The 57,671-nt window shown below is 68.8% G+C and carries 53 protein-coding genes (2 of these 53 cut by a window edge); 28 read left to right on the forward strand and 25 right to left on the reverse strand.

The features are described 5' to 3' along the window. On the forward strand, positions 1–1,239 hold the end of the coding sequence (locus AC5WS7_RS02965) for a Pls/PosA family non-ribosomal peptide synthetase (RefSeq protein ID WP_495953724.1). 2,619 nt of this gene lie to the left of the window's left edge; 1,239 of the gene's 3,858 nt are visible here — the last part of the coding sequence; its start codon lies beyond the left edge, outside the window; its stop codon occupies positions 1,237–1,239. Then, a complete protein-coding gene (locus AC5WS7_RS02970; protein WP_495953725.1) occupies positions 1,239–2,579 on the forward strand; it encodes a M1 family metallopeptidase in 1,341 nt (446 codons plus the stop codon). The genes AC5WS7_RS02965 and AC5WS7_RS02970 overlap by 1 nt, the downstream gene beginning before the upstream one ends. Before the next feature lie 35 nt (positions 2,580–2,614). Here AC5WS7_RS02970 and AC5WS7_RS02975 read toward each other — a convergent pair whose 3' ends face one another. From AC5WS7_RS02975 to AC5WS7_RS02985, 3 genes are all read right to left on the reverse strand, one after another. Continuing rightward, positions 2,615–4,687 carry an NAD(+) synthase gene (locus tag AC5WS7_RS02975; RefSeq protein ID WP_495952764.1) on the reverse strand — a complete coding sequence of 691 codons (2,073 nt, stop codon included), beginning with the start codon at positions 4,685–4,687 and terminating at the stop codon, positions 2,615–2,617. Positions 4,688–5,244: 557 nt separating this feature from the next. Next, positions 5,245–6,168, reverse strand: a complete 924-nt coding sequence (locus AC5WS7_RS02980; protein WP_495952765.1) for a SigB/SigF/SigG family RNA polymerase sigma factor — start codon at positions 6,166–6,168, stop codon at positions 5,245–5,247. Beyond that, the gene (locus AC5WS7_RS02985) at positions 6,168–6,590 is read right to left on the reverse strand and encodes an ATP-binding protein (RefSeq protein WP_495952766.1); all 423 of its coding nucleotides are present in this window, start codon (positions 6,588–6,590) and stop codon (positions 6,168–6,170) included. Before AC5WS7_RS02985 ends, AC5WS7_RS02980 begins: the two co-directional genes overlap by 1 nt. Before the next feature lie 234 nt (positions 6,591–6,824). On the opposite strand from AC5WS7_RS02985, the gene rpe reads away from it, so the two are divergent. Continuing rightward, positions 6,825–7,478: a ribulose-phosphate 3-epimerase gene (gene rpe / locus AC5WS7_RS02990; protein WP_495953726.1), complete on the forward strand. Its 654-nt coding sequence runs from the start codon at positions 6,825–6,827 to the stop codon at positions 7,476–7,478. Between the two features lie 13 nt (positions 7,479–7,491). Here rpe and AC5WS7_RS02995 read toward each other — a convergent pair whose 3' ends face one another. Further along, positions 7,492–7,926 carry a hypothetical protein gene (locus AC5WS7_RS02995; protein WP_495952767.1) on the reverse strand — a complete coding sequence of 145 codons (435 nt, stop codon included), beginning with the start codon at positions 7,924–7,926 and terminating at the stop codon, positions 7,492–7,494. Between the two features lie 551 nt (positions 7,927–8,477). Here AC5WS7_RS02995 and AC5WS7_RS03000 point away from each other — a divergent pair. From AC5WS7_RS03000 to AC5WS7_RS03015, 4 genes are all read left to right on the forward strand, one after another. Continuing rightward, positions 8,478–9,098, forward strand: coding sequence for a riboflavin synthase (locus AC5WS7_RS03000; RefSeq protein ID WP_495952768.1), 621 nt, complete (start codon positions 8,478–8,480; stop codon positions 9,096–9,098). Positions 9,099–9,173: 75 nt separating this feature from the next. Continuing rightward, positions 9,174–10,424 (forward strand): bifunctional 3,4-dihydroxy-2-butanone-4-phosphate synthase/GTP cyclohydrolase II, encoded by a 1,251-nt coding sequence (locus AC5WS7_RS03005; protein ID WP_495952769.1) that lies wholly within the window; start codon positions 9,174–9,176, stop codon positions 10,422–10,424. 45 nt (positions 10,425–10,469) lie between these two features. Continuing rightward, complete coding sequence (gene ribH, locus AC5WS7_RS03010) at positions 10,470–11,024, forward strand: 6,7-dimethyl-8-ribityllumazine synthase (protein ID WP_495952770.1); 555 nt, start codon at positions 10,470–10,472, stop codon at positions 11,022–11,024. A 4-nt stretch (positions 11,025–11,028) separates the two neighbouring features. Beyond that, positions 11,029–11,535, forward strand: coding sequence for a PH domain-containing protein (locus AC5WS7_RS03015; RefSeq protein ID WP_495952771.1), 507 nt, complete (start codon positions 11,029–11,031; stop codon positions 11,533–11,535). Positions 11,536–11,905: 370 nt separating this feature from the next. Here the strand turns inward: AC5WS7_RS03015 and ggt are convergent, their stop codons facing one another. Beyond that, positions 11,906–13,843 carry a gamma-glutamyltransferase gene (gene ggt / locus AC5WS7_RS03020; RefSeq protein ID WP_495952772.1) on the reverse strand — a complete coding sequence of 646 codons (1,938 nt, stop codon included), beginning with the start codon at positions 13,841–13,843 and terminating at the stop codon, positions 11,906–11,908. Between the two features lie 214 nt (positions 13,844–14,057). Between ggt and AC5WS7_RS03025 the strand changes: the two genes are divergently transcribed. Then, positions 14,058–15,533: an amino acid permease gene (locus AC5WS7_RS03025; protein WP_495952773.1), complete on the forward strand. Its 1,476-nt coding sequence runs from the start codon at positions 14,058–14,060 to the stop codon at positions 15,531–15,533. Here AC5WS7_RS03025 and AC5WS7_RS03030 read toward each other — a convergent pair. Then, positions 15,530–16,330 carry an ABC transporter ATP-binding protein gene (locus tag AC5WS7_RS03030; RefSeq protein WP_495952774.1) on the reverse strand — a complete coding sequence of 267 codons (801 nt, stop codon included), beginning with the start codon at positions 16,328–16,330 and terminating at the stop codon, positions 15,530–15,532. The genes AC5WS7_RS03025 and AC5WS7_RS03030 overlap by 4 nt on opposite strands. Before the next feature lie 76 nt (positions 16,331–16,406). Here AC5WS7_RS03030 and AC5WS7_RS03035 point away from each other — a divergent pair, with 76 nt between their 5' ends. After that, positions 16,407–17,090: an HAD family hydrolase gene (locus AC5WS7_RS03035; RefSeq protein WP_495952775.1), complete on the forward strand. Its 684-nt coding sequence runs from the start codon at positions 16,407–16,409 to the stop codon at positions 17,088–17,090. A 26-nt stretch (positions 17,091–17,116) separates the two neighbouring features. Here AC5WS7_RS03035 and AC5WS7_RS03040 read toward each other — a convergent pair whose 3' ends face one another. Next, positions 17,117–18,787, reverse strand: a complete 1,671-nt coding sequence (locus tag AC5WS7_RS03040) for an FAD-binding dehydrogenase (RefSeq protein WP_495952776.1) — start codon at positions 18,785–18,787, stop codon at positions 17,117–17,119. A 179-nt stretch (positions 18,788–18,966) separates the two neighbouring features. On the opposite strand from AC5WS7_RS03040, the gene AC5WS7_RS03045 reads away from it, so the two are divergent. After that, positions 18,967–20,205, forward strand: a complete 1,239-nt coding sequence (locus AC5WS7_RS03045) for a winged helix-turn-helix domain-containing protein (RefSeq protein ID WP_495952777.1) — start codon at positions 18,967–18,969, stop codon at positions 20,203–20,205. 76 nt (positions 20,206–20,281) lie between these two features. Next, positions 20,282–22,177: a CocE/NonD family hydrolase gene (locus tag AC5WS7_RS03050; protein WP_495953727.1), complete on the forward strand. Its 1,896-nt coding sequence runs from the start codon at positions 20,282–20,284 to the stop codon at positions 22,175–22,177. Positions 22,178–22,183: 6 nt separating this feature from the next. On the opposite strand, the gene AC5WS7_RS03055 is transcribed toward AC5WS7_RS03050, so the two are convergent. Continuing rightward, positions 22,184–23,191, reverse strand: a complete 1,008-nt coding sequence (locus tag AC5WS7_RS03055) for a bile acid:sodium symporter family protein (RefSeq protein WP_495952778.1) — start codon at positions 23,189–23,191, stop codon at positions 22,184–22,186. A 71-nt stretch (positions 23,192–23,262) separates the two neighbouring features. Here AC5WS7_RS03055 and AC5WS7_RS03060 point away from each other — a divergent pair, with 71 nt between their 5' ends. The 8 genes from AC5WS7_RS03060 (at position 23,263) to tpiA (ending at position 32,765) form a co-directional block, all read left to right on the forward strand. After that, on the forward strand, positions 23,263–24,138 hold the full coding sequence (locus AC5WS7_RS03060; protein WP_495953728.1) for a LysR family transcriptional regulator: 876 nt from the start codon (positions 23,263–23,265) through the stop codon (positions 24,136–24,138). Between the two features lie 53 nt (positions 24,139–24,191). Then, entirely contained in the window at positions 24,192–26,396 is a 2,205-nt protein-coding gene (gene uvrC, locus AC5WS7_RS03065) for an excinuclease ABC subunit UvrC (RefSeq protein ID WP_495952779.1), read from the forward strand. Positions 26,397–26,518: 122 nt separating this feature from the next. After that, entirely contained in the window at positions 26,519–27,466 is a 948-nt protein-coding gene (gene rapZ, locus AC5WS7_RS03070; RefSeq protein WP_495952780.1) for an RNase adapter RapZ, read from the forward strand. Then, the gene (locus tag AC5WS7_RS03075) at positions 27,463–28,509 is read left to right on the forward strand and encodes a gluconeogenesis factor YvcK family protein (protein ID WP_495952781.1); all 1,047 of its coding nucleotides are present in this window, start codon (positions 27,463–27,465) and stop codon (positions 28,507–28,509) included. The genes rapZ and AC5WS7_RS03075 overlap by 4 nt, the downstream gene beginning before the upstream one ends. Continuing rightward, the gene (whiA, locus tag AC5WS7_RS03080) at positions 28,500–29,483 is read left to right on the forward strand and encodes a DNA-binding protein WhiA (RefSeq protein WP_067889870.1); all 984 of its coding nucleotides are present in this window, start codon (positions 28,500–28,502) and stop codon (positions 29,481–29,483) included. Before AC5WS7_RS03075 ends, whiA begins: the two co-directional genes overlap by 10 nt. A 254-nt stretch (positions 29,484–29,737) precedes the next feature. Next, positions 29,738–30,757 (forward strand): type I glyceraldehyde-3-phosphate dehydrogenase, encoded by a 1,020-nt coding sequence (gene gap, locus AC5WS7_RS03085; protein WP_495952782.1) that lies wholly within the window; start codon positions 29,738–29,740, stop codon positions 30,755–30,757. A gap of 5 nt (positions 30,758–30,762) precedes the next feature. Next, entirely contained in the window at positions 30,763–31,974 is a 1,212-nt protein-coding gene (locus tag AC5WS7_RS03090; protein WP_495952783.1) for a phosphoglycerate kinase, read from the forward strand. Between the two features lie 5 nt (positions 31,975–31,979). After that, positions 31,980–32,765 (forward strand): triose-phosphate isomerase, encoded by a 786-nt coding sequence (gene tpiA / locus AC5WS7_RS03095; RefSeq protein ID WP_495952784.1) that lies wholly within the window; start codon positions 31,980–31,982, stop codon positions 32,763–32,765. 73 nt (positions 32,766–32,838) lie between these two features. On the opposite strand, the gene AC5WS7_RS03100 is transcribed toward tpiA, so the two are convergent. Beyond that, the gene (locus AC5WS7_RS03100; RefSeq protein ID WP_495952785.1) at positions 32,839–33,651 is read right to left on the reverse strand and encodes an SAM-dependent methyltransferase; all 813 of its coding nucleotides are present in this window, start codon (positions 33,649–33,651) and stop codon (positions 32,839–32,841) included. A gap of 39 nt (positions 33,652–33,690) precedes the next feature. Between AC5WS7_RS03100 and AC5WS7_RS03105 the strand changes: the two genes are divergently transcribed. Then, positions 33,691–34,941 carry a cytochrome P450 gene (locus AC5WS7_RS03105; RefSeq protein WP_495952786.1) on the forward strand — a complete coding sequence of 417 codons (1,251 nt, stop codon included), beginning with the start codon at positions 33,691–33,693 and terminating at the stop codon, positions 34,939–34,941. A gap of 186 nt (positions 34,942–35,127) precedes the next feature. Here the strand turns inward: AC5WS7_RS03105 and AC5WS7_RS03110 are convergent, their stop codons facing one another. Further along, positions 35,128–37,437: a transketolase C-terminal domain-containing protein gene (locus AC5WS7_RS03110; protein WP_495952787.1), complete on the reverse strand. Its 2,310-nt coding sequence runs from the start codon at positions 37,435–37,437 to the stop codon at positions 35,128–35,130. A 41-nt stretch (positions 37,438–37,478) separates the two neighbouring features. Next, on the reverse strand, positions 37,479–38,291 hold the full coding sequence (locus AC5WS7_RS03115) for an META domain-containing protein (RefSeq protein WP_495952788.1): 813 nt from the start codon (positions 38,289–38,291) through the stop codon (positions 37,479–37,481). A 458-nt stretch (positions 38,292–38,749) separates the two neighbouring features. On the opposite strand from AC5WS7_RS03115, the gene secG reads away from it, so the two are divergent. Beyond that, positions 38,750–38,983, forward strand: coding sequence for a preprotein translocase subunit SecG (secG, locus tag AC5WS7_RS03120; protein ID WP_040824989.1), 234 nt, complete (start codon positions 38,750–38,752; stop codon positions 38,981–38,983). Here secG and AC5WS7_RS03125 read toward each other — a convergent pair. Continuing rightward, positions 38,970–39,161 carry a hypothetical protein gene (locus tag AC5WS7_RS03125; RefSeq protein ID WP_495952789.1) on the reverse strand — a complete coding sequence of 64 codons (192 nt, stop codon included), beginning with the start codon at positions 39,159–39,161 and terminating at the stop codon, positions 38,970–38,972. The genes secG and AC5WS7_RS03125 overlap by 14 nt on opposite strands. Between AC5WS7_RS03125 and AC5WS7_RS03130 the strand changes: the two genes are divergently transcribed. Further along, entirely contained in the window at positions 39,154–39,330 is a 177-nt protein-coding gene (locus tag AC5WS7_RS03130) for a LysR substrate-binding domain-containing protein (RefSeq protein WP_495952790.1), read from the forward strand. The genes AC5WS7_RS03125 and AC5WS7_RS03130 overlap by 8 nt on opposite strands. 21 nt (positions 39,331–39,351) lie before the next feature. On the opposite strand, the gene pnuC is transcribed toward AC5WS7_RS03130, so the two are convergent. From pnuC to AC5WS7_RS03145, 3 genes are all read right to left on the reverse strand, one after another. Further along, positions 39,352–40,053, reverse strand: coding sequence for a nicotinamide riboside transporter PnuC (gene pnuC / locus AC5WS7_RS03135; RefSeq protein ID WP_495952791.1), 702 nt, complete (start codon positions 40,051–40,053; stop codon positions 39,352–39,354). A gap of 155 nt (positions 40,054–40,208) precedes the next feature. Further along, the gene (locus AC5WS7_RS03140) at positions 40,209–40,457 is read right to left on the reverse strand and encodes a S1 RNA-binding domain-containing protein (protein WP_495952792.1); all 249 of its coding nucleotides are present in this window, start codon (positions 40,455–40,457) and stop codon (positions 40,209–40,211) included. A 186-nt stretch (positions 40,458–40,643) separates the two neighbouring features. Then, positions 40,644–41,483, reverse strand: a complete 840-nt coding sequence (locus AC5WS7_RS03145; RefSeq protein WP_495952793.1) for an SDR family NAD(P)-dependent oxidoreductase — start codon at positions 41,481–41,483, stop codon at positions 40,644–40,646. 22 nt (positions 41,484–41,505) lie between these two features. On the opposite strand from AC5WS7_RS03145, the gene AC5WS7_RS03150 reads away from it, so the two are divergent. Next, the gene (locus AC5WS7_RS03150; protein ID WP_495952794.1) at positions 41,506–42,507 is read left to right on the forward strand and encodes an alpha/beta fold hydrolase; all 1,002 of its coding nucleotides are present in this window, start codon (positions 41,506–41,508) and stop codon (positions 42,505–42,507) included. A 237-nt stretch (positions 42,508–42,744) separates the two neighbouring features. Here AC5WS7_RS03150 and pgl read toward each other — a convergent pair whose 3' ends face one another. The 5 genes from pgl to tkt are packed head-to-tail and all read right to left on the reverse strand — an operon-like array spanning position 42,745 to position 49,254. Next, a complete protein-coding gene (gene pgl / locus AC5WS7_RS03155; protein WP_495952795.1) occupies positions 42,745–43,479 on the reverse strand; it encodes a 6-phosphogluconolactonase in 735 nt (244 codons plus the stop codon). A 24-nt stretch (positions 43,480–43,503) separates the two neighbouring features. Next, a complete protein-coding gene (gene opcA / locus AC5WS7_RS03160) occupies positions 43,504–44,412 on the reverse strand; it encodes a glucose-6-phosphate dehydrogenase assembly protein OpcA (RefSeq protein ID WP_495952796.1) in 909 nt (302 codons plus the stop codon). After that, positions 44,409–45,971 (reverse strand): glucose-6-phosphate dehydrogenase, encoded by a 1,563-nt coding sequence (gene zwf / locus AC5WS7_RS03165; protein WP_495952797.1) that lies wholly within the window; start codon positions 45,969–45,971, stop codon positions 44,409–44,411. Before zwf ends, opcA begins: the two co-directional genes overlap by 4 nt. Positions 45,972–45,976: 5 nt before the next feature. Next, positions 45,977–47,104: a transaldolase gene (gene tal, locus AC5WS7_RS03170; RefSeq protein ID WP_495952798.1), complete on the reverse strand. Its 1,128-nt coding sequence runs from the start codon at positions 47,102–47,104 to the stop codon at positions 45,977–45,979. 5 nt (positions 47,105–47,109) lie between these two features. Then, positions 47,110–49,254 (reverse strand): transketolase, encoded by a 2,145-nt coding sequence (gene tkt / locus AC5WS7_RS03175; RefSeq protein ID WP_495952799.1) that lies wholly within the window; start codon positions 49,252–49,254, stop codon positions 47,110–47,112. 358 nt (positions 49,255–49,612) lie between these two features. Here tkt and AC5WS7_RS03180 point away from each other — a divergent pair, with 358 nt between their 5' ends. Further along, positions 49,613–50,650, forward strand: a complete 1,038-nt coding sequence (locus AC5WS7_RS03180) for a heme o synthase (protein WP_495952800.1) — start codon at positions 49,613–49,615, stop codon at positions 50,648–50,650. Between the two features lie 699 nt (positions 50,651–51,349). On the opposite strand, the gene AC5WS7_RS03185 is transcribed toward AC5WS7_RS03180, so the two are convergent. Then, the gene (locus tag AC5WS7_RS03185) at positions 51,350–52,582 is read right to left on the reverse strand and encodes a hypothetical protein (protein ID WP_495952801.1); all 1,233 of its coding nucleotides are present in this window, start codon (positions 52,580–52,582) and stop codon (positions 51,350–51,352) included. A 141-nt stretch (positions 52,583–52,723) separates the two neighbouring features. Then, the gene (locus AC5WS7_RS03190; protein ID WP_495952802.1) at positions 52,724–53,095 is read right to left on the reverse strand and encodes an aromatic-ring hydroxylase C-terminal domain-containing protein; all 372 of its coding nucleotides are present in this window, start codon (positions 53,093–53,095) and stop codon (positions 52,724–52,726) included. Between the two features lie 266 nt (positions 53,096–53,361). Between AC5WS7_RS03190 and AC5WS7_RS03195 the strand changes: the two genes are divergently transcribed. Then, complete coding sequence (locus AC5WS7_RS03195) at positions 53,362–53,667, forward strand: hypothetical protein (protein ID WP_495952803.1); 306 nt, start codon at positions 53,362–53,364, stop codon at positions 53,665–53,667. A gap of 173 nt (positions 53,668–53,840) precedes the next feature. Here the strand turns inward: AC5WS7_RS03195 and AC5WS7_RS03200 are convergent, their stop codons facing one another. Then, positions 53,841–54,806 carry a quinone oxidoreductase family protein gene (locus AC5WS7_RS03200; RefSeq protein ID WP_495952804.1) on the reverse strand — a complete coding sequence of 322 codons (966 nt, stop codon included), beginning with the start codon at positions 54,804–54,806 and terminating at the stop codon, positions 53,841–53,843. Positions 54,807–54,887: 81 nt separating this feature from the next. Here AC5WS7_RS03200 and AC5WS7_RS03205 point away from each other — a divergent pair, with 81 nt between their 5' ends. The 3 genes from AC5WS7_RS03205 (at position 54,888) to AC5WS7_RS03215 (ending at position 57,036) form a co-directional block, all read left to right on the forward strand. Next, positions 54,888–55,232: a hypothetical protein gene (locus AC5WS7_RS03205; RefSeq protein WP_495952805.1), complete on the forward strand. Its 345-nt coding sequence runs from the start codon at positions 54,888–54,890 to the stop codon at positions 55,230–55,232. 90 nt (positions 55,233–55,322) lie between these two features. Continuing rightward, positions 55,323–56,096, forward strand: a complete 774-nt coding sequence (locus tag AC5WS7_RS03210; protein WP_495952806.1) for a transporter substrate-binding domain-containing protein — start codon at positions 55,323–55,325, stop codon at positions 56,094–56,096. A 61-nt stretch (positions 56,097–56,157) separates the two neighbouring features. Next, entirely contained in the window at positions 56,158–57,036 is an 879-nt protein-coding gene (locus AC5WS7_RS03215) for a class I SAM-dependent methyltransferase (RefSeq protein ID WP_495952807.1), read from the forward strand. Between the two features lie 20 nt (positions 57,037–57,056). Here AC5WS7_RS03215 and AC5WS7_RS03220 read toward each other — a convergent pair whose 3' ends face one another. Beyond that, the gene (locus AC5WS7_RS03220) at positions 57,057–57,281 is read right to left on the reverse strand and encodes an FmdB family zinc ribbon protein (protein WP_495952808.1); all 225 of its coding nucleotides are present in this window, start codon (positions 57,279–57,281) and stop codon (positions 57,057–57,059) included. 81 nt (positions 57,282–57,362) lie between these two features. Then, positions 57,363–57,671 carry the 3' portion of a COX15/CtaA family protein gene (locus AC5WS7_RS03225; RefSeq protein ID WP_495952809.1) on the reverse strand. Its footprint extends 666 nt past the window's final position, so 309 of the gene's 975 nt are visible here — the last part of the coding sequence; its start codon lies off the right edge, out of view; it ends in the stop codon at positions 57,363–57,365.

Raw genomic sequence — 57,671 nt, forward strand, 5'->3', positions numbered from 1 at the left:
GTGCTGAGTCTGGCGGTCTTCGCCGCGGCGACCGTGGTCGCGGTGCGGCTGCTGAGCATCGGCCTGCACGAGGGCTACTACCCGGTCCGCAGCCGGGTCGGCTGGCAGGTGTGGACCACCGAACGCCTGATGGACTCCGCGCGCACGTTCCTGTTCCCGCTGTACGCGAGCCTGCTGACGCCGGTGTGGCTGCGCCTGCTGGGCGCGGATATCGGCAAGGGCGTGGAGGCCTCGACGGTGCTGTTGCTGCCCAAGTTCACCACCGTGGCGGACGGCGCGTTCCTGGCGGACGACACCATGATCGCCAGTTACGAGCTGGGCGGCGGCTGGATGCGCATCGGCGAGGCGAAGGTGGGCAAGCGAGCCTTCCTGGGCAACTCCGGTATGACCGCACCAGGACGGCGGGTGCCGAAGAACGGTCTGGTCGCGGTCCTGTCGGCCGCGCCGGAGAAGGCCAAGGCGGGCTCGTCGTGGCTGGGCAGCCCGCCGGTTCGGTTGCGGCGCACCGCCGGTGACTCCGATACCGCGCGTACCTTCGATCCGCCCGCGCGGCTGCGAGTGGCGCGCGGCATCGTCGAGACCTGCCGGTTGCTCCCGGTGATGGTGACCTTCGGCATCGGCCTGGGTGTGCTGTTCACTCTGGCCTGGGCCGCCGCGACCGTCGGATACTGGTTCGCCGCACTGGTTTCCGGTGTCGTCCTGCTGCTTGCCGGGGTATTCGCCGGCGCCTGCGCGGTCACGGCGAAATGGCTGCTGGTCGGCCGGATCGAGCAGGTGGAGCATCCGCTGTGGAGTTCGTTCGTCTGGCGCAACGAGGTGTCGGACGCCTTCGTGGAAACCGTTGCCGCGCCGTGGTTCGCCCGCGCGGCCACCGGCACCGCGGTGATGAACATCTGGCTGCGCGGTCTGGGCGCGAAGATCGGGCGCGGTGTGTGGTGCGAATCCTATTGGCTCCCCGAGGCGGATCTGGTGACGCTCGGCGACGGCGCGACCGTGGAACGCGGATGTGTGGTGCAGACACACCTGTTTCATGATCGGATCATGGCCATGGATTCGGTGACACTCGAGGCGGGGGCGACGCTGGGCCCGCACTGCGTGGCGCTGCCCGCGGCGCGGATCGGCGCCGGTGCGACGGTCGGCCCGGCGTCGTTGGTGATGCGCGGTGATACGGTCCCCGATTCGACTCGGTGGCAGGGCAATCCGATCGCGCCGTGGCCGGATCGGCAGGTGCGCCGTTGATGGTGGACAAGTTCTACGCACCGCCCATCGACGAATATCTCCCGCAGAACGGTAATCGCGGTTACCGGGTCTCCCGGTACGAACTGGATCTGGTCTACAAGGTGGCCGGCAACCGGCTCTCGGGCCGTGCGACGATCACCGCCGTGACGACCGCGGTACAGCCGCGATTCGCGCTGGACCTGTCGCAATCCCTCGGCGTGACAAAGGTTTTCGTGAACGGAGCCAAGGCCGCCAAGTACACCCACCAGCGCGGCAAACTCACCGTCACCCCCGCGCACAAGGTGCCCTCCGGCGGCGCCCTGGTCATCACGGTCCAATACGGCGGCACGCCCGCGCCGGTGCGCGGACCGTGGGGTGAGGTCGGCTGGGAGGAGCTGACCGAAGGGGCGCTGGTTGCCAGTCAGCCCAACGGGGCCGCCTCCTGGTTCCCGTGCGATGACCACCCCAGTTCCAAAGCCAGCTACCGGATTTCGATCACCACCGACTCGCCCTACTACGCGGTCGCCAACGGCGCGCTGGTGCGCAAGCAGACCAAGGCCAGCCGGACCACCTGGGTGTACGACCAGCCCGAGCCGATGGCGAGTTATCTGGCGACGATCCAGATCGGGCCGTATCGCAGGTACCGGGTCGGTTCGACGCACGACGACGTGCCGATGCAGGCCCTGCTGCCCGCGCGCCTGCGGGCGAACTTCGATCACGACTTCGCCCGGCAGCCGCGGATGATGGCCGAGTTCACCGAGCGTTTCGGACCGTATCCGTTCGGGTCGTACACGGTCGTGGTCACCGACGACGACCTCGAGATCCCGATCGAGGCGCAGGGGATGTCGATCTTCGGCGCGAACCACTGCGACGGGCGGCGCGGGGCCGAACGCCTGGTCGCGCACGAGTTGGCGCACCAGTGGTTCGGCAACAGCCTCACCGTGGGACAGTGGCGCGACATCTGGCTGCACGAGGGGTTCGCCTGTTACGCCGAGTGGATCTGGTCCGAGGCCAGCGGCGGCCCGAGCGCCGACGAGCTCGCCCGCGCGGCACGGCACCACCTCGCCCGATCCGCGCAGGACATCGTGGTCGGCGATCCGGGACCGCGGCTGATGTTCGACGACCGCGTCTACAAGCGCGGCGCGCTGACCCTGCACGCCCTGCGGCTGTCGCTCGGCGATCCCGGATTCCTCGGGCTGTTGCGGGAGTGGACCGCGCGCTACCGGCATTCGACGGTCAGCACCGAGGAGTTCGCCGATCTGGCCGGGCGCTACAGCACCACGTCGCTGCGGCCGCTGTGGAACCGGTGGCTGTACGACACCGCGCTGCCGGAGCTGCCCGCGCCCGGCGCGGCGAGGTAGCGCGCGAGCGGGCGTCGTCGCGGGTGCGCGCGGGCTCAGTGGTCGGGGACGTTGCGGGCCAGCTCGTCCAGCCATGCGGTCGCGGCGGCGTCGCTGGGCGCGCGCCAGTCACCGCGCGGGGACAGTGATCCGCCCGACCCGACCTTCGGCGCGTTGGGCAGCGTCGAGCGTTTGAACTGGCTGGTCTGCACGAAGCGCCGCAGGAATTCCGCGAGCCAGTGTTTGATCGCGGCCAGATCGTATTCGTGCCGGTCCGCCTCGGGGATCAGATCCGGCCACGCACCGCGGGTGCGGTCGGACCAGGCGTGCCGGGCCAGATAGGCGATGCGGCTGGGCAGATAGCCGAATCGCAGCAGGTAGTACAGGTGGAAGTCCTGCAGTTCGTACGGCCCGACCACCGCCTCCGAACTCTGGCCGGGCTGGTCCTGTGCTGCCGGATCATCTTGTGCCGCAACGGGAACCAGTTCCGGGGAGATCTCGGTCCGCAGGATCGAGCGCAACACCTCGTCCGCGTCCGGGCCGAGTTCGCCGGTCCGTACCGCCCAGGCGATCAGGTATTTGATCAGGGTTTTGGGCACCGAGGCGTTCACGCTGTAGTGCGCCATGTGATCTCCGACGCCGAAGGTGCACCAGCCCAGCGCCAGTTCACTGAGATCGCCGGTGCCGACGACGATCGCGCCGTTCTGATTGGCGAGGCGGAACAGGTGCGAGGTGCGTTCTCCGGCCTGGACGTTCTCGTAGGTGACGTCGTACTGCGGAACCCCTTGGGCCGCAGGGTGTTCCAGATCCCGCAGCATCTGGGTGGCCGAGGGCCGGATGTCGATCTCGTGTGCCGAGACGCCCAGCGCCCGCATCAGCCGGTGCGCGTCGGTGCGGGTGCGCGAACCGGTGGCGAAGCCGGGCATGGTGTACGCCAGCACATTCGAGCGCGGCAGGCCCAGCCGATCCATCGTCTTCACCGCGACGATCAGCGCCAGCGTCGAATCCAGCCCGCCGGAAACCCCGATCACCACGCGCTGTGATCCGGTCGCGGCCAGCCGGGTGCTCAGGCCGGCCACCTGGATGTGATGCACCTCCGCGCAGCGTTCGTCGCGGACCGCGGAATCGGCCGGAACGTAAGGAAATCGCGGTATGTTCCGGCGCAACGTGAGCGCGTGGCCCGGCACCGGCAGATCGACCTCGATACGCCGCATATCCGCGAGCCGTTCGCGGTGATCGTGCACGTTGTCGGCGAAACTGGTCATGCGCAGCCGGTCCGCGGCCAGCCGGCGCAGATCCAGATCGGCGGTGACCAGCTGCGGGGTTTCGGTGAAACGCTCACCCTCGGCGAGCAATTCGCCGTTCTCGCACACCAGCGCCTGACCGTCCCAGGCCAGGTCGGTGGTGGACTCGCCGAATCCGGCGGCCGAATACAGATAGGCCGCGATATACCGAGCGGAGTGCGAGGCGCACAGCTGCCTGCGATAGTCGGCCTTGCCGACGACGATATTGCTCGCCGACAGATTCACCAGTACGGTGGCTCCGGCCAGGGCGGCGAAACCGCTGGGCGGCAAGGGAACCCAGCCGTCCTCGCAGATCTCCAGGTGGAAGACCAGACCCGGGACGTTCGTCGCGGCGAACAACAGATCCGCCCCGAACGGAACGCGCTGTCCCGCCACGGTGATGTGCTCGTCGAGCGCCTCGCGCGCCGCGGCGAACTGCCGCTTCTCGTAGAACTCGCGATAATTGGGCAGGTAACTCTTGGGCGCCACCCCGAGAATCCGGCCGCGATCGATCACGATCCCGCAGTTGAACAGCCGCCCCTGCGCCCGCACCGGCGCACCCACCAGGAGCATCGTCTCGATTCCGGTGCTCTCCTCGACGATTCGCCGCAGCGCCTGTTCGACGGCGTGATCGAGTGCGTCGGAATGGAACAGATCGTCGGCGGTGTAGGTGGACAGCCCCAATTCGGGAAATACCGTCAACACGACGCCGTCCGCGGCGGCGCGCCGCGCCAGCGCCAGGGTCTGCTCGGCGTTGTAGGCCGGATCGGCGACCCGCACTCGCGGCACCGCCACGGCCACCCGCGCGAACCCGTGCCGATACAGCGAATCGAACGGCAACTCCATTTCACCAACCCCTTACCCGCGGTGCGGTGATCATGATCTCCTTGGAATCTACGGCATCCGCACCGCCTCGCGACCGCTACCGCGGGCTGTAGCTGCTACATCCGGCCCCGCACCGGTGTCGGGCCGGCGCCTACGGCCCGAAGCCGTTGCCAGGACCGGCGTTTGCGCCAGACACTCCCGCGTCGATCGCCGTCAGCACCGCCGCATCGGCCGGCTGCCCGCCGCCGAACGAAACCACGGCGACGACGGCCGGCGCCCCGCCGCGTCACCCAGCTGACCGGGGCCGGTCCGCAGCAATGGGTCCGCCATCAACACCTGCTGTAGGCGCGGCATCTGCTGGAATGCACCCACCTGCCGGTCCAAACCGTGTCCCCGCGAACGGGTTTCGGCTCACCCGCGCTGCTTCGCCGGCACTTCACCAGCCAGTTCGCCACCACGCCGGCGCCTACGGCCGCGCATGCCACGATGAGCGCAACAGTGACCGGATACCCGCAGGCAGCGATGTCCGAGACCTCGGTGCGCGAGGTTCGTCGGCGAGCACGCGCGACGGCGAAGCGTTATTCGCGCGAGGTTTGTTCCCGCAGGCGCGCGAGGGTTTTCGCGAGAATCCGGGAGACGTGCATCTGCGAGATGCCCATCCGCTGGGCGATCTGCGTCTGCGTCATCGATTCGAAGAAACGCATGGTCAGGATGCGACGCTCGCGTTCGGGGAGGCCGGCCAGCAGCGGGCGGATCGCCACATACTCCTCGACCCGGTCGAATTGCGATTCCTCCTCGCCGAGGGTGTCCAGCAGCGAGGCCTCGGTGTCGCGGCCCACCGACACCGCGTCGATCGAACTGGGCTGGTAGGCGTTGCCGGCGATGACCGCCTGGGTCACCTCGTCCGGATCGATGTCGAGTTCGGCGGCGATCTCCTTGGCGGTGGGGGAGCGGCCCAGCGACTGCGACAGCGCGTCGATCGCCGCGCCGATGCGCAGGTGAGTTTCCTTCACCCGGCGGGGAACTCGCATCGCCCAGGTGTTGTCGCGGAAATAGCGCCGCACCTCGCCCATGATCGTGGGCACCGCGAAGGACAGGAAGTTCGAGCCGCGCGAGATGTCGAACCGGTCCACCGCGTGCACCAGGCCGACCCGGGCGACCTGGGTGAGATCGTCGAAAGGCTCACCGCGACCGCTGAATTTGCGCGCGATGTGATCGGCCAGCGGGATGCACCGGCTGATCAGCTGGCTGCGCAGCTCCGCACGCCGGTCGCTGCCCTCCTCGGCAGCGGCCAGACGCTCGAAAAGGATTGCGACATCGTCGTATCCGGAGACGGACTGGGTGACCTCCTCGACCTCGTCGGCGGCCACCTCCTCCTCGGACGTGGTCTCCTCGGGTTCCTGGGCTCCACGGCCGTCGGTGACGGCCGGATCCTCGGGAGCTCGCCGGTCGCGAGAGTCCACGGCGTCGCCGGATCCGTACACGGTGTCCTCGTCCGCCACTATGCCTTCCCCCGGACCCGCCGGAATTCCACGATCGTCGGGTAGCCGGAAGCGGTCTGGTCGAAGGGATCCTGGGTGGCCTGCACCTCATCGGTGAGGGTGCGCAACACGTGCCAGCCGAAGCTGCGCTCATCGGGCAGGCCCTGCGCGGCGGCGACACCGCGCACCCGCACCAGCAGATCGGTATCGCCGACCGAGAATCGGCATTGCAGCGTGGTGCCTGGAGCCGCGAGACCGATCAGCGTCGAGCACACCTCGTCGACCGCGAGCCGGACATCGGCCACCTCGTCCAGAGTGAAATCGCTGAGGAGAACCAGGGTTTCGGCGAGCCCGCGAACAATCGGGAGTTGCGACACGGCCGCGGCCACGCCGATCTCCACCGGGGTGCCGCGCAGTCCCTGTTCCGCCGAAATATTGATCACAAGGTGAAGGCTACCCACACAACCCGGCCGCAATCGAATCCGTGCCCGAATTGCGGCACTCGTCCGCGAGGTCGAAGGCGTTGCGGCCACGCGCGCCCGGAACGGCAGGGGGCGCGACGGCTCGGCCCCGGCGCGCGAGGACGGGCCGCTACACTTCGCGCTGTGCCCGCCTCCGATACTTCCAGCACCGAAACCGCCGCCCGCACCGCCACGGATTTCCGCCGCCCGGCCCCGATGATCGCGCCCTCGATCCTGTCCGCCGATTTCGCCAATCTCGCCCGGGACACCGCTGAGGTCGCGGGCGCGGACTGGGTGCACGTCGATGTGATGGACAACCATTTCGTGCCGAATCTGACTCTCGGCCTGCCCGTGGTGCAGAGCCTGCTGAAGGCGACCGACCTGCCGCTGGACTGCCATCTGATGATCACCGATCCGGGCCGGTGGGCGCCGCCCTACGCGGAGGCCGGTGCGTACAACGTCACCTTCCACGCCGAGGCGACCGATGATCCGGTCGCGGTGGCGCGCGATATCCGCGCGGCGGGCGGAAAGGCCGGGCTCGCGGTGAAGCCGAACACCCCGATCGAGCCGTACCTGGAGATCCTGCGCAATTTCGACACGCTGCTGGTGATGAGCGTCGAGCCGGGTTTCGGCGGGCAGTCGTTCATCGCGCACGTGCTGGACAAGGCGCGCGCCGTGCGTCGGCTGGTGGACGCCGGCGAGCTGCGCCTGATCGTCGAGATCGACGGCGGCATCAATATGGACACCATCGAGCAGTCCGCCGAGGCGGGCGTGGATTGTTTCGTCGCCGGATCCGCGGTCTACGGCACGACCGATCGCGCGGCGACGGTGGAAGCCTTGCGCCGCAAGGCGATCCAGGCGGCGCGCTAGCCGGCCGGCTCGGTCACCGCTGCCGGGCGTGCGGCCGGGCCGACCCGCCGGATGCGGCGCGGGCGGCCTCGATCACGGTGTCCAGCGGCGGTACCGCATCCGCCTCGCCCGGCGGCTCGACCCAGACCCGGTAGCCGGTGCGCTCGTCGTCGGCCGAGGGCAGCACCACCGGGCTGCCCGCGCAGGCCACGGTCGTGTAGAGCCGGAACAACTCGGCCGCGACCGCGGTGCTCGGGCTGCCCGGACCGGTGATGAACGTCCATCGGTGCGCGCGCGGGTGGTGGACGATCGGTCCGGTCACGCCCGCCCGATTCAGTTGCTGCCGAACGCGTTCGCCGAGGTCCTCGGGCATGGTGATGGCGCCGTAGCGCGCGCCGACCTCGAGCAGGATGTGGTGCGACGCCGGATCGACCGATGCCGGCAGATGAGATTCACGGCGATATCGCACGCACCGATTTTCGAGTGTCGTATCGAGAAGCATTGTCACGCCGCACCCCCGTCTGTGTAGTCGTTCAACCTTGATCCGGCCCGTGCGGGCCTCAACCTTCCTCCGTCGAAACGCGGGAATGAACCATGGGAACCAACTGCATAACAATGCTGCTTCCGATCGGTCCGAAACGCAAGCGCGAGGTGTGAGCGCGTTACGAACTGGGTAATTGAGCCGTCCGAGTGGTGTGTAGGACCGGAATATCGATCCGTTGATCGTGGAAATCGCCGAAATCGATTACTGCCGGTTCAATTCAACGCGTAATCCGTGAATTGTTTTCCAGTTTTCCCGAGAATTCCGCAGATCGATTCGGTGAACACGGGAAGATGCGGTCGTGGCGTCGGGTTTTGCCCGATTCGCCCGGTTGGCGCTCCCGAGCCCGCCGAGCGGGACGGCCCGGTATCGCGGCCGGACCGGCCTGGTTAGGCTGGGACCACCCGGTCCGGCAGGGAATATCGCCCGCGGTCCGGGCTGTTGCCGAAGGCGAGTACCGGGTGAGAAGGAGAGCGGGCATGTTCACAGGCATCGTCGAGGAACTCGGCGAAATCGTGGCGGTCGAGTCGCTGGCCGATGCGGCGCGGCTGACCATTCGCGGCAAGCTGGTCACCTCCGACGCCCGGCACGGCGACTCGATCGCCGTGAACGGCGTATGCCTGACCGTGGTCGACCTCGTCGACGGCGACAGCTTCACCACCGACGTGATGGGCGAGACGCTCAACCGGTCGAGCATCGGCAAACTCGACCTCGGCGCGAAGGTGAATCTCGAGCGCGCCGCCGCGGTCGACAGCCGCCTCGGCGGGCACATCGTGCAGGGCCACGTCGACGGCACCGGCACCATCGTCTCGCGCAGCCCGCAGGAGAACTGGGAGGTCGTGCGCGTCGCGGTGCCCGATGCGCTGGCCCGCTACATCGTGGAGAAGGGCTCGATCACCATCGACGGCATCTCGCTGACGGTGTCGGGTCTCGGTGTGGACGCCGAAGGTGAACCTGGTCACCTCGACTGGCTCGAGGTCTCGCTCATCCCGACCACCCGCGAGCTCACCACGCTGGGGTCCGCCCCGGTAGGGGCGACGGTCAACCTCGAGGTGGACATCATCGCGAAGTATGTGGAGCGCCTCATGCAGCGCGGATAGTTCGGGTGGCGAACAACCCAGCCGGGCGACGCCGTACTGTAATTGGCATCCATATCGAGACGGAGCACAGCAGACGTGACCAGGTTCGACACCATCGAGCGCGCAGTCGCCGATATCGCCGCCGGTAAAGCGGTCGTCGTCGTCGACGACGAGGGCCGGGAGAACGAGGGCGACCTCATCTTCGCCGCGGAGAAGGCCACCCCCGAACTGGTGGCCTTCATGATCCGCTACACCTCCGGTTACATCTGTGTGCCGCTGACCGGAACCGACTGCGACCGTCTCGGCCTGCCGCCGATGTACTCGATCAACCAGGACAAGCACGGCACCGCCTACACCGTCTCGGTGGACGCGCGCGAGGGCGTCACCACGGGTATCTCCGGCGCGGACCGCGCGCGGACCATGCGCCTGCTCGCCGATCCGTCGGCCACGGCAGACCAGTTCAACCGTCCCGGGCACGTGGTTCCGTTGCGCGCCAAGGAAGGTGGGGTGCTGCGCCGCCCCGGGCACACCGAGGCCGCGGTGGATCTGGCCCGCCTGGCCGGGCTGGCCCCGGCGGGTGTCATCTGCGAGATCGTCAGCCAGAAGAACGAGGGCGATATGGCCCGCACCGAGGAGTTGCGGGTCTTCGCCGACGAACACGAGCTGGCGTTGATCTCCATCGCCGACATGATCGCCTGGCGGCGCAAGCACGAGAAGCAGGTGGAGCGGATCGCCGAGGCGCGGATCCCCACTCGCTACGGCAGTTTCAAGGCCGTGGGCTACAAGAGCATCTACGACGACGTCGAGCACGTGGCGCTGGTGCTCGGTGACGTCGCGGTGGACGGCGGCGAGGACGTGCTGGTGCGAGTGCATTCGGAATGCCTCACCGGCGACGTGTTCGGATCGCTGCGCTGCGACTGCGGCCCGCAGCTGCACGCGGCCATGGAGATGGTCTCCGCCGAGGGCCGCGGCGTGGTGCTCTACATGCGCGGGCACGAGGGCCGCGGCATCGGGCTGATGCACAAATTGCAGGCCTACCAGCTGCAGGACAACGGCCACGACACCGTCGACGCGAATATCGAGCTGGGCCTGCCCGCCGACGCCCGGGACTACGGCACCGGCGCGCAGATCCTGGTCGATCTCGGCATCACCTCGATGCGCCTGCTGACCAACAATCCGGCCAAGCGCGTCGGCTTGGACGGGTACGGGCTGAGCATCACCGAGCGGGTGCCGATGCCGGTGCGCGCCAACGCCGAGAATCTGCGGTACCTGCGCACCAAGCGCGACCGCATGGGCCACGATCTGGTCGGGCTCGACGACCTGGACCTGGGCGAGACCGCGCAGTAGAACCGCCGTGCCCGTGTTGTGCGGCTACAGGAAGGATTGCTTGGAATGAGCGGTACCGGTGTACCGGCCTTCGACCTCGACGATGCCAAGGATCTGACGGTGGGCATCGTCGCGTCGCGGTGGCACAGCACGATCTGCGACACGCTGCTCGCCAACGCCGAGCGGGTGGCCCGGGCGGCGGGTGTGGACCAGGTGACCGTGGTGCGCTGCGCCGGGGCGATGGAACTGCCGGTGGTCGCGCAGGCGCTGGCCCGCACGCACGACGCGGTGATCGCGCTGGGCGTCGTGATCCGCGGCGAGACACCGCATTTCGAGTACGTCTGCGATGCGGTGACCGCCGGGCTGACCCGCGTCTCGCTGGACGAGAGCACCCCGGTCACCAACGGCGTGCTCACCGTGAACACCGAGGCGCAGGCCCTGGACCGGGCCGGGCTGCCCGAGTCGGCCGAGAACAAGGGTGAGCAGGCCGCCGCGGCGGCCCTGGATGCGGCGCTGACGTTGCGGGCGCTGCGGCAGGCAGCCGGCGTGCCCGCCTCGGGCCCGGAGGCGGCAGCGGAGCGTAACCACGTACGGCCCGCGGGCACGCTCCAGGAACGCTGAAGTCATGACGCCGGTGGTCCGAATCTGGAAACGCACTCCGCAGGCATCGGCCGAAAACGCCGATGCGGGTTGGGATCTGGAGGTGCGACCGCGGCGCGCGGTGCGGACCTCCCGGATCGTGGCCGCGGTGATCGCCATCGTGTTCGTCCTCGCCGGGGTGCTGTCCAACCACAGCCACACCGGGGTGAACTTCCGCGGTGCGGACCAGGCGGCGGTGATCGTGTTCGGACTGCTGCTGGCCGCGGCGGTACTCCTGCTGACCCGGCCGCGGGTGCGGGTCGGCGCGCGAGGTGTGGTCGTGCGTAACATTCTGGGAGACAACGAATTCGCCTGGAAGGACATCCTCGGGGTGTCGATTCCGGACAAGAAGGCTTGGGCTCGACTGGAATTGGTGGGCGACGAGTACGTGCCCATGCTGGCGATCCGGGTCAACGACAAGGACTACGCCGCGCGCGCTCTGGACCGCTTCCGCGAGCTGGGCGCGAAATATACCGCGGCCCAAGAGAGCTGAGTTCGACGGTAGCTGCCCGGGACGCCGTAGCGCCGGGTTCGGACTCGTACGATTCGCCAGGTGAAGCCGATGTGTCACGGCTCGCACGGTCGGCCACACGCCGGCGGACGATGCCGCGACCGGGTTGTAATGCCGCACAACCATATTGGGGGCGCGAGGCTGTCAACAGCGCCGGGGCGGACTGGTCGGCGGCGTCGCATGCACCGCGCGGCATCGCCGCGGCACCACCGCCGCGATGCCGCACATTATCCGTCGGACCCTCGTCCCACGCCGAAGGCGGAGCGATGCGGCATCACGATCTCGGATGTGTTGCCGCGGGCGTCCGGGCTCGTGTATGCGCCAGGCGCGCTGGCCGTGTGCGGGCAGCCGCTCAGTTGGCATCTCCCTCGACCGCGCCCTCGCGGCGCGGGTCGGCCCCGCCGATCCAGCCGTCGGGCGTGCGCTTCAGGGCGCTGAGCCCACTGGATTGCTGCACCACGGAGACCTGGTGGCCCATCGCGCGCAACTGCTGCACCAGCGGGTTGTGGTCCCCGTTGCCGGTGGCGTCGATATCCGGGTCCTCTCCGCCGATACCGGTGACCGGGGTGTTGGACGCCCCGAAATCGGCCAGCGACACCGCCTGCTGCGGGTCCAGCCCCCAATCGAGCAGTCCGACAAGGGTTTTCACGACGAACTGGGGAATCATGCCGCCTCCCGGCGAACCCGCGACATAGCTGAGCTGTCCGCGGGACCCGTCGGGATTGCGGTCGAACACCAGCGTGGGGCTCATCGAACTGCGCGGGCGCTTACCGGGTTGGACGCGGTTGGCGACCGGCGTGCCGTCCGCGGCGGTGGGCGTCGCGCTGAAATCGGTGAGCTGATTGTTCAGCACGAACCCGTCGACGATGTGGAACGAGCCGAACGCCGATTCGACGGTGGTGGTCATCGTGGCGGCATTGCCGTACCGGTCCACCACCGAGATGTGGCTCGTGCCGTGTTCGGGCTGCTGCGGCCCGGCCGCCACCGGCACCGGGCCGAAGTCGCCGGGCTGTGCGGTGCCCATGCTGTGTGCCGGATCGATCAGTGCCGCACGCTGTTTCAGGTAGTTCTCGTTCAGCAACGTGGCGGGCGAGTTGCCCGGGAGCGGGACGAAATCGGGATCGGCGACGTATTTGTCGCGGTCGGCGTACGCGAGACGTTCGGCCTCGGAGATCAGGTGCACCGCGCGGGCGGTGGGAATTCCGCCGTTGCGATCGAGGTGCTGTGGCGCGAGGGAGGCCAGGTCGAAGTTCTGCAGGATGCCCAGGGCGGAGGCCACGGTGATGCCGCCGGAGGATGGACCGGGCATACCGCACAGCTCGTGCGTGCGGTAGTTCGTGCAGATCGCGGTGCGTTTCTTCGCCTGGTAGTCGCTCAGATCCGCCAGGGTGAGCTGTCCGGGAGTGCGTCCGGCCGAGGTGGTCGCGGTGGCCGCCACGATGTCCTGGGCGATCGCGCCGGTGTAGAAGGCGTTCGCGCCGGAGGCGGCGATCGCGCCCAGTGTCTTGGCCATCGCGGGGTTGGTGATCGTGGTGCCGGCCGGTTTCGGCGAGCCGTCGGGCCGCAGGAAATACGCCTTGGCATTGTCGTCGCGGGCGAGATCCGAAGCGGAGGCGGCGATTTCGGCGGCCATCCGCGGACTGATCGCGAATCCCCGATCGGCCAGATCGATGGCCGGAGTGAACAGCTCGCGCCACGGCTGCTTGCCGTGGTCGGCGTGCGCTCGCTCGAGCAGGCGCAGTACACCGGGCACGCCGATGGACCGGCCGCTGGCGCGGGCGTTCGGCTGGGGCGTGGTCCGGTCGGCATCGCTCACCCAGCGCAGGTAGTTCTCCGTCGCGGCGGCGGGCGCGGTCTCGCGGCCGTCGTAGGCGTCGATGGACTTGGTCGCGGCATCGTAGTAGAGCAGGAACGCCCCGCCGCCGATGCCGGTGGCCTGCGGTTCCACCAGACCCAGCACCGTCTGCACCGCCACCAGAGCGTCGGCGGCGGTCCCGCCGGCGGCGAGCACGCGGCACGCCGCCTGGGTGGCGATGGGGTTGGCGGCCGAGACGGCGAAGGTATGGGTGCGCACCGGTGTCATATCGGTGCGGTATCCGGTGCCGACCTCCGGATTGTTGGCGATATCGCCGGCCGCGGTCGGGGCGGCCGCGACGACGTGGGTGCCGTTCTGCGTATCTGCGCAGGGGCCGCTCGCGCTGCTGGACTGATCCGAGCAACCTGTCAGCAGACCTGCCAGGAGCAGCAGGGTGGCCGCGGTTGCGCTGGTGAGGTACCGGGTGCGCGTCATGATCGGACTGTATCGAGAATCGGCGTCGCGGTGCTGCCAGAGCCGGGAAGCCGATTGCGTTGGCGTTCGGCTACTTTTGGACGGACGTGATTCAGCGCCGACACCACTGTCATCGAGCGGTAGCTGCGCCCGGCGGAGGTCGATATGCGTGACCTGGCTATCGACCGGGTAACCTCTGCCTTCGACCAACGACCGCGAAGGACCGAACAGTCATATGACCGAGGTACGGAGCAAGGATTTCCTCGGCGCGGAGGACAGCGGCTATCACAAGAGCCTCAAACCGCGTCAATTGCAGATGATCGCCATCGGCGGGGCGATCGGCACCGGGTTGTTCCTGGGTGCCGGTGGCCGCCTCGCCAGCGCCGGGCCGGGCCTGTTCCTGGTCTACGGCGTGTGCGGCATCTTCGTCTTCTTCATTCTGCGAGCCCTCGGGGAGCTGGTGCTGCACCGGCCCTCGTCCGGATCGTTCGTCTCCTACGCACGGGAGTTCTTCGGTGAGAAGGCGGCGTTCGTCGCGGGCTGGATGTACTTCCTGAACTGGTCGATGACCGGCATCGTGGACACCACCGCGATCGCGACGTACCTGCACTACTGGGGTGTGTTCCAGCCGGTCGCCCAGTGGGTCCTCGCGCTGATCGCGCTGGTGATCGTGTTGAGCATCAATCTGATCTCGGTGAAGTGGTTCGGTGAACTCGAGTTCTGGGCGGCGCTGGTCAAGGTCGTCGCGCTGGTGGCGTTCCTCGGCGTCGGCGTGGTGTTCCTGGGCGGCCGTTTCACGATCCAGGGGCACAGCACCGGTCTCGGGGTGATCGGTCACACCGGGGGTCTGTTCCCGACCGGTCTGCTGCCGCTCGTCACCGTCACTTCGGGTGTCGTATTCGCCTATGCCGCAGTGGAACTGGTCGGTACCGCCGCGGGCGAGACGGCGGATCCGGTGAAGATCATGCCGCGCGCGATCAACTCGGTGCTGCTGCGGATCGCGCTGTTCTACATCGGCTCGCTGGTGCTGCTGGCACTGCTGCTGCCCTACACCGCCTACACCAAGGACGAGAGCCCGTTCGTCACCTTCTTCTCCAAACTCGGTGTGCCGCATGCCGGTTCGGTGATGAACTTCGTGGTGCTGACCGCCGCGTTCTCCAGCCTGAACGCCGGGCTGTACTCCACCGGCCGCATCCTGCGCTCGATGTCCATGAACGGCAGCGCGCCGACCTTCACCAGCCGGATGAACCGCCGCGGCGTGCCGTACGGCGGCATCATGCTCACCGCGGTGGTGGCGTTGCTGGGTATCTGGCTCAACTACCTGGTTCCCTCGCAGGCGTTCGAAATCGTGCTGAACGTGGCGTCCCTGGGCATTCTCGCCTCGTGGGCGACGATCGTGCTGTGCCAGTTGCAGCTGTGGCGCTGGTCGCGGGCCGGACGAGTGGAACGCCCGGCGTTCCGGATGTTCGGCGCACCCTACTCCGGGATTCTGACGCTGCTGTTCCTGGCGGCCGTGCTGGTGCTGACGGCCTTCGACTATCCGGTCGGCACCTGGACCGTGGCCAGTTTGGTGATCATCGTCCCGGCGCTGGTGATCGGCTGGTTCGCCGCGCGCAAGCGGGTGCTGGCCATCGCGCATCAACGCGAGGGGTACACCGGGGAATTCCCGGTCGTCGCCAACATTCCGGTCGACGGCGAGGAGCCCTCCTAGGCCGGGACGGTGTGGTCGGTGCGGACCTGCCAGCGGCCGTCGGTGCGGGTCAGCCGGATCGGATGGTCGAAGCAGCGGCTGATGTTCTCGCTGGTCAGAACGTCATCGACGGGGCCCGCGGCGACCCGGCGGCCGCCGCGCAGCAGCATCGCGTGCGTGATGCCGGGCGGCAGCTCCTCGAGATGGTGGGTGACCAGGATCGAGGCCAGTTCCGGATGGGCGGTCCGCAGGCGGTCGATCCGATCGATGAGCTGTTCGCGCCCGGCCACGTCGAGGCCGGTGGCGGGTTCGTCCAGCAGCAGCAGGCTCGGGTCGGCCATGAGGGCGCGCGCGATCAGCGCGCGACCGCGCTCGCCCTGGGACAGCGTGGGCCAGCGCGCGTCGCGGCGATGCGCGACGCCGAGCAGTTCGATGAGCCGGTCCGCCTCGGCGATCTGCTCGGCGCTCGGCGTCCAGCGCTGTTGCAGATCGGCGGTGTTGGTCAGGCCCGTCAGCACGACCTCCCACACCCGCAGCGGATAGGGCAGGGTGTGTCGCGGATCGACATGCCCGATCGAGGTGCGCAGCTCGCGCATGTCCACCCGGCCCAGGCGCTTGCCCAGCACCTCGACCGTGCCGCGGGTGGGATGTTCGAAGGCCCCGGCCATCTTCAGCAGGGTGGTCTTGCCCGCGCCGTTGGGCCCCAGCAGCGCCCAGTGCTCACCCGCGCGCACGGTGAGCGAGATGTCGGACAGGATCGCGTTGCCGTTGCGCACGAAGTCGACGGCGCCGACCTGCAGGATGGGGGACTCGGCCATCCGTTCACGGTAACAAGTCCTCAGACAAGCTGATAGGTGATCTGGGTCATGGGATGACTTCGGTACGCTGTGCGGCGTGACCATTCGCGCGGTGCTGTTCGATTTCTCGGGGACGTTGTTCCGGCTCGAAGCCGACGACAGCTGGGCTCCGGACCTGGTGGCGGCCGACGGCCGGCCCCTGGACGTGGCCGAATCGGCCGAGATACTGGACCGGTTGACCACACCGGTCCATCAGGCCGTGCGGTTCGACGCGCACCACCAACAGGCTTGGGAGCGGCGGGATCTGGATCCGGCCCGGCACCGCGAGGTGTACCGGGAGGTGCTGCGGCAGAGCGGCGTGCTGGGCGACCCGGCGCAGCGGCTGTACGCCCGCATGGTCGACCCGCTGATCTGGACACCGTACCCGGACACCGGCAAGGTGCTGGAGGCGCTGTCGGGCAACGGAATTCACGTCGCGGTGGTCAGCAACATCCCATTCGACATCCGGCCGGCCTTCCGCGCGCACGACTGGGACCGGTACGTCGAGGTGTACGCGCTGTCGTTCGAACTCGGTGCGATCAAACCGGATCGGCCGATCTTCGAACGGACGCTCGAACTGCTCGGCGTCGCGCCCGAGGAAGCGCTGATGGTGGGCGACAGCTGCGAGAACGACGGCGCCGCAACCGAACTCGGCTGCGCCTTCGAATGGGTGAACCCGCTTCCCACCGCCGATCGCCGGACCGGCCTGCTGGACGCACTGGCCCGGCGCGGCGTGCTCTGACCTTCGCGTGACCGCCCGCGCCGGGCTCAGCGCGGCAGACGGGCCATCGCGCGTCCGGCCGAACGTCCGGAGAAGATGCAGCCGCCCAGGAAGGTGCCTTCCAGCGCGTTGTAGCCGTGCACGCCGCCGCCGCCGAATCCGGCGACCTCGCCCGCGGCGTACAGCCCCGCGAAAGGTGTTCCGTCCGAACCGATCACCTGGGAGTCCAGGTCGGTCTGGATGCCGCCGAGAGTCTTGCGGGTCAGGATGTTGAGCCGGACGCCGATCAGCGGGCCGTGCGCGGGGTCCAGGATGCGGTGCGGGGGTGCGACCCTGGCGATCTTGTCCCCGAGTGCGCGGCGCGCGTTGGCGATGGCCATGATCTGGGCGTCCTTGGTGTACTTGTTCGCCACCTCCCGGTCCCGCGCGACGATCTGGCGTTCGAGATCGGCGAGGTCCAGCTGCGGGCCGCGGGCGAGCTTGTTCATCCCGGCGACCAGCTCGGGCAGGGTGTCGGCGACGACGAAGTCCACGCCGTGCCGCAGGAACGCCTCGACCGGCGGGGTAGCGCCCTTGGCGAGGCGGCTCTTGATCAGCAGGCCGCGGTCCTTGCCGGTGATGTCGGGATTCTGCTCCGAACCCGAGAGCATGAATTCCTTCTCCACGATCGATTGGTTCAGCACGAACCACGAGTAGTCGTACCCGGTGGCGAGGATGTCGCGCATCGAGGCGTTGGTGTCGAAGCCGGGGAACGACGGCGCGGGCAGGCGTTTTCCGTTGGCGTCGAACCACATCGAGGACGGTCCGGGGATGATCCGGATGGCGTGGCCGGGCCAGATCGGGTCCCAGTTGTGCAGGCCCTCGGTGTAGTGCCACATCCGGTCGCGGTTCACGATCCGCCCGCCGGCTTGTTCGGTGATGCCCAGCATCCGTCCGTCGACATGTGCGGGGACGCCGGGAATCATCGTCTCCGGACACGGGCCGAGCCGTTCGGCGGGCCAGTTGCGGCGGATCAGCTCGTGATTGTGGCCGATGCCGCCGGAGGAGACCAGCACCGCCGGTGCGCGGAATTCGAACTCTCCCACCACGTTCCGCGAGGAGGCCTTGCCGCGGTCGAGGTCGGTGGGCTCCAGGATCCCGCCGCGCGCGCCGACCACCGCGCCGTACTCGATGATCAGTTCGTCCACCCGGTGCCGGAAGGCGAATTCGACCAGCCCGCGCCGTTCGGCCGCCAGGACCGGCTCCAGGAACACCCGCACCACCTCCGGTCCGGTGCCCCAGGTGAGATGGAAACGCGGGACCGAATTGCCGTGCCCGTCCGCGGTGGAACCGCCGCGCTCGGCCCAGCCCACCAGCGGGGTCACCCGCAGGCCCAGATCGTGCAGGTACTGCCGTTTCTCGGTGGCGGCGAACTCGACGTACGCGCGAGCCCAGCGCCGGCCCCACAGATCCTCGTCCTCGCGGTCGAATCCGGCCGAGCCCTGCCAGTCCTGCCAGGCCAGTTCGAACGAGTCCTTGATGCCGAGGCGGCGTTGCTCGGGACTGTCCACGAAGAACAGTCCGCCCAGCGACCAGAACGCCTGACCGCCGAGGTTGTTGCGATTCTCCTGGTCCAGCACGAGCACCCGGCGGCCGGCGCGGGTGAGTTCGTAGGTGGCCACGAGTCCGGCCAGACCGGCCCCGATGACGATGGCGTCCGGCTGCGGTGACGATGCCACGGGAACTCCTCCGGGTCGGGTGCGCGGACGGGTGGCCGCGCATCGGATACATGAATGTATCGAACTGACACCAACCTAGCAGACGGGTGGCGGCGGGTAGCCGGTTCGTCTCGTGCCGATCCGAGCGGGGGCGACCGGTCGCGGTGAAATATGTCGGTGCCGCGTGGCAAGGTGCGGGGGTGCGTACCATGACCGCCGCCGCGGCCCGCCGGACCGCCCTGGCCGCCCAGGGCTTCGCCGCGCCGCGCCCCGCCTCGACCGATCGCCGCACGATACTGCGCGTGCTGGAGAAAACGCAGGTGCTGCAACTGGATTCGGTGTCCGCGGTGGTGCGGGCGCACTACGCGCCGGTGTTCAGCCGGATCGGCCGCTACGACCGGTCGCTGCTGGACGAGGCCGCCTGGAGTCACACCGCGCGACGTCCCCGCCGGCTGGTGGAGTACTGGGCGCACGAGGCCGCGATGATGCCGGTCGAGGACTGGCCGCTGCTGCGCTGGCGGATGGCCCGGTATCGAAACGGCCGGTGGGGTGGTGCGCGGCAGGTGCTCGAACGCAATCCCACGCTGCCCAAGGACGTGCTCGAGGTCGTGCGCGACTTCGGCGCGTGCACGGCCGGGGAGGTGGAGAAGCATCTCGAACTGGACCGTCCGCGCAGCAAGGACCACTGGGGCTGGAACTACAGCGACACCAAGGTGGTGTGCGAACAGTTGTTCGCCGTCGGGGAGTTGTCGGTGGCCGGGCGGGTCGGATTCCAGCGCCACTACGACCTCACCGAGCGAGTTCTGCCGCCGCAGGTGCTCGCTCGCGAGATCGATGAGCCCGACGCGGTGCGCGAACTCGTCCGCCGATCGGCCACCGCCCTGGGCGTGGGCACCGAACCGGACCTGCGCGACTACTACCGCCTGCATCGCAGCCAAACCGAACCGGCCATCGCCGATCTGGTGGATTCCGGTGAGCTGGAACAGGTTCGGGTGGACGGCTGGGATCGTCCGGCGTATCTGCGCGCCGATGCGCGGGTGCCCAGGCGTATCACCGGGGCCGCGCTGCTGTGCCCGTTCGATCCGCTGATCTTCTTCCGCCCGCGCACCGAACGGATCTTCGACTTCCACTACCGGATCGAGATCTACACCCCCGAACACAAACGCGTGCACGGTTATTACGTGTTCGCCTTCCTGCTGGACGGTGAGCTGGTGGCACGGGTCGATCTGCGTGCCGAGCGGGCGACCGGCCGGCTGCTGGTGCCCGGCGCGTTCGCCGAGCCGGATCGCGACACCCCCAACGTCGCCGCCGAATTGGCGCGCTCGCTGCGGGAGTTCGCCGACTGGCTGGAACTGGATACGGTCGAGGTAGGGGAGCGCGGGGATCTGGCGGGTCTGCTGGCGGCCGCGGCGTCATCGGTGGGCCGAACCCGCTCATGATCCCCGTCGCCGATGCTATTTTCGGTTCATGTCGTGGAATCGGGGGCGGCGCAACGGAATTCTGCGTGGCGGCGCGATGCTGGCCGCCGCGGTACTGATCCTGGGCGGCTGCGGCGGGTCGGCGAGCGGGCCCTCGGGCGGTGCGCCCGCATCCGGCGCCTGGCCGCCGTCGCAGGGGCGTGGGAAATGTGCGGTCGGCAAGCAGGAGAACGTCCCGGCGACGATGCGCGACGGGGTCGTGCTGAAAGCCGATGTGTACCGGCCGAAGACCGCCGATCCGGTGCCGGTGATCCTGATGCGCACGCAGTACGGCAAGTCCGAGGCGCAGGTGAAGCCGTATCGTTTCCAGACTCCGGACTGGTTCGCCTCGCACTGCTATCTCGTTGTCGTGCAGGACATCCGGGGGCAGGGCGCCTCGGGTGGCGTCTTCACCGAGTTCGGCAACGACCGGAACGACGGATACGACTCGGTCGAATGGGCCGCGCGGCTGCCCGGCTCCAACGGTAGGGTCGGTATGTACGGGTCGTCGTATGTGGGTGCCACACAATGGCTTTCGGCGGTCACCGCACCGCCGCACCTGGTCACCATCGTGCCGTCGAACACCGCTTCGGACTACTACGACGGCTGGACCTACGAGGGCGGGGAATTCCGGCTGGCCTTCGTCGAGCCGTGGGCGATGGGGACGATCGCGACGACCGCCGCGCTCAACCGTGGCGATACCGCGACCGCGAAACAGCTTGCCGCCGATGAGGCGCAGTACACCCGGTGGCTGGGATACCGCCCGTATCAACAGTTCCCGCCGATGCACCCGCAGGATCCGGCCGTCGCGCCGTGGTTCTTCGACTGGATCCGGCATTCCGCGCGCGACGACTACTGGAAACAGTGGAGCATTCGCGATCACTATCCGGACGTGCGGGTTCCGGTACTCGATTTCGAGGGCTGGTACGACGCGTTCCTGGCGGGCGGCGCCGAGAACTTCAGCGGGATGGTGCGTTCCGGCGGCACCCCGCAGGCCCGGAGTAATCAGCGGCTGGTCATCGGGCCGTGGGATCACCTCGGGTGGGGACGTCCGGGCAGCGGCGTACCCGCGCCCATGCTCGCCGCCGCCGGGCCCGCGGGCAACAGCCCGGTCAACGACCTGATGCTGGCCTGGTTCGACCACTTCCTGAAGGGGCAGGACAGCAAGGTCGCCGGCCGGCCCACGGTGGACTACTTCCTGATGGGTGCGAACAAGTGGAAGACCGCGTCCGCGTGGCCGCTGCCGAACACCCGCTGGACCACGTACTACCTGTCCGGAAGCGGCGCGAGCGGAGTGTCCGGGCGGCTCGGCGCGTTGCGGACCGCGCCGCCGCAGGATCCGCAGCAGCCGGACGTCTACTACTACGACCCGCTCGATCCGGTGCCCAGCGCCGGAGGGCATTCCTGTTGCGGAGCGTCCTCGGGGCCGCAGGGGCCCTACGATCAGTACGTCGTCGAACAGCGCTCCGACGTGCTGACCTACACCACCGCCGCACTGTCCGCCGACACCGAGCTGACCGGGCCGACCGAGGTGCGACTCTGGGCGTCGTCCACCGCCCCGGACACCGACTTCACCGCGAAACTCGTCGCCGTCGCGCCGGACGGATCCACGGTCAACCTGAACGACGGGATCATCCGCACCCCGTTCCGCGATTCACTGGAGGCTCCCACTCCGGCCGTTCCCGGACAGCCGTATCAGTATCGGATCGAGATCTGGCCGACCAGCTATCTGGTGAAGGCCGGATCTCGTATCCGGCTGGAGATTTCCAGCAGCGACTACCCGCAATTCGCCCCGAATCCCAATACCGGCCAACAGTTCGGCGCTAGTGCCGATACGCAGATCGCGACCCAGACCATCCTGCACGACGCCGCCCATCCGTCCTCGGTGGTGCTGCCGGTCATTCCGCCGGGCGGTGCCGCCTCGAGCAGTTTCCCCATGGACGCGACGAAATAGCGTCGTTCAGGCGGCCTCGGTGGCGATCTCGTCGGGACGTGCGGGTTCGGCCTCGGCCTGCCGTTCCCATCGTCCGGCCAGCCAGGCGCAGACGAACAACTGGATCTGGTGGAAGATCATCAGCGGCAGCACGATCAGGCCGATCGGGTGTCCGGCGAACAGGACCGTGGCCATCGGCAGGCCGCTGGCCAGGCTCTTCTTCGAACCGCAGAAGATCATCACGATCCGGTCGCCGCGATCGAATCCGAGCAGCCGGCTCGCGACCGTGGTCAGCGCCAGCACCACCGCGAGCACCGCGACGCACACCACGACCACCGCCAGCAGGGACAGCAGCGAAATGCCGCCCCAGATGTGTTCCACCATGCTGTCGCTGAACGCGGCGTAGACGACCAGGTACACCGAACCGCGGTCGACCACCTTGGTGACGGTGGCGTGCCGCATGAGCACCTGCAGCGGTCCGCGCAGCAGCTGTCCGGCCAGGAACGGCAGCAGCAACTGCAACACGATCGCCGTAATCGAGCCCATCGACACCGTCGCCTGGCCGGTGGTGTCCATCAGCAGCATGACCAGCAGCGGCGTGACGAACACCCCGAGCAGGTTGGACAGCGACGCGCTCACCACCGCACCGGCCACATTGCCGCGCGCGATCGAGGTGAACGCGATCGAGGACTGCACGGTCGAGGGCAGCAGGCACAGGTAGAGCAGGCCGGTGTACAGGTCGTCGGTGAGCACCGACGGGACCAGCAGTCGCAGCGCCAGTCCGATCAGCGGGAAGACCAGATAGGTCACGGCCAGCACGCTCGAGTGCAGTCGCCAGTGCTTGAGCCCTTCCACCGCCTCGCGTGGCTGCAAGCGGGCGCCGTACAGCAGGAACAGGATGCCGATCGCGATCTTGGTGGCCCAGCTCAGTACGCCGGCGGCCTCGCCTCGGGCGGGCAGGAGCGCGGCGACCAGGACGGCCGCCAGCAGACCCAGCATGAAGGCGTCGATCCGGAGTTTGGCGAGAAGCTGCACAAAGGCACGATACGTGCCGGACGAATGATCGCAAAAGTCGTTCGAACTGATATCTCTGAACGCATAGCATGATGAATATGTTCGATCCGGAACAACTGCGCACCTTCCTGACCGTCGAGCGGGCTGGCGGGTTCACGGCCGCGGGGCGCATTCTGGGACTGCGCCAATCCACCGTCAGCGGCCATATCGCCAAACTCGAGCAGGCGGCCGGGCGGGCGCTGTTCCGCCGCGACACCCGCAATCTGGCGTTGACCGCCGACGGTGCGGCGATGGTCGGCTTCGCCCGCAGCATTCTCGATGCCCAGGCCCACGCCGAACGCTACTTCTCCGAGTCCCGGCTCTCCGGCCTGATCCGCCTGGGCGCATCGGACGACGTGGTGGCCCGGGAACTGCCCGATGTACTGCTGGAATTCCAGCGCAGTCACCCGGGCGTCGACCTGGAGTTGACGGTCGGTCTGAGCGAGACGCTGCGCAACCGGCTCGCGGCCGGGGAACTGGATCTGATGGTGGCCAAGCGGCGGCCGGGGGAGCAGCACGGCGAACTGCTGTGGCGCGACCGGCTGGTGTGGGCGGCGCGTTCGGGCGCGACGGGTTTCACCGATCCGGTGCCGCTGGTGACCTATCCGCCGCCGAGTATGACCCGCGAGGCCGCGCTGCACGCGCTGGAGCAGGCGGGCCGCACCTGGCGGATCGCCTGCGTCAGCGACAGCCAACTGGGCCTGCGGGCGGCGGTCCTGGCTGGGCTGGGCGTCATCGTGCACGCCGAAAGTCTTCTTCCCCCAGGGCTTTTCGCCGTCGCGGATGATCGGCTGCCGAAACTGGGCGATCTGGAGTTCGTACTGCTGCGCCGCCGCAGCCGGTTGTCCGAGCCGGAGCGGGCGCTGTGCGAGGCGATCGTGGCGGGCGCGCGGCGCGAGCACGCGGCGGCGCCCCGTCGTGCCGGGTGAGCACGCCGGAGTGGGCACGATCGCCTGTCGGTGGCCGTCGCTAATCTGGTTTCGTGGCAGATCCAGCGACGTACCGGCCAGCGCCGGGCACCATCCCCGTCGATCCCGGCGTGTACAAGTTCCGGGATTCCTTCGGACAGGTCATCTACGTCGGCAAGGCCAAGAGTCTGCGCAGCCGGTTGAATTCGTACTTCGCCGATATCACCGCGCTGCATCCGCGCACCCGCCAGATGGTGACCACCGCCGCGAGCGTCGAGTGGACCGTGGTCTCCACCGAGGTGGAAGCCCTTCAGCTGGAATACAACTGGATCAAGGAGTTCGATCCGCGGTTCAACGTCCGTTACCGCGACGACAAGAGCTATCCCATGCTCGCGGTGAGCATGAACGAGGAGTACCCGCGGGTATTCGTCTATCGCGGCGCGCGCAAGAAGGGGGTGCGGTACTTCGGCCCGTACGCACACGCCTGGGCGATCCGCGAGACGGTGGATCTGCTGCTGCGGGTGTTCCCGGTGCGCACCTGCTCGGCCGGAGTCTTCAAGCGGCACAGTCAGATCGGCCGCCCGTGCCTGCTCGGCTACATCGACAAGTGCTCCGCGCCGTGTATCGACCGGGTCAGTGCCGAGGAGCACCGGCGCATCGCCGAGGACTTCTGCGATTTCCTGGCCGGTAAGACCGACCGCATGGTGCGCGAGCTGGAACGCCGGATGCACGCCGCGGCAGAGGATTTGGACTTCGAGACCGCGGCCCGCCTGCGCGACGACGTGCAGGCGCTGCGGCGCGCGCTGGAGAAGCAGGCCGTGGTGCTGGGCACCGGCACCGATGCCGACGTGGTCGCCTTCGCCACCGACGAACTCGAGGCCGCGGTGCAGATCTTCCACGTCCGCGACGGCCGGGTCCGCGGTCAGCGCGGCTGGGTGGTCGACAAATCGGGCGATGCGGTCGACCTGGTCGCGCAGGATTCCGCCGCACCCGGCTCGGACCGGGACGCCGCGGGTCTCGGCGGGGATCGGGATGCCGCGAACTCCGCGGGCAGCCAGGAATCCCTCGGCGACCAGGAATCCGTGACCGGCGACGAATCCGCGGCCGACGTGGCGTCCACGGGCCCCGCTCATGGGCGGCGGCCCGTGGAATCCGGTGACGCCGCGGCGCAGGACGCCGCAGTGGGCTTCACGGAGCCGGCGGCGGAGTCCAGCGGTGAACTGGCCGCGCTGGTGGAGCAGTTTCTCACCCAGTTCTACGGTGAGCAGGCCGCGTTCGCGGAGCAGACCAGCACGGAGTCGCCGGGCTCGGTCGTACCGCGCGAGGTGCTGGTGCCCGCCTTGCCCGGTGACCTCGAACAGGTGCAGGGCTGGCTCTCGGGGCTGCGCGGTTCGGCGGTGCAGTTGCGGGTGCCCCAGCGCGGGGACAAGAAGGCGCTGATGGAGACCGTCCAGCGCAACGCCGCCGAGGCCCTGGCTCAGCACAAGCTCAAGCGGGCCGGTGACCTCACCGCGAGATCGGCTGCGCTGCAAGGCATTCAGGACGCGCTGGACCTCGACACCGCACCGCTGCGAATCGAGTGCGTGGACATCAGCCATGTGCAGGGCACCGATGTGGTCGCCTCCCTCGTCGTCTTCGAGGACGGGCTCGCGCGCAAATCCGAGTACCGGCACTACGCGATCAAGGAGGCCGCGGGCGAGGGCCGCTCGGACGACGTCGCCAGCATCGCGGAGGTCACCCGCCGCCGGTTCCAGCGATTGCGCCGCGACCTGGAACTGCTCGAGGCCGAGGACAACCCCACTCCGGGCATCGATCCGAAGACCGGCAAACCCCGCAAGTTCTCCTATCCGCCCAATCTGTACGTCGTCGACGGCGGTGCGCCGCAGGTCGCGGCCGCGGCAGAGGTGCTGGACGATCTCGGCATCACCGACGTCGCGGTGATCGGACTGGCCAAACGCCTGGAGGAGGTGTGGGTTCCCGGCGAACTGGACCCGGTGATCATGCCGCGCAACAGCGAGTCGCTGTATCTGTTGCAGCGCGTGCGCGACGAGGCGCACCGATTCGCCATCACCTTCCACCGCAGCAAACGTTCCCGCCGGATGACCGCCTCGGCCCTGGACTCGGTTCCCGGGCTCGGCCAGGCGCGCCGGACCGCGCTGGTCACCCATTTCGGCTCGGTCGCCCGGCTCGAGCAGGCTACGGTGGAGGAGATCACACAGGTTCCGGGCATCGGGGTGGCAACCGCGAAGGCGGTGCTCGCGGCCTTGCACGGCGAATAGGCGCCGCCTATCAATCGGATGGCACGGTTACGTCTCGATGTCGCCCGGCGCGCGTACCGGGCGCCGGATACGGGAAAAAGGCAGGATGATCGCATGAGCGCCAGCAACGGATCCGGTAGGACATGACCAGCGTGGAGTCGAACGGTAGTGCGTCGGATGCGTCGGCGTCCTCGGCCTCGTCCGGTTCGGCGGCCGGGCGCGCGGTCGAGGTCGTCATCGTCACCGGGCTTTCCGGCGCCGGGCGCGGCACTGCGGCGCGGGTGCTCGAGGATCTGGGCTGGTACGTGGCGGACAATCTGCCGCCGGAACTGATCGAGCGGATGATCGAACTCGGCGTCTCCGCCGATCCGCCCATCCGGCGCCTGGCGCTGGTGATGGATGTGCGCAGTCGCTTCTTCACCGGCAACCTCTCGGCGGTCACCGAGCAGTTGCGCGCCGCGGGGGTGCGCACCCGGGTACTGTTCCTCGAGGCGTCCGACGACGTGCTCATCCGCCGATTCGGATTCGCGCGCCGGCGTCATCCGTTGCAGAGCGAGAGCGCCGACGGCACCCTGTCCGCGGGCATCGCCGCCGAGCGAGCCCGGCTCGACTCGGTGAAAACCGCTGCCGACCTGGTGATCGACACGACAGCTCTGTCGGTTCATCAGCTGCACCGCAAATTGGAGGAGGCATACGGCGGCGGCGCGCCCAAGGCACTGCAGGTCACCATCCAGTCCTTCGGTTTCAAGTACGGAGTGCCGCTGGATGCGGATATGGTGTTCGACTTGCGTTTCCTGCCCAACCCGCATTGGGTACCGGAACTACGTGAGCACACCGGACAGGATGTGGTGGTCAGTGAGTACGTGTTGTCTCGTCCCGGTGCACAGGACTATCTGCAGACCTGTCGCCACCTGATAGACCTGACGACCGACGGCTACCGCCAAGAGGGGAAGCGCTATATGACCGTGGCAGTGGGCTGCACCGGCGGAAAGCACCGCAGTGTCGCCGTGGCCGAGGCACTGGGTGAGGCGTTGGGTGAGGCGAGCGCGGACCCCGTGCGCGTGGTGCACCGCGACCTGGGGCGCGAATGAGTGCCGAGGGGCCGGATTCGGCCCTGGTCGCCCTGGGCGGCGGGCACGGGCTGTACGCGACGCTGACCGCGGCGCGCCGGCTCACCTCCGACGTCACCGCCGTGGTGACCGTCGCCGACGACGGCGGCTCGTCCGGGCGGCTGCGCGCGGAGTTGGGCATGTTGCCGCCGGGCGATCTGCGCATGGCCCTCGCGGCGCTGGCCGAGGAGACCGACGGGGTGTGGGCGCGCACGGTTCAGCACCGTTTCGGCGGAAGCGGCGCGCTGGCCGGACATTCGGCCGGGAACCTGATCCTGGCCGCGCTCACCGAGGTACTCGGCGATCCGGTTGCCGCACTGGACACCGTGGGTTCGCTGCTGCGCTGCACCGGGCGGGTACTGCCGATGTCCCCGGCCGCGCTGACCATCGAAGCCGACGTGTCCGGGCTCGAGGCCGACCCCAGGGTGAGCCGGTGTATCCGCGGACAGGTCGCGGTGGCCACCACGCCGGGTAAGGTGCGGCGGGTGCGCCTGATCCCCTCGGACCCGCCGGCGAGTCCCGAGGCCACCTCGGCGATCGAACACGCCGATGTGGTGATCCTCGGTCCCGGATCCTGGTTCACCAGCGTCATTCCGCACGTGCTGGTGCCGGGATTGCATGAGGCACTGGTACATACGCGCGCCCGAAAAGTCCTGGTACTCAACCTCGCTGCCGAGCCCGGCGAGACCGCCGGATTCTCCGCCGAGCGCCATTTACATGTATTGTCCCAGCACGCACCGGATTTCGCGGTGGACCACGTGGTGGTGGACTCCGGGTCCGTACCCGAGGGTAGGGAACGCGAACATGTGGCAAGAGCTGCCGAACAGCTGCGTGCGCGAGTAACCTTCGCTGATGTCGCCGAGGCGGGGACGGACCGGCACCACCCTGGGAAGTTGGCCGCCGCACTGGATCAGGTGATCCGGGCGCCCCGGCCGGAATCAGCAGGGCTTCGAGTCGAAGGACGGCACATGGGCCAGGATGTGCGGTCCGCGTTGGGTGGAAAGGAGCGGGTCTCGTGGCGATGACAGCCGAGGTGAAAGACGAGCTGAGCCGTCTGTCCGTCTCGCAGGTCTCATCTCGCAAGGCCGAATTGTCGGCGCTACTACGGTTCGCCGGCGGGCTGCACATCGTCGGCGGGCGGGTGATCGTCGAGGCGGAGGTCGATATGGGCTCCATCGCCCGGCGACTACGTCGCGAGATCTTCGAGCTGTACGGCTACGGCTCGGATGTGCACGTACTCGGCGCCGGCGGCCTGCGCAAGACCTCCCGGTACGTGGTGCGGGTGTCCAAGGAGGGCGAGGCGCTCGCGCGCCAGACCGGCCTGCTGGACGTGCGCGGTCGCCCGGTGCGCGGCCTGCCCGCGCAGGTGGTCGGCGGCAGTCTCGGCGATGCGGAGGCCGCGTGGCGCGGCGCGTTCCTCGCGCACGGCTCGCTCACCGAGCCCGGCCGCTCCTCGGCGCTCGAGGTGAGCTGCCCGGGCCCGGAGGCCGCCCTGGCCCTGGTCGGCGCGGCGCGGCGGATGGGCATCCAGGCCCGCAATCGCGAGATCCGCGGCACCGACCGCGTCGTGGTGCGCGACGGTGAGGCCATCGGCGCGCTGCTGACCCGGATGGGCGCGCAGGACACCCGGTTGACCTGGGAGGAGCGGCGGATGCGCCGCGAGGTCCGGGCCACCGCGAACCGCCTGGCCAATTTCGACGACGCGAATCTGCGCCGCTCGGCCCGGGCCGCGGTGGCCGCGGCCGCGCGGGTCGAGCGGGCGCTGGAGATACTCGGCGACGACGTGCCCGACCATCTGGCCGCGGCCGGGAAGTTGCGCGTCGAGCATCGTCAGGCCTCGCTCGAGGAGCTGGGCCAGCTCGCCGACCCGCCGATGACCAAGGACGCGGTCGCGGGCCGGATCCGGCGGCTGCTGTCGATGGCGGACCGCCGCGCCAAGGAACTCGGCATTCCGGACACCGAGTCCGCGGTCACCGCCGAATTGCTCGAAGACGCCTGAGGCATACGCCGGCCGATAGCCGCCGTGGTGCGAACATCCTTGCGCCGCGGCGGCTTTCGTCACTTTCGGGCGGATCGACCGCGGTCCTGTCGGTGCGGGTCGGTATTCTGCGAGGACGTTCTCGCAGTGTCGCGGGGACTCGGGTGATGCCCGGCGTTCTCACCGTGACCAGGGGCGTGTCCGTGACATGACGGCCGGGCATTAGGGTGGACCGACAACGGAGAAGAATCCGCAGAAAGCTGAGGAGCGATAACGTGACTGTCCGGGTAGGCATCAACGGCTTCGGCCGCATCGGGCGTAACTTCTTCAGGGCGGTCGAGGCGCAGAAGGCGCTCGGCACAACGGAAATCGAAGTCGTCGCGGTCAACGACCTCACCGACAACGCCACCTTGGCGACCCTGCTCAAGTACGACTCGATCCTGGGTCGCCTGCCGCAGGATGTCTCGCTCGACGGCGACGACACCATCGTGGTCGGCGATCAGCGCATCAAGGCGCTGGCCATCAAGGAGGGCCCGTCGGCGCTGCCGTGGGGCGAGCTGGGCGTCGACGTGGTGGTGGAGTCCACCGGTATCTTCACCGACGCGACCAAGGCCAAGGGGCATCTGGCCGCGGGCGCGAAGAAGGTGATCATCTCCGCCCCCGCCAAGGGTGAGGACCTGACCGTCGTGATGGGCGTCAACGACGACAAGTACGACGGCAGCCAGAACATCATCTCCAACGCCTCGTGCACCACGAACTGCCTGGGTCCGCTGGCGAAGGTGCTGAACGACGAGTTCGGCATCGTCAAGGGCCTGATGACCACCATCCACGCCTACACCCAGGACCAGAACCTGCAGGACGGCCCGCACAAGGATCTGCGTCGCGCCCGCGCCGCCGCGCTGAACATCGTGCCGACCAGCACCGGTGCGGCCAAGGCCATCGGCCTGGTGCTGCCCGAGCTGAACGGCAAGCTGGACGGCTACTCGCTGCGCGTGCCGATCCCCACCGGCTCGATCACCGACCTGACCGCCGACCTGGCCAAGAAGGCGTCGGTCGAGGAGATCAACGCGGCGTTCAAGGCCGCCGCCGAGGGCCCGCTGAAGGGCATCCTGAAGTACAGCACCGACCCGATCGTGTCGAGCGACATCGTCACCGACCCGCACTCGTCGATCTTCGACGCGCCGCTGACCAAGATCATCGACGACCAGGTCAAGGTGTACTCCTGGTACGACAACGAGTGGGGCTACTCCAACCGCCTCGCCGACCTCATCGGCCTCGTCGGCAAGTCGCTCTGAACGATATGACCGTCAAGACACTTCAGGATCTCCTGGACGAGGGTGTCGAAGGCCGGGGCGTGCTCGTGCGCTCCGACCTGAACGTCCCCTTGGACAATGGGGTCATCACCGATCCGGGCCGCATCATCGCCTCGGTTCCCACCGTCTCCAAGCTGGTCGAGGCCGGCGCCAAGGTGGTGCTGACCGCGCACCTGGGCCGCCCGAAGGGCGAGCCCGATCCCGCGCTGTCGCTGGCGCCGGTCGCCGAGCGCCTGGCGCAGGAGCTGGGCCGCAACGTCCAGCTCGCGGGTGACGTGGTGGGCCAGGACGCGCTCGCGCGTTCGGAGGGCCTCACCGACGGCGATGTGCTGCTGTTGGAGAACATCCGTTTCGATCCGCGCGAGACCAGCAAGGACGACGCCGAGCGCGGCAAACTGGCCCGCGCGCTGGTCGAACTGGTCGGCGAGGACGGCGCGTTCGTCTCCGACGGCTTCGGCGTCGTGCACCGCAAGCAGGCCTCGGTCTACGACGTGGCCGCCCTGCTGCCGCATTATGCGGGCACGCTGGTCGCGGCCGAGGTGGACGTGCTGCGCAAACTGACGGCCGATACCGAACGGCCGTACGCGGTCGTGCTGGGCGGGTCGAAGGTCTCGGACAAGCTGGCGGTCATCGAGGCGCTGGCGCCGAAGGTCGACACCCTGGTCATCGGCGGTGGCATGTGCTTCACATTCCTTGCCGCACAAGGCATTTCGGTAGGTTCCTCGCTGTTGCAGGAGGAGATGATCGAGACCTGCCGCGGCCTGCTGGACCGGTACGCCGACGTCATCCACCTGCCCCGTGACATCGTGGCGGCGGAGAAGTTCGCCGCGGACGCGGATTCGAAGGTGGTGCCCGCCGACGAGATTCCCGAGGGCTGGATGGGCCTGGACATCGGCCCGGACTCGGCGGCCCGCTTCGGCGCGCTGCTGACCGAGGCGCGCACGGTGTTCTGGAACGGCCCGATGGGCGTGTTCGAGTTCGAGAAGTTCGCCGACGGCACCCGCAAGGTGGCCGAGGCGATCGTGCGGGCGACCGAGAAGGGTGCGTTCACGGTCGTCGGCGGCGGCGACACGGCCGCGGCGGTGCGTACGCTGGGTCTGCCGGAGGACGGTTTCTCGCACATCTCCACCGGCGGCGGCGCGTCGCTGGAATATCTGGAGGGCAAGGAACTGCCCGGCATCGCGGTATTGGAGGGCTGAGGCGGGTGGCACGCAAACCGCTCATCGCGGGCAACTGGAAGATGAACCTCAATCATCTCGAGGCCATCGCCCTGGTTCAGAAGATCGCATTCGCCTTGCCGGACAAGTACTTCGACAAGGTCGACGTGACGGTGATTCCGCCGTTCGTGGACATCCGGAGTGTGCAGACCCTGGTGGAGGGCGACCGACTGCTGGTCACCTATGGCGCCCAGGACGTCTCGGTGCACGAATCGGGCGCGTACACCGGCGAGATCAGCGCATCGATGCTGGCCAAGCTGGGCTGCTCGTTCGTCGTGGTCGGGCATTCGGAGCGGCGTCAGTACCACACCGAGGACGACGCGACCGTGCTGGCCAAGGCCAAGCAGGCGCTCGCGCACGGGATCACCCCGATCGTGTGCATCGGCGAGGGCCTGGGTGTGCGCGAGGTGAGCGAACATGTCGCGTACAACCTCGAGCAGCTGCGCGGTTCGCTCGCGGGCCTCACGGCCGATGAGATCGCCAAGGTCGTCATCGCGTACGAGCCGGTGTGGGCCATCGGCACCGGACGGGTCGCGACCCCCGCGGACGCGCAGGAGGTGTGCGGCGCGATCCGCGGCGAGCTGGCCGAGCTGGCGAACCCGCAGGTGGCCGCCTCGGTCCGAGTGCTGTACGGGGGTTCGGTGAACGCCAAGAACGTCGGCGAACTGGTCGCGCAGACCGATATCGACGGTGCGCTCGTCGGCGGCGCGTCGCTCAAGGGTGACGAGTTCGCCACCCTCTCGGCGATCGCCGCGGGCGGTCCGCTGCCGTAACATGCTGTCCCGCAACCAGAATCGGCCCGGCCGCGCAACCCGCGCGGCCGGGCCGATCGGTTCGGCCGGATGATCAGCCGATGCGCGCGACCCCGCTGAGCATGGAGACGGCCTCGGGGCGGGGGTGCGCGTGCCAGGTTTCCGGACGCCACGTCATCACCGAGGTGATCCCCGGCGGCACCAGTTCCATGCCGGTGAAGAACGGTTCGAACTCGGCGGTGGAGCGTAACCGGAACGGGATGCCGCTGCGCTCGTTGGCCTCGCGGGTCTCGTTCAGATCCTCCTGGGTGAGGTGGTCGTCGGTGGCGTGGGTCATGACGAGGTAGCTGCCGGGAGCCAGCGCCTCGCACAGCTGCCGTACCAGCTCGTGCGGCTTCTCCTCGTCGGTGATGAAATGCATGACCGCCACCAGCATCAGCGCCACCGGCCGGCTCAGGTCCAGGGTGGACAGCAGATCCGGATGGGACAGGATGGCCGCCGGATCGCGCACGTCGGCGTCGAGATAGGCGGTGGCGCCCTCGGGCGAGCTGTCCAGCAGCGTGCGGGCGTGAATCAGCACGATCGGATCGTTGTCCACATAGACGATGCGCGACTCCGGTGCGATGCCCTGGGCGATCTCGTGCACGTTGCCCGCCGTGGGCAGCCCGGCGCCGATGTCCAGGAACTGCCGGATTCCGGCCTCCTCGGTGAGATAACTGACCGCCCGGCGCAGGAAGTTGCGATTCTCCAGGCAGGCGAAGCGGATCGTCGGAAATGCCTCGGCGACGAGTTCGGCGGATTCTCGATCGGCCTCGAAATTGTTCTTGCCACCGAGCCAGTAGTCGTAGCGGCGGGCCGGATGCGGCGTGGTGACATCGATACCTTCGGGTACGAATTCGGAGTTCACGCTGCCCTCTTTCCTGTCGACTACTGTGATCATGTCAGCTTGGACAGTGAACCGGTAGCGGCTGTGCCGCACCGTCCGGAAGGCATCTCCATGCAGTTGCAGTACAGCCCATACGATTTCGACGTCCACGAGAATCCGTATCCGTATTACCAACAGCTGCGCGAGCAGGCGCCGGTGTTCCGCAACGAGACGGACGATTTCTGGGCGTTGTCCCGCCACGCCGATGTGCTGGCCGCCCTCCGCGATTCGGATCGTTTCTCCAGCGCGAACGGGCTGCGAATGGAACCGGCATTTTGGGGCCCGCAGGCGGAGCGCTTCTTCTCCTTCGTGGCGATGGATCCGCCCAAGCACACCCGGCTGCGCGGGCTGGTGGTGCGGGCTTTCACCCAGCACCGGGTGCAGTCGCTCGAGCCGCGGCTGCGGGAGATCGCTCGCGGCCTGCTCGAGCCGCTGCTCGAACGCGGTAGTTTCGATCTGATGTCCGAGTTCGCCGGACCGTATCCGACCGAGGTGATCTCCGAGCTGGTAGGGGTGCCCGAGGCCGATCGGGCGATGGTCCGCAAACTCGGCATGGAGATCATGTACACCGAGGAGGAGTCCACCGATCTGCGGCCAGAGGCCATGCAGGCGATCGGCGCCCTGGTCGGCTACTACACCGAGCTGACCATCGAACGCGCCGCGCACCGCGGTGACGATCTGCTCTCGGGCCTGCTCGACGCCGCAGACGGTGCCGACCGGCTCACTCCCGAGGAGATCGTGGGCGTGGTGATCCTGCTGGTCGGCGCGGGTATCGAGACGGCCATGCTGACCCTGGGCAATCTGTGGCACGCGGCCTGGCAGCATCCCGATCAGCGCCGGATCGCGCTGGGCGCGCGGTCGCCGTCGCCGCTGGGCCGGATCGAGGACTGGATCGACGAGGCGATGCGGTACGACCCGTCGAATCAGGTGATCCTGCGAACCACCACCGTGCCGGTGGAATTGCACGGGGTGACGATTCCGGCAGACGCGCGCATTCTGCTGCTGAGCGGTTCGGCCAATCGCGATCCGCGCGTGTTCGAGAACCCGGACCGGTTCGACCTGGACCGCGACAGCGGCGACGCGGTGAGGTTCGGCAGCGGCCGCCACCACTGCCTCGGGTCCAATCTCGGCCTGCTGGAATTGCGGATCGCGTTGCAGGAGATCGTATCTCGCATCGCCGACTTCGAGGTCGACCCAGCCGGGCTGCGCCGCGTCCATTCCTCCAACAACCGTGGTTTCACGGCACTGCCCACCACGGTCATCTCGCGCTGACCAGGCTCGCCGATTTCGAGGTCGACCCGGCCGGACTGCGCCGCGTCCATTCCACGAACAACCGCGGTTTCACCGCGCTGCCGACCATGGTCACTCCGCGCTGACCGGGGTGTACACCGATCGCCGGAAACAACAGAGCCGCAACAGGTGCCGGCCGATGATGGCGTGCTGCCCGAGATGCGATGGTCAGGCGGAAACCACTGCGGCCGCGGCATTCTCGATGGTGGTCTCGTCCAGCAGCACGTGTGCGGTGGCCGGGCCCAGGGGGACGAAGCTGTCCGCGCTGGTGACGCGGGTGATCGGGCCGGTGAACCCGGCGTCGATCAGGGCGGTGCACACCGCCTCGGAGATCCCTCCGCTGCGGCGGGTTTCGTCGGCGATGACGACGCGGCCGGTGGCGCGGGCGTGATGCAGGATGTCCTCGGCGGGAAGCGGTGCGAGCCAGCGTAAATCGAGCACACGGGCGTGAATTCCGCGCTGGGACAGCCGTCGTGCGGCGCGCAGGCTCATGCGCAGCCCGTTGGCGAAGGTGACGATGGTGAGATCGGTTCCGTCGCCGTGGATTCGGGCGCGGCCGATATCGATCGATTCGTCGGCGGGAGTGGCCAGCCAGTCGTCGTCGCCTGATTCGTGCAGGTCGCGGGTGTGGTAGAGGGCGATCGGCTCGAGGTAGACGCAGACCCGGCCGTCGACCCGGGCCGCGGCCACGCAGGTGCGCAGCATGCCCGCGGCGTCGTCCGGACGGGCGGGCGAGGCGATCACCAATCCGGGGATATCCCGCAGTGCCGCAACGGAATTGTCGTTGTGAAAGTGTCCGCCGAACCCCTTCTGGTAGGCGTACGCGGCGATGCGCACGACCATCGGATTGCGGAACTGTCCGGCGGAGAAGAACTGCTGCGTGGCGGCCTCGCCCCGGATCTGGTCGAGCGCGTTGTGCACATACGCCAGATATTGGATCTCCGGGATCGGCACGAATCCGGCCGGACCCGCACCGAGCGCGGTGCCCAGCACGCTCTGTTCGTCCAGCAGCGTATCGAATACCCGCCGCGCGCCGAATCGGCGTTGCAGACCCTTCGTCACCCCGTACACCCCGCCCTTGCGGCCGACGTCCTCGCCGAAGACGAGCAGGTCGCCGTCGCGTTCGAGCAGCTGCGCCAGGGTGTGGTTGATCGACTGCGCGAGCGTCATCGAGGGTGTTCCGCCCGCTGAAGTATCCACCGGCACAACATCGTTCGGGGACACCGGTGCTCGTCCCGCGCGGTCCGGGTTCGCGGATCCTGCCGGTGTGCGCTTGCGGGCGTCGAACGCGCGTGCACCCGGCGGCATCGGCGGGTCGGGCAGCGGCCCGGTGCGCATGGCGTCCGCGCGAAGCCGGTCGGGGTGGTTCGGTGCCAGGGGCGCGATGACCGCGGCGGTGGAGTCGAGGGTGGCCGCTCCGGTGACCTGTGCGGCGACTCCCGCGACCTCGCCCGCGATGGCGTCGTACCGGGCGATGAGTTCCCGCGCGCCGATGCTGCCCGAGCCGACCAGCAGACGTCCGGTCGCGGTGACCGGGTCGCGGCGCAACTCCTCGGCGAGGTCGCTCGCGCGGCGATATGCCGATTCCACATCCGAGCCCGCGTGGCCGAGCAGCCGGGTGGTGCGCAGGCGCAGGAACGCCGGCAGCCGGTTCTCCCGGACCCAGGCCGTCGCTTCGGCCGAAACGGTCAGTGTCGCAAGCACATCGGAGCCGTCGACCTCGAAATAGCGCAGACCCGGACGAGTTCCGTAGGCGCGGCCGATCCAGTCCGGGGGAGTGGGCACGCTCAGCCCGATGCCGTTGTCCTCGCAGACGAACAGCACCGGCATCGGGATCTGCTGATGGGCGGTGTGCACGGCCGTGTTGATCGCCCCGGCCGCGGTCGAATGATTGGCCGAGGCATCCCCGAACGTGCACACCACCACCGCATCGGACGGCCACGGGGTGAATCTGCCCAGCCGGTCGGCCCGGTCCAGCGCGAAGGCCAGGCCCACCGCACGCGGCAGATGGGAGGCGATCGTCGAGGTCTGCGGCAGGATCGCGGCGGGCCTGCTGCCGAACACCTTGTGCCGCCCACCGGATATCGGGTCCGCGGCCGCGGCCACCACGCCCAGCAGAACGTCCCGGATGGGATCGGAGCCCTCGACCCGTCGGCAGCGATGCACGAAGAACGCGCCCGAACGATAGTGCAGCAGCGCCGGGTCGGTCGGGCGCAGCACCGCGGCGAGAGCGGCGTTCCCCTCGTGTCCCGAGGATCCGATGCTGTAGTACCCGTGTCCGGCGGCGGTGAGCGCGCGGGCCGCCAGATCCAGGTGCCGGCTGGTGGCCTGCGCGTCGAACAGCTCGAGCACCGCGCCCGCGGTATACGGGCTGCCCGGCAAAACGGATTCGGTTGCGGCACGGGGAGTTCCGGGCCGCACGGCGGCCACCGCCGCGCGGAACCGCCGATCGAGTTCTGCTTCTCGTTCGTTGATCACCCGTGTCATGCTGCCCTTCGCCTGGTCACCGGGGGCCGGTTTCACTCGGAGCGCAGGATCAGGCCGGTGTTGTTCGCCCGGTTGCGGACGGTCAGCGTGTCCGAGTCGACGGTGGCCTCGGTCGTGCCGTTCAAGGCTTCCAGGACCTGCTGTTCGACCTGCATGACATCGGGTGCGCACGTCATCCGGGTGGTGCCGAGGTGGAAGGTGGCGGTCGAGCCGGAGATATCGGCGGTGCCGGTCATCCGGTTACATCCCGCGCTACCGCTGACGCGACCGTCGGAGGCGATGGTGAGCGTGGGGCGCGCGGTGTCCAGGGCCTGCGACCGGACCTGTCCCTCCGGCCGCAGCAGTGTCGTGACGACCCACGCGGTCCCGGTCAACGGCAGATCCGGCCGCAGTACGCGCTTGTCCCGCAGGGTGACCGTGACCTCGTGCCCGGTGAGGGTGAGCGTGTTGCCGGACAGCGACCACTTCGGCCCGGACTCGAGCAGCGCTGTCTGCCAGCCGTCCGCCCCCGCCCTGTCGCCGATACAGGCCATCATGGTCGTGGCCATCCGGGAGACGCGCAGCACCGACCCGTCGAAGCTCACCGGTCCGCTGCTGCTGTTGCATCCCGAATCGGCGGAGACGCGTCCGTCGGCGAAACTCAGCGTCAGCGGCCCGCCGCCGGGAATCGGCGTTCCCTCGACCCCGGTGGAGATGTAGGTGTGGCCCATCGGTGTCGGTGCGGGCCCCGACGAACCGCCCGAGCACCCGGCCAGCAGCGCACAGGCCAGCAGCGCGGGCGCCAACAACCGCCGGGCGTCTCGGCCTGTTCGGCGGGGAGATTGCGATCGCGCTGCGGCCGGCATGCCGCGATGCTACCGGCGGCGATCGACGCCACCCGGGAACCGGACGGGCGCGCCGAGGGCGTCGACGGGCGACCACCGGCGAGGATTGCGTCGAGGGGCGGCCCGGGTACCTCGAGGGGCAACCTCCGGGCCAGGAGTGCTCGGAAGTCAGCGAGACAGCCACGGCGGGGTGTCGCCCGCGTCGGCGAGCGGACCGATCGGACAGACTCCGCCCGACCCGAGAACAGTCGCCGATGATCCTGGGCGAACCGTCTTCGCTCGGCCGGTGGCACTGCTGTGAGGTGGACCGGACGCGGCGGTCGGATCGCGGGCGCCGTCGGCCGAACTGGTTCTCGCGGCTGCCGCGGTGGCGGAAAGTGGCCGCTTTCCGGTTCTCGACCGCTGCCCACCGGGAGTGCGCACCGGCGAGGGATCACCTGATGCGGGGGTATCGCGGGGTTGTGCATAAACTGTCGGGCATGCGCATGTTCCTGGATATCCTCCTGGTGATCACCAGCGTGTTGCTGGTGTTGCTGGTGTTGCTGCACCGCGCGAAGGGCGGGGGCCTGTCCAACCTGTTCGGCGGCGGCGTGCAGTCGAGCCTGTCCGGATCCACCGTCGTCGAGAAGAACCTCGACCGCATCACCATCTTCACCGGTCTCATCTGGCTGATCGCGATTCTGGGCATCGGCCTGGAGATCAAGTTCGCCTGATCGCGAGCGCCCCGGCGGTCGCCACGGCGAGGACGATCGCCGCGATCGCGACGGCGGTCCCGTACCCGTCGCCCAGCACCGGCTCCGGCACGACCGACGAAACCTCCTGGCCCGGAGACGATTCCGGTCGCGAGATCGTCACCTGCACGAACTTCGGCGAGTCGATCGAATTGATCACCGCGGGCCGAGGTATCGGCGCGGTGCCCGAACCGGCTCGTACCCGGGCCCCGCATCCTGGCGTGACGTATCTTGACGTTCCGGACGCGCCGCCGTCTCACCTCTACCTGGTCTGGCGTGCCAAACCGGCCCCGTTGCGGTCGGTGCAGCGCTTCAGCGACGTCGCCTGACCGCGGCCCGCAGCACCGGGCTCATTCCGGTAGTGCGAGAGGTTCACGGAGCCGGGTATCGGCCTCGGCGGCCGGATCCCGGCGCATGGTGCGGACCCACACCGCGAAACCCCAGGCCACGAACCCGGCGTAGACGAGGTACAGCACCGCCGACGGGTAGTACCCGGCCCGCAGCAGCAGCGGCACGCCGACCAGGTCCACCGCGATCCACAGCAGCCAGAATTCGGCGAGCCCGCGTGCCATCCCGTAGGTGGCCAGGACCGAGCCGGTGAAGATCCACGCCTCGGCCCACGGACCGTACGATCCGAGCCAGGCGAACAGCTTCGTGCAGATCAGCGTGCCCAGAATCATCGCGGCGACCAGGGTCCAGCGTTCCCGGGCGCTCGCCCAGCGCGGTACCACGGCGCGGTGTTCGAGCCCGGTCTCTCGCCGGGAATGCCGGTACCAAGCCCACCAGCCGTAGCCGCTCACCGCGATGAACATCAGCTGACGGCCTGCTTGACCGGCCATGTTCAGGTGCTGCGGGGTGTCGAACACGCCCCCGGCGAAGACGGTGAACAGCAGAGCGTTCCCCGCGATCCCGACCGGCCATGCCCACACCCGTCGCCGCATTCCGCCGATCGCGGAGGCCAGGCCGAAGCCGTTACCGATCACCTCGCGCCAGAGGATCGTCGACCCCGCGATGTGGAGTTCGGCATCGAGCAGCGCTGATACAGGATTCACCTCAGCTGTAACCCCGGGCTCCGGATTTCTCATCCTGGTGCGGTAGGGATGTGCTTGCGGCATGCGGCGACTCGGCCACCGATCGAGCGGCGGGAACCGGGTTCTACGCTGAACGGGTGTGGGGCCGGCCGCATCCCGGCCCCACACCCGCGCTGTTACGCCTGGGCCAGGCTCAGCCGGCGGTTCTCGTCGTCGAGCTGCATGATCCGGACGTCGAGTACCGAGCCGACCCGCGGCTCGCCCCGCCACTCCCGCGTGTGCAGCAGGCCGTGGATGCCCGGAGCCACCTCGAGGAACGCGCCGAACGGCACGACCGAGACGACGGTCGCCGCGAGTGCGCTACCCGGGGTGTGGGCAGCGCGGAACGCGGCCCATGCCGAGGGCGAAACTGGTTGGTGGGACATGTGATTCACCTCCTCTCGCAGTCCCTGGAAGTAGAACGGGACGCGTTCGGAGGGCGGGCCTCTGGCCCGCGCCGCGATCACCTCGCGGCCGGGAATCCTGTCTGTGCGCGGCTGGTAGCCGACCCGGCAGTCACGCGAGCCAGATTAGGCCGACGCCGGGTCGGCGGTCAAGCCCGCCGAGGGGTCTCAGCCCAGTCGGGGAATCCGGCCGTCGACATCGGTGAAACCGTAGGCGTCGGCGAGATCGCGGACCCGCCAAGGCTTTCCGGTGCGGGCGCGGCGGTCCGGATCGGCGGCCAGGGCGACGACGGCACGTCCCGGGAAGCGCGGTGTCTCGGCCTCGTCGAGGTCGAAGGTGCCCTCACCGGGCAGCGTGATCATTCGGCGGCCCTGGGTATCGGCCGGAACCATCTGCAGCAGTTCGGTATTCACGATGCCCGGCCACAGCGAGACCGCGGTGACGCCGGTGTCGGCCAGATCGTGGGCCATATCCGCGGTGAGCCGGTCCACCGCGCACTTGGCGACGCCGTAGACGGCGTTGTGGGTGTAGTGCTGCGCGCCGGGGGAGGAGACGTTCACGATCAGGCCGCCCGATTCGATGAGCGCCGGTGCGGCGAAAACGCTTGCCACATAATGAGATCGAACGCCGATGTCGAAACTCTCGTCCCACGCCTGCGGGGGCACCTCCCAGAACGGACGGCCCAGCCAGCGTGCGGAGGCCGGCGCGTTGTAGACGTTGTTGACCAGCACGTCCAGGCGGCCGTCATCAGAGCGTACCTTGTCGAACAGGGCCTGCACCGCGTCGTCGTCGGCATGGTCGCACACATGGGGCACTCCGATGCCGCCCAGCTCACCGATCTCCGCGGCGGTCTGCGCCACGGTTCCCGGCAGGCGGCCCGGCGTCGCGGACCGGCCCGTCAGGTAGACCGTCGCGCCCGCCGCACCCAGTTCCAGTGCGATGCCCTTGCCGATGCCGCGGCTGGCGCCGGTGACGACCGCGACCTTTCCGGCGAGTATTCCGTTCACGACTTCAGGACACTACCTTGAGATGAGAACACGTTCTAGTTATGGAGGCGGAGTGGAGCCGACGCATCGGCAGGTGGCGACCAACGGGATCCGGATGCATATCGCGGAGCAGGGCGCCGGATATCCGGTGATCTTCTGTCACGGGTTTCCGCACGGCTGGTCGGTGTGGCGGCGACAGCTGGGCGCCCTGGCGACGGCCGGATATCACGCGATAGCCCCCGACCTGCGCGGATATGGGCGCACCGAGGCGCCCGAGGGGGTCGAGGCCACGACGAATCAGGCCGTGATCGGCGATCTGCTCGGCCTGCTCGACCAGATCGGGGCGCAGCACGCGGTCTTCGTCGGCCTGGACTTCGGCGCGCAGCTGGTTTGGGAACTGTCGCTGCGCGAGCCCGGGCGTGTCGCGGCGGTATTCGTGCTGAACAACCCGTATGCGCCGCGCCCGCCCAAGCCGCCGTCGGCATTCTGGACCAAGGCCGCCGAACGGCACTTCCTGCATCTGTCGTATTTCCAGACGCCCGGTGTCGCCGACGCCGAACTGGCCGCGCGCCCGCGCGAATTCCTGGCCCGCGTGTACTACTCGCTCAGCGGCGACTACCACTATCTGGACACCTGGAAGAATCCCCCCGGCATCGGCTATCTCGACGCACTGCCACCGGCCCCCGCCCTGCCCTGGTCGTGGTTGTCCGAGGCCGAATTCCAGGCCCAGGTAACGGAATTCGAGCGCACCGGGTTCACGGGCGGGCTGAACTGGTACCGCGCCCTGGACCGCAACTGGGAGTTGACCGCGGACCTGCCGACCACGGTGCCGGTTCCCGCCTACTTCCTGTACGGCGAGAACGATCCGGATATGGAAGGCTTCAGCGGGCGCGACCCGCTGGCCACGCTCCGCGCGCACGTGCCGGATCTGCGTGCGGTCGAAAAGGTCTCCGGCGCGGGCCATCTCGTGCAATGGGAGCGTACCGACGCGGTGAACGAGTTCCTCACCCGGCACCTGAGCGCTCTCGATCCGGCGCACATCTGATCGATCGGATTGCGGCCACCGCTGGATGCGCAGCGCCCCGGTCCGGTCCGGTCCGCCGAAGCAGGTTGCGACAAAGGCGAATTCGGAAACCGGGCAGCCGAGGCGATCACGACGACGGGGCGCAGACGCGCCCGGACCCCGAGGGGCACCGCGATCGTCGGCGCAGCCGACGACACGATCTGTGCACCTCGGCCGCGCCCAAGCCGCTCGCCCCGACCGGGCGAGCGGGAAAGCTTGTCAGCGCGGCAGTTTGGCCGCGGCGGGCTCGTCCAGCAACCAGGTGGTCGTCTCCGAGCCGACCGCGCCGGCCGACGGGATGTCGTCCGGGCTCGCACCGCCGACGGCCGCGGCGACGGCCTCGGCTTTCCCGGCGCCGCCGACGACCAGGACGACGTGGCGGGCGCGGTGGACCGCGGGCAGGGTCAGGGTGATGCGCACCGGCGGCGGCTTGGGCGAATTCGTCACCGCCACAACGAGTTCGTGTTCCTCGCGCACCGCATCGGTATGCGGGAACAGCGAATTGACGTGACCCTCACCGCCCATGCCGAGCAGATGCAGGTCGAACGAACCGTATTCGGCCAGATGGGCGTGCACGGTCGCCGAGTATTCGGCCGCCGCCTCCACCGGATCCGGGTATTCGCCGTCCGAGGTGGCCATCGGATGCACCCGCGAGGGATCCAGCGGCACGTGATCGAGCAGCGCCTGGCGAGCCTGCAGATCGTTCCGGTCCGGATCGCCCGCCGGGACGAACCGGTCGTCGCCCCAGAACACCTCGAGGCGCGACCAGTCGATGTCGCCCGGAGATTTGCGGACCTGCTCGAGCAGCTCGATCCCGGTTCCACCACCGGTCAGCACGACCGAGGCCACACGCCGTTCGGCCTGCGCCGCGGTCACCACGGCGACGAAACGCGCCGCGGCGGCCGCGACCAGATTCTCGGTGCTCGGGTGGACTTCGACGGTCGGTTCGGACATCGATCACCTCTCGGTTCCGGTTGCCTAGTCGTAGATCACCTTATCGATACCCGCGAGCGCCTCGGCGTAGGTCTCGTCGGAGTCCAGGCGGCGCAGTTCCTCGGCCAGGCAGTCGTTGGTCTCCCGCCGGGCCAGGGCGAACCGCTGGCCGGGCTCACCGGTGCGGGTCAGGGTGGCGGTGCGACCGGTCTGCGGTCGCGAGATGGCGATCGACACGGTGGGGCGATGCAGTTCCACCCGCAGATCGCCGATGCGCCGGTGCACCGGGCAGTCCAGCCGGGCCGCCAGCCATCCGGCCAGGATGTCCAGCGCGGGCTCCTCTTTCAGGCCCGACACCGTCACCGATTCGACCGGTTCGAACGGCGGCTCGTCCAGCGCGGAGGCCAGCAGCGCCCGCCAGAACGTCACCCGGCTCCACGCCAGATCGGTATCGCCCTCGGCGTAGGACTGCAGCCGGCCCTTGATCGCGGCCCGCGGATCGGTGGCGAAGGTGGAGTCGGTGATCCGCCGAATCGCCAAGCGCCCCACCGAATCCTGCGACGGGAACTGCGGCGCCCCGCGCGGCCACCACGCCACCACCGGGGTATCGGCCAGCAGGAACGGGATCACCATGCTGGATTCGTGATTGACCAGCTCACCTTGCAGCCGGAGCACTATCACCTCGGCCGCGCCCGCATCACCGCCGACGCGGATCTGCGCGTCCACCTTGGTCTCGGCGAACCGATCGCCGCGAGCGAGCACGATGACGCGGCACGGATGTTCGCGGCTGGCGTCGTTGGCCGCGGCGATGGCGTCCTCGGCCTCGGAGCTGTCCAGCGTGCACACCACCAGCGTGAGGACCCGGCCCATGGTGACCACGCCGCTGGTCTCACGCAGCTTGACCAGGCGCTTGTTGACCGCCTGGGTGTCGGTGTCCGGCATGTCGACGATCACGGACGCCGCCATTCCCGCCCGCTGCGCGCGAGCATCTCATCGGCCGAGGCAGGACCCCAGGTGCCCGACTCGTACGGTTCGGGTTTGCCGTCCGCGGCCCAGTGCTCGAGCACGGGATCGAGGATGCGCCAGGACAATTCGACCTCTTCGTTGACCGGGAACAGGGACGGAACGCCGAGCAGCATGTCCAGGATGAGCCGCTCGTACGCCTCCGGCGAGGATTCGGTGAACGCCTCGCCGTAGCTGAAGTCCATGTTCACATCGCGCACTTCCATGCTCGACCCGGGCACCTTCGACCCGAACCGCAGCGTGATGCCCTCGTCCGGCTGCACCCGCACCACCAGCGCGTTCTGTCCGAGCTCCTCGGTCATGGTCTGGTCGAACGGCAGATGCGGCGCGCGCTTGAACACCACCGCGATCTCGGTCACCCTGCGGCCCAGGCGTTTTCCGGTGCGCAGATAGAACGGCACACCCGCCCAGCGCCGGGTTTCCACGTTGAGCGTGATCGCCGCGTAGGTCTCGGTCGTGGACTGCGGGTCGAAACCCTCCTCGTCCAGCAGCCCGACGACGTGCTCGCTGCCCTGCCAGCCCTCGGCGTACTGACCGCGTGCGGTGGTCTCGTCCAGCGGCTCGACCAGTTTCGCCGCCTGCAGCACCTTGATCTTCTCGATCTGCAGCTGGCGCGGGTGGAAGCTGATCGGATCCTCCATCGCGGTCAGCGCCATCAGTTGCAGCAGATGGTTCTGGATCACATCGCGCGCCGCGCCGATGCCATCGTAATAGCCTGCGCGCCCGCCCAATCCGATGTCCTCGGCCATCGTGATCTGCACGTGGTCGACGTACCCGGAGTTCCAGATGGGTTCGAACAACTCGTTGGCGAAGCGCAGTGCCAACAGGTTCTGCACCGTCTCCTTGCCGAGGTAGTGGTCGATCCGGAAGACGGTTTCCTCCGGAAACACCTCGTTCACCAGGGCGTTGAGTTCCTTGGCGCTTTCCAGGTCGTGCCCGAACGGCTTCTCGATGACCACTCGCCGCCACGGCTTGGGCTTGCCCGGACCGGGATCCTTCGGTTCGGCCAGGCCGGTGCGGGAGAGCTGCTTGAGCACCTGCGGGAAGGCGTTGGGCGGAATCGACAGGTAGAACGCGTGATTGCCGCCTGTGCCGCGGTCCTGATCGAGCTGGGCGAGGGTCGTCGCGAGCTGGGAGAAGGCCGCGTCGTCCTCGAAGGTGCCCTGCACGAACCGGATGCCCTCGGCGAGCTGTTCCCACACCTCCTGCCGAAAGGGCGTGCGCGAGTGCGCTTTCACCGCGTCCAGGACGACTTCCGCGAAATCCTCGTCCTGGTAGTCGCGGCGAGCGAAGCCGACCAGTGCGAAACCCGGGGGCAGCAGCCCCCGGTTCGCCAGGTCGTAGATGGCCGGCATCAGCTTCTTGCGAGAGAGGTCACCGGTGACACCGAAGATCACCATGCTGCACGGACCCGCGATCCGGGGCAGCCGCTTGTCACGCTCGTCGCGCAGCGGATTGCCCGGCACGGCCGTTGTCTCCTGGCCGGCCATCGTGGTTACCGGCTCCCCTCGAGTTCGGCCGCGGTTGCGGAAAGCAGTTCTTCCCAGGACTTCTCGAACTTGTCCACGCCTTCGCGCTCGAGTACCGCGAACACGTCGGCCAGGTCGATGCCGACGGCGCTGAGCCGATCGAAGACCTGCTGCGCCTCGTCGCCCTTGTTCGAGACCGCGTCACCGTCGAACGTGCCGTGGTCGGCGTAGGCCTCGAGGGTCTTCTCCGGCAGCGTGTTCACCGTCTTGGGGCCGACGAGTTCGGTGATGTACATCGTGTCCGGGTAGTCCGGGTTCTTCACGCCCGTGGACGCCCACAGCGGACGCTGCACGTTCGCACCGCCCGAGGCGGCCAGATGCGCGAAGGTCGAGGTGTGCGCACCGCCGTCGAAGACGTCCTGGTACGCGGCATAGGCCAAGCGCGCGTTGGCGATTCCCGCCTTGCCGCGCAACTCGAGCGCCTCCGGGGTGCCGATGGCCTCCAGCCGCTTGTCGATCTCGGTGTCCACGCGGGAGACGAAGAACGAAGCGACGGAATGGATCTTGGCCAGATCGTGTCCGGCGATCTTCGCGTTCCGCAGACCGTCCAGGTACGCGCCCATCACGCTGACGTAGCGCTGCACCGAGAAGATCAGCGTCACGTTGACGCTGATGCCCTCGGCGATCACCTTCGTGATCGCGGGCAGGCCCGGCTCGGTCGCGGGGATCTTGATCAGCAGGTTGGGCCGGTCGACGATCTTCCACAGCTCGATCGCCTGCGCGACGGTCTTGTCGGTGTCGAAGGCCAGGCGCGGGTCGACCTCGATGGAGACCCGCCCGTCGACGCCGCCGGTGGCCTCGAAGGTTTCGGCGAACACGTCGCAGGCGTTGCGGACGTCGTCGGTGGTGATGGTGCGGATCGCCGAATCGACGTCCGCGCCGCGTGCGGCGAGCTCGTTGACCTGCTCGTCGTACGCGTGGCCCTTGCTCAGGGCGCTCTGGAAGATGGTCGGATTGGTGGTGACGCCGACGACGCTGCGGGTGGCGATGAGGTCGGCGAGATTACCGGACCGGATGCGGTCCCGTGACAGATCGTCGAGCCATACCGACACACCCGCGGCGGACAGTGCGGCGAGGTTCTCATTCTGTGTCACTGCGCTTATCCCTTCACCTTGTCGAGTGAACGCTGAGCGGCCTCGACCACGGCGTCGGCGGTGATGCCGAACTCGCGGAACAGGGTCTTGTAGTCGGCCGATGCCCCGAAGTGCTCGATCGAGACGTTCTCACCGGCGTCACCCGAGAACCGGTGCCACGGCATCGCGATTCCGGCCTCGACGGTGACGCGAGCCTTCACCTCCGGCGGAAGCACCTGGTCGCGGTAGGCCTTGTCCTGCGCGTCGAACCACTCAACACACGGCATGGACACCACGCGGGTGCCGATGCCCTGCGCCTCCAGCCTAGTCCGCGCCTCGACCGCGAGCTGAACTTCCGAACCGGTGGCGATCAGGATCGCCTGCGGTGTGCCCGTGGAGGATTCGGCCAGCACGTAGCCGCCGCGCCGGACGCCCTCGTAACTCGTGCCCTCGAGCACCGGAACGTCCTGGCGGGTGAGCGCCAGCGCGGACGGGCCGTCGATGTGCGCGCCCTCGGCGGGGGTGAAGTGCGAGTGCCGCTCGGAGCTGTCCAGCTCGAGAATGGTCCGCCAGGCGTAGGCGGTTTCGTTCGCGTCGCCGGGGCGCACGACGTTCAGGCCCGGGATGGCCCGCAGCGCGGAGAGGTGCTCGATCGGCTGGTGGGTGGGGCCGTCCTCGCCGAGGCCGATGGAGTCGTGCGTCCACACGTAGATCGCCGGAACCCGCATGACCGCGGCCAGGCGCACCGCCGGGCGCATGTAGTCGGAGAACACCAGGAAGGTGCCGCCGTACGGGCGGGTCGGCCCGTGCAGGGCGATGCCGTTGAGGATCGCGCCCATGGCGTGCTCGCGCACACCGAAGTGCAGCGTGCGGCCGTACGGGTCGGCCTTCCACATACCGGTCGAGATCGACGCCGGGCCGAAGCTGGGCGTCTCGGGCATCGTGGTGTTGTTGGATTCGGCCAGGTCGGCCGAGCCGCCCCAGAGTTCGGGCAGCACCGGTGCGAGGGCCGCCAGAGCCTTGCCCGAGGCCTTGCGGGTGGAGATGCCCTTCGGGTCGGCCTCCCAGGACGGCAGCGTGTCGGCCCAGCCCTCGGGCAGGCGACGGGCCTGCAGCCGGTCGAACAGCGCCTTGTTCTCCGGATTGGCCTGCGCCCAGGCGTCGAACGAGTCCTGCCAGGCGGCGCGGGCGGCCTTGGCGCGGGCGGCGGCGTTGTTGCGGGTGTGGCCGATGACCGCGTCGTCCACGTCGAAGGACTTGTCCGGATCGAAGCCCAGGGCCCGCTTGGTGCCCGCGACCTCGTCCGCGCCCAGCGCCGCCCCGTGCGCGGAACCGGTGTTCATCTTGTTGGGCGCGGGATAGCCGATGATGGTCCGCAGCAGGATGAACGAGGGCTGGTCGGTGACGGCCCTCGCGGCCTCGAGCGCGGCCTCGATCGCGGTGACGTCCTCGCCGCCCTCGACCACCTGCACATGCCAGCCGTAGGCGCGGTAGCGCGCGGCGGTGTCCTCGGACAGCGCGATGGAGGTGTCGTCCTCGATGGAGATCTTGTTGTCGTCGTAGATGACGACCAGGTTGCCCAGCTGCTGGGTGCCCGCGAGCGAGGACGCCTCGGAGGTGACGCCCTCCTCGATATCGCCGTCGGAGGCGATGACGTAGATGAAGTGGTCGAACGGGCTCTCCCCGGCCGCGGCGGCCGGATCGAACAGGCCGCGCTCGCGGCGGGCGGCCATCGCCATGCCGACCGCCGAGGCCAGACCCTGACCCAGCGGGCCGGTGGTGATCTCGACGCCGGGGGTGTGCCGGTACTCCGGGTGACCCGGGGTCAACGAACCCCACTTGCGCAGGGTCTCCAGATCGCGCAGTTCGAGGCCGAATCCGGCCAGGTACAGCTGGATGTACTGGGTGAGGCTGGAATGCCCGCAGGACAGCACGAAGCGGTCGCGGCCGACCCACTCCGGGTCGGCGGGATCCAGGCGCATGACGCGCTGGTACAGCGTGTAGGCCAGCGGGGCGAGGCTCATCGCGGTGCCGGGGTGACCATTTCCGGCCTGCTGCACAGCATCCGCGGCGAGCACGCGGACCGTGTCGACGGCCTTGGTGTCCAGTTCGGTCCAGTCGTCCGGATGGTTCGGCTGGGTGAGGGAGCGGATGTCGTCTGTGACTGACACGACCGGAGTTCTCCTGACCTTCTCGTCAACTTCAGCGGCGGGTTCGGGCTGTTGTGCTCACCACCCTAGAGGCCGCGTGCGGGAGTGTGACAGGAACCCTGCTGGATCGGCGTTCATGTCCGGATCGACTGCGGCAGGTGGGCGATCGCCGCGATGACGCCGATGTCTCGTGGCCGCGTCGCGCCTGCGGCAGGGCAGGATTCGTGGCGGTCGGTGCCGGAGCGCATCCCGCCTGGGTCTACCATCGTCTGTAGTAGTCGGCCGCGCCGCCGGTGTGTGCCCTGGTCCAGGGTAGTACCGCTGAGCCGGGCGCGCTGAGTTCCGTGACCGGATCGAGCACCACCTGCGAGGAGAGACAGTGCGGATTGGGCAGCAGCCGGATGGGCGTACCTCCGCATCCGCTCCGGCCATGCGCAGGCCGAGGACGGCTGTGCCGGCTGCGCCAGGTGAGGCGCATGGTTCCTCCCGGACGGCGCTGGCTGACCGTGTCACCGGCACCGGCCCGTTGTCGGCGCTCACCCGCCGCGTGCTGGCCTATATCGCGCTGACCAAACCGCGCGTGATCGAACTGCTGCTGGTCGCGACGATCCCGACGATGCTGCTGGCCCATCGCGGCCATGTCGACATCGGGCTGATCCTGGCCACGCTGTTCGGCGGCTGGATGGGCGCGGCGAGCGCGAACACGCTCAACTGTGTGGCCGACGCCGATATCGACAAGGTCATGAAGCGGACCTCGAAGCGGCCGCTCGCGCGCGAGGCGGTGCCCACGCGCAACGCGTTCGTCTTCGGCCTCACGCTCGGCGTCGGCTCGTTCGCGTGGCTGTGGTGGCAGGCGAATCTGCTGTCCGGCCTGCTGGTCGTCGCGACGATCCTGTTCTACGTCTTCGTGTACACCCTCGGGCTCAAGCGCCGCACCTCGCAGAACGTGGTGTGGGGCGGCGCGGCCGGATGTATGCCGGTGCTGGTGGGCTGGTCCGCGGTGACCGGCACGATCGGCTGGCCCGCGATCGTGCTGTTCCTGGTGATCTTCTTCTGGACGCCGCCGCACACGTGGGCGCTGGCCATGCGCTACAAGGAGGACTACCGCGCGGCCGGGGTGCCGATGCTGCCCGTGGTGGCGACGGAGAAGGCCGTCACCAAGCAGATCGTGATCTACACCTGGCTGACCGTATTGGCCACGCTCGCACTGATTCCCGCGACGGGCGTCATCTACGCGGCGGTCGCCCTCGTGGCGGGAGCCTGGTTCCTGCTCATGGCGCATCAGCTGTATTCCGGTGTGCGCCGGGGTGAATCGGTCAAACCACTGCGGCTGTTCCTGCAGTCGAACAACTACCTCGCGGTCGTATTCTGCGGCCTGGCCGTCGATTCCGTACTCGGCTGGCACGCTCTGTTCTAGGTCTCCGCTTCGCTCCGACGGGGTTTTCGGCGCTTTGAGGCTCGTCGTTCAGCCCTCGAGACTCGGCCTTCGGCCATGCGCTTCGAGGGCTGAACGACGAGCCCGCGCCGAAAACCTTGCAGGTCTTCTTGCTGAGCCTTTCGCTTCGCGGGCGACTCCCAGCGGGACGGAGACGCTTCGCCGCTGGGCGCGTTGGGCTTCGCCTCGCTTCGCGTCGGCGGGGTTTTGGTGGGGGTGCGCCTGAAGGCCTCGGGGTGCTGTTCTGTTCAGCCCTTACGCTTGTGGGTGACGTGTGCAGCGGGACGGAGAGTTGTTTTGTCGTTGTGTGCGTTGATGTTTCGTCTGGCGTTGCGTCGGTGGGGTTTTGGTGGGGGTGCGCCGAGGGCCTTGAGGTGTTGGTTTGTTCAGTCTTTCGCTTCGTGGGCGACTTGCAGCGAGACGGAGACGCTTGTCGTTGGGTGCGTTGACGTTTCGTTTGGCTCGCGTCGGTGAGGTTTTCGGTGGGTGTGCGCCTCGAAGGCCTCGACGTGCTGTTTGTTCAGCCCTCGCTTCGTGGGCGACTTGCAGCGGGACGGAGGCGCTTCCCGGCTGGGCGTGTCGGTGTTCGCTCCGGCGGGGTTGGGGCGGTGTGTGCCGCCGAGTCCGGCGGCACCGAATGCCGCCGGAGTGGGCCGGCGGCGTTCGGTGCCGAACTCCCGATCACCTACCCGGGCAGGGTTGTAGCGGATAACACGCGGGGGCGATCGTGTCGGAGGGGATGGTGGGGTCGGGGGTGGTGGTGCCGGTGGGCTTGGTGAACTCGTCCGGCTCGGAGGTGGTGGCGGCGGGGCCTGTGCTCGGATGCCGGCTGTTGCCGCCGCCGCTGCAGGTGGCTGCCACGACCAGAACGATCACCAGGAATGCCAGCAGTACCAACGGGACCACGCCGCGGCCGCGACGACGCGGCGGCTCGGGTTCGGGGCGCGGGTCGAACGGGACCGAGTACGGCTGTGCTTGGTTCGGGTACGGCGGTGCGGCAGCGAAGGATTCGCGCTGTCGCTGTTCCTGTTGTCGCGGCGGGCGGTTCTGCGGATAGCCGGGCGGGGGCGCGTACTCGCGCGGTGGTCCGGGCTGTTGCTGCTGTTGTCGCGGCATCGGCTGTTGCGGGGGCGGCGGCTGCTGTGGCCGCGGCCGCGGTGCGCTGCCGGTGAGTGGAACCGGGGAAACCGGGACCGCGGGCCCGGAGGGGGTGGAAGCCGCGGGAGCGGGCTGCGCGGTGACGGCCGGTGCGGGTCCGCGGCTCCGCCCGCGGTCCGCGCTCGGGGCCGGGAACCCCTCCGCGATCAGATCGGAATACGTTGCGGCCGCGGCGAATCCGAGGGTACCGAGTGCCTGGCCGACCTGCGCGGCATCCCAGGTGTCCGCCGGGGGCGGATTCGTCCCGGATTCATCACCGGCGATCCGGTTGAAATAGGCCCGCAGCGAGGACGGACCGTCCCCGACCACCACGTCGATACCACTGGGCAGCGGCCCCTTCTCCAGGGCGATCCGCGTGCCGAGCTGGGGGATCACCAGCACGATGCCGGTCACCGCGACCGACTCGCGACCCGGTGCGGAGCGCAGTTCGTGCTCGAGTCCGCGGGTGCGGGTGTTGACCTCCTCCATCGGCTCGGTGCCGCTCTGCACGCCCTCGAGCGGGGCGATCCGGCCATCGATCGTCCACGGTTCGGTCGCGGCGCAGACCAGGGTGCCGTTCACCCGCTCGGTGAAGCCTTTCAGGACGACGACCACGCACGTCTTGGGCGTCCACACGATGACATCGGCGCTGTCGGACTTGACGATCGCGATGCCGGGTAACGCGTGAGCTCCGGTCCAGGACTTCAGCCAGTTCACCACTGTGCGCTCGGTGCTGGACAGCCGCGACGGGTCGTCACCACGAACCTTCACCAACATCTGATCAACCCCTGCCCGATGCCTCGTTGCCGACCGAGCTAGCAGTCGCCCGATCACCGTAAAGGGTACGGGGATCCAGGCGAATCGGCTTGCGCGGCAGCACAGATGATGCATTATCCGCGCTGCCGCGGCACAGCCGGGTCACCCGTCGTTGCGCCAGGCCAGGTAACCGTCGGGCCGGATCGGCACGCGGGTTCCGGGATTCGCGGCGTACGCGGTGAAGGCGTGTGAGCCGATCGCGGCGAGCTGCCCGTCGCGTGGCCGGACATCGGGGCCGACCAGCGAATACGTCCGGGTGGCAGGGTATTCGGGGACGATCGCGCCGTCGGGCTCGCCGCCGAAACGCAGCAGCGTCGCGTGCGGCCCGCGGAACAGTTCGAACAGCCGCACGGTGCTGCCGTCGGCGCGGCGCAGGGGCGCGTCGGGTGCGCGGTCGCCCGCCACCAGCGGACCGGCCGCGTCCGCCGCGCGGTAGGTGATCGCGAGCTGATGGGTCTCCTCGCCCCGGTCCATCGCGTCCTCGGCCCCCGAGACGTGTTTGTCCAGCAGCGCCGAACTCAGGCCCAGAACCTGTGCGGCGACCGCGCGCCGCTCGTACTCGTAGCTGTCCGGTGGCGCGGGGGCCCGGTCGATGATCCGGACGCCGACGCCCCGGCGGGCCAGATCGGTGGCCAGGGTGAGCCCGGTCGGACCGGCTCCGGCGACGAGTACCTGACATCACCACGGCGGCCGGGCGCGCGGCGGGCTCGTTCTACAACTACTTCGCGAGCAAGGAGGAATTGCTCCAGGCATTACTGGAAGACTTTGCCGCCGAAGGAGATTCCGCGGCCCAGCAGCAGGAGCACAATCCGGATTTCACCGATCCGGACGCGGTGCGCTTTCACGTCGCGGCGTACTGGCGCTTCACCCGGCGGAACTGGCCGGTGCTGCACGCGATGAATCAGGCCGCGCTGGTCAATGCCGATTTCGCGCAGGTGGCGGCGCGCTTCTCGGCGGAGCATCGCAACGAGGTGGCCGATCACCTGGACGGCTTCGACGCCGCGAACCTGCGCCTGCCCAGCACCCCGACGCCAGTCTCGCGATGATGTTCCTGGCGATACACGGGCTGCTCGAGGTGACCGAGGACGGCATGCTCGACCTGAGCGACGACGACGCCAGGGTCTGACGCGGTTCGTGTATCGCGGTCTCACCGGCCGCGACTACTGAGCGAGGGCGACCGGAGTACGTGTCGCCCTCGCCCGACGGCGCGGTGGTCCGGCTAGGGGAGCAGGACGATCGAGCCGGTGGTCTTGCGGCTCTCCAGATCCCGGTGCGCGCGTTCGGCTTCGGCGAGCGGATAGGTCGCGCCGACCCGTACGCGCAGGTCGCCCGCTGCGATGGCGTTCATGATATCGCCTGCGCGCCAGAGCAATTCGGCGCGATCGCGGGTGTAGTGCGCCAGGGTGGGGCGGGTGATGAACAGCGACCCGCCGCTGTTGAGGCGTTGCAGGTCGAACGGCGGCACCTGCCCGCTGGCGCCGCCGAAGAGCGCGAGCATGCCGCGCACGCGCAGCGAGGCCAGACTGGCGTCGAAGGTGTCCTTGCCCACGCCGTCGTATACCGCGGCCACGCCGACGCCGTCGGTCAGCTCGCGCACCCGATCGGCCAGATCGTCGCCGTAGCGCAGCACCTCGGTCGCACCGGCCTCGCGCGAGAGCGCCTCCTTCTCGTCGGTGGACACGGTGGTGATGACGCGCACGCCCCGCGCGGCGGCAAGTTGGGTCAGGATCAGGCCGACACCGCCCGAACCCGCGTGCACCAGAATCGTTTCCCCGGCCTCGGGCCGGTAGACCGATTCGATCAGATAGTGCGCGGTCATCCCCTGCAAGAGCGCCGACGCGGCCACCGGAGGCTGCACCCCGTCCGGCACCGGGACCGCGACCGCGGCCTCGACGGCCACCTTGTCCGCGTAACTGCCGGGTGCGTCCGCCCAGGCGATCCGGTCGCCGACCCGGAAGTCGGTCACCTCGGCGCCGACCTCGCGCACCACCCCGGAACCCTCGGCGCCCGGGATATACGGCGTATTCGTCTGATAGACCCCGCTGCGGATGTACGTATCGATGAAGTTGATACCGATCGCCTCGGTCTCGACGAGGACCTGACCGGGGCCGACAACCGGATCGGGTACCTGTTCGTACTGCAGGACCTCGGGACCGCCCAGCTCGGAAACCTGAATCGCATGCATGTGTCGGTTCTACACCCGCACGGATGTGATCATTCCCGGCAGTGTGCCGGTACGGACCTACCGGGCGGTAAACTCGCCGTCATGAGTGCATCCGCGGCCCCAGCCAAGCCGTCGTCTTCCGTGATCGATTCGGTCGAGGATTTCGTCACCGCCCACGGCGGTTCCGCGACCGCGGTACTGCAGCCGCTCGGCCGCATCGGCGTCCGCATCACCCTGGTCGGCGGTGACGGCGTCCTCGGCGACCGCGTCGTCGCTGATCTGGCTACCGCGAAGGCCGTGGTCGAGGCCGTACCCGGGCTGAGCGAGGCCGAGCACTGGGACCGCGAGCTGACCTCGGTGGTCACCCCGGCCGCCGGCCACTGGGCGAGGATGGCCGGGTGGGTGGCGCACCAGGTGCGCTTCCCCAAGGCGCGAAACGAGCGCTGACCCGGCCCACATCACGTATCGTCTGCAACGCCCGGCTCGATCGCCGGGCGTTGCTCGTATCCGGGCGACCCTACGACGAGGGCGGGAGTCATGCGAATCCGGCGTTCGGTGACCGCGGCGGCGGTCGGTGCGTTGTCCCTGCTGCCGGTGACGGCGCCGGTCGCCGCGCAACCCGCAGCACTGCGGGTCTGTACGACCGGGGACTATCCGCCCTATTCGCTGAGCGACGGGCCCGGCGGCTATCGCGGTGTCGACATCGACCTGACCCGCGGTCTCGGCGAAATACTGCGCCGCCCCGTGGAATTCGTCCCCACGACCTGGTCCGCCCTGGCCGCGGACTTCGGCGCGAAGGATTGTGACATCGCCGCGGGCGGCATCTCCGAAGCGGCCTCGCGGCGCTCCTACGCGGATTTCTCGATCGGTTACGACACGGACGGGAAGGCGCCCATCGTGCGTGCCGCCGACGCGGGCCGGTACGCGACCATCGAGCAGATCAACCGGCCCGGGGTGCGCGTCGTGGTGAATCCCGGCGGGACCAACGAGGCGTTCGCCCGCGCGCATTTCCCGGCCGCCCGGCTGATCCTGTGGCCGGACAACCTGACCATGGTCGACCAACTCGACCGGGGCCGCGCCGACGTCTTCGTCACCGATTCGGTGGAAGGCCGCTACCGGGTGCGGCAACATCCCGGGCTGCGGGTGCTGCATCCGGATCACCCGTTCGACTCCTCGAACAAGATCTTCCTGCTGCGCCGCAACGATCCGCTGCTGGCCGCCGAGGTGAACGGCTGGCTGACGAGCCAGCTCGCGAGCGGCGGAGTGAACCGCGCCCTGGACGCCTGGATCGGCCCGCACGCGACCGCCTGAACCCAATGCCCGTGAATGTGACAGTGAGCCTTGTGAATTCGAGTATCGGTGAGGTGAAGTCGTGAAGGAGACGGAGGCGAGCCGCACGGCGGTGCTGGTGTGCCAGGGCCGCGCCGTGGGGGATGGGCGGCTGGCGCCGGATCGGTTCGCCGACCCTGTTGCGGCACAACTACTTCGCGACGACGAGCGCGCGGAGGTGGAGCTGGCCCGGTCCGGGAACGCGCCGTCGGGCTGGCGAGCGCGGATGCGCTACGAGATGCTCGGCGCGACCGCCGCGGTGCTGGTCACCCGGACGGTCGTGATCGACGACGCCGTGCGTGAGGCCGGAAATCCGCAACTGGTGGTACTCGGCGCGGGGCTGGACGCACGCGCCTGGCGCATGTCCGAACTGGCCGGTTCCGCGGTGTTCGAAGTGGATCACCCTGCCTCGCAACGGGATAAGCGCGAACGGGCCGAGGGCTTGGAGCCGGTCGCGAAATCGCTGACCTACGTACCGGTGGACTTCGGCCGCGACGCGCTCGGAGCCGCACTCGCGGCCGGCGGGCACGATCCGGCCGCCGCGACGACCTGGATCTGGGAGGGCGTGCTGCCGTACCTGACCAGCGAGCAGGTGGACTCGACCCTCGCCATCGTGGCCGAACGCTCGGCCGCCGGTAGCCGCCTGGTCGCGACCTATCCGGTGCACAACCGGGTCGCGGTGCTCGGCCGCCGGGCACTGCGCCTGTACAGCGGGCTGACCGGCGGTAAGGATCCGCTCGAGCACGAACGGCACATCTCGGCCTGGACGCCGGAGCAGATGGCGGTGCTGCTGGCCGGATACGGCCTGCGGATCACCGTCGACCGGGATCTGCGCGATATCGTGCGAGAGCTCTCGATTCCGGCCCGGGAATCCCGCTTCTACGGGCTGGGCCGGGTGGCGATCGCGGATCACTCCGGCTGAGCCGCGGATCGCCTCGTCGGCTAACCGCAGCCGCAGCCGCCGCCGCAGCAGCCGCCACCCGAGGGCGCCGGTGCGGCGACGGGCGCCGGGCTGTTCGCCGAGCCGGTCAGCGCGATGGTGGTGAGGAGTTTGACGGTGTCGGAGTGCCCGTCCGGACACACCGCGGGCGCGCTCGATTCGCTCATCGGCCGCTGGAGTTCGAAGGTTCCGGTGCATTCGCGGCAGCGGTACGCGTAGGTCGGCATGCTCGAATTATCTCCGATCGCCGTGACCGCCCGCACTCGGCACCTGTGCGGGCCTTCCGAACACGGTGTGGCGCAGCCGATTCAGGCGGCCTGGGTGACCGGAGCCGGGATCTCGGCGGATATCGGTTCGCGGGTTCGCATCGCGGCCCACAGCGCGGCGGTGGCGGCGGTGCAGGCGGCCGCGCCGCCGACGTGCACGGCGACCAGCGCCGCCGGGACGTGCGTGAAGTACTGCACGACGCCGACCAGGCCCTGGGCGCAGACCAGCGCGATCAAGACGATGTAGCGGTTGCGCAGCGCGCGGGTCATGCCGACCGTGGCGAGTCCGAAGCCCAGGCCGATCAGCAGCGCCAGGTAGGCGACCAGCATCTGGGCATGCGCGTGCACCAG

The organism is Nocardia sp. PLKS1-43, assembly GCF_059510335.1.

Coding starts and splice junctions, on each gene's coding strand:
- AC5WS7_RS02970 (WP_495953725.1), top strand. CDS start 1,239: ATGGTGGACAAGTTCTACGCACCGCCCATCGACGAATATCTCCCGCAG.
- AC5WS7_RS02975 (WP_495952764.1), bottom strand. CDS start 4,687: ATGGAGTTGCCGTTCGATTCGCTGTATCGGCACGGGTTCGCGCGGGTG.
- rpe (WP_495953726.1), top strand. CDS start 6,825: ATGATCGCGCCCTCGATCCTGTCCGCCGATTTCGCCAATCTCGCCCGG.
- AC5WS7_RS03000 (WP_495952768.1), top strand. CDS start 8,478: ATGTTCACAGGCATCGTCGAGGAACTCGGCGAAATCGTGGCGGTCGAG.
- ribH (WP_495952770.1), top strand. CDS start 10,470: ATGAGCGGTACCGGTGTACCGGCCTTCGACCTCGACGATGCCAAGGAT.
- AC5WS7_RS03015 (WP_495952771.1), top strand. CDS start 11,029: ATGACGCCGGTGGTCCGAATCTGGAAACGCACTCCGCAGGCATCGGCC.
- ggt (WP_495952772.1), bottom strand. CDS start 13,843: ATGACGCGCACCCGGTACCTCACCAGCGCAACCGCGGCCACCCTGCTG.
- AC5WS7_RS03025 (WP_495952773.1), top strand. CDS start 14,058: ATGACCGAGGTACGGAGCAAGGATTTCCTCGGCGCGGAGGACAGCGGC.
- AC5WS7_RS03030 (WP_495952774.1), bottom strand. CDS start 16,330: ATGGCCGAGTCCCCCATCCTGCAGGTCGGCGCCGTCGACTTCGTGCGC.
- AC5WS7_RS03050 (WP_495953727.1), top strand. CDS start 20,282: ATGCTGGCCGCCGCGGTACTGATCCTGGGCGGCTGCGGCGGGTCGGCG.
- AC5WS7_RS03060 (WP_495953728.1), top strand. CDS start 23,263: ATGAATATGTTCGATCCGGAACAACTGCGCACCTTCCTGACCGTCGAG.
- rapZ (WP_495952780.1), top strand. CDS start 26,519: ATGACCAGCGTGGAGTCGAACGGTAGTGCGTCGGATGCGTCGGCGTCC.
- AC5WS7_RS03075 (WP_495952781.1), top strand. CDS start 27,463: ATGAGTGCCGAGGGGCCGGATTCGGCCCTGGTCGCCCTGGGCGGCGGG.
- AC5WS7_RS03090 (WP_495952783.1), top strand. CDS start 30,763: ATGACCGTCAAGACACTTCAGGATCTCCTGGACGAGGGTGTCGAAGGC.
- AC5WS7_RS03115 (WP_495952788.1), bottom strand. CDS start 38,291: ATGCCGGCCGCAGCGCGATCGCAATCTCCCCGCCGAACAGGCCGAGAC.
- secG (WP_040824989.1), top strand. CDS start 38,750: ATGCGCATGTTCCTGGATATCCTCCTGGTGATCACCAGCGTGTTGCTG.
- AC5WS7_RS03140 (WP_495952792.1), bottom strand. CDS start 40,457: ATGTCCCACCAACCAGTTTCGCCCTCGGCATGGGCCGCGTTCCGCGCT.
- AC5WS7_RS03150 (WP_495952794.1), top strand. CDS start 41,506: ATGAGAACACGTTCTAGTTATGGAGGCGGAGTGGAGCCGACGCATCGG.
- pgl (WP_495952795.1), bottom strand. CDS start 43,479: ATGTCCGAACCGACCGTCGAAGTCCACCCGAGCACCGAGAATCTGGTC.
- zwf (WP_495952797.1), bottom strand. CDS start 45,971: ATGGCCGGCCAGGAGACAACGGCCGTGCCGGGCAATCCGCTGCGCGAC.
- AC5WS7_RS03185 (WP_495952801.1), bottom strand. CDS start 52,582: ATGTTGGTGAAGGTTCGTGGTGACGACCCGTCGCGGCTGTCCAGCACC.
- AC5WS7_RS03190 (WP_495952802.1), bottom strand. CDS start 53,095: ATGGACCGGGGCGAGGAGACCCATCAGCTCGCGATCACCTACCGCGCG.
- AC5WS7_RS03200 (WP_495952804.1), bottom strand. CDS start 54,806: ATGCATGCGATTCAGGTTTCCGAGCTGGGCGGTCCCGAGGTCCTGCAG.
- AC5WS7_RS03205 (WP_495952805.1), top strand. CDS start 54,888: ATGAGTGCATCCGCGGCCCCAGCCAAGCCGTCGTCTTCCGTGATCGAT.
- AC5WS7_RS03210 (WP_495952806.1), top strand. CDS start 55,323: ATGCGAATCCGGCGTTCGGTGACCGCGGCGGCGGTCGGTGCGTTGTCC.
- AC5WS7_RS03220 (WP_495952808.1), bottom strand. CDS start 57,281: ATGCCGACCTACGCGTACCGCTGCCGCGAATGCACCGGAACCTTCGAA.